The following is a 40,482-nucleotide window of genomic DNA, read 5'->3' as shown; positions in this document are numbered from 1 at the left end:
GCCGAACGAAGCAGAGGAGGCCTTCTACGCAAGCTTGAACGCAGCCGAAAAAGCAGCCTAATCATTGAACCACAAACTCTCCGGTAAACCCGGGGCGGTTCAGTGGTCTTGCCCACACCGGGTCCGCCGGTGATCACCATAACCTTGGATTTGAGCGCCAGGCGGATCGCCTCGGCCTGGCTCGGGGCCAGGATGAGGCCGGTCTTCTCCTCGATCCAGGGCAGGGCACGATCGGTATCGATGGCGGGCCAGGGCAGGGGGCCGGTGCCGAGGCGCCCGAGGTGGCCGGCGATGGCGCGCTTGGCCCCATAAAGCCCGGTCAGGAAGATGCAGTCCGCCTCGCCCACCCGGTCCGCGGTCACAGACCCTTCCGCAAGCTCATCGCCAATGGCGCTCTCGATGAGGGCAGGGGGTACGTCCAGCAGCGTCTCGGCAAGGCCGGTCAGCTCGGCCCGCGGCAGCCCGCAATGGCCGTCGCCCATGGCTTCGCTCAAGGCGAACGACACGCCCGCGCGAACCCGGATGCTCGCGGTCTTCTCGATGCCGAGCTTTTCGGCGATGATGTCTGCGGTGCGAAAGCCGATGCCGCGGATGTCCCGGGCCAGGCGGTAGGGGTTCTCGCTCATCACCTGCACGGCATCCGTGCCGTAGGTCTTGAAGATCCGTACCGCTCGCGCGGTGCCCACACCATGCCCATGGAGAAAGACCATGATCTCGCGGATGACCTTCTGGTCTGCCCAGCCGGCGGTGATCCTGGCGGCCCGGACAGGGCCGATGCCGCCCACGTCGCGCAGGCGCTCGGGCTCGGCCTCGATGACATCGAAGACGTCGGTGCCGAAGGCCTTCACCAGCCGCCGGGCATAACCCGGCCCGATGCCCCGGATCATGCCGGAGCCGAGGTATTTCTCGATGCCCTCGACGGACGAGGGCGCCGAGGCCTTGAGAAACTGCGCCTTGAACTGCAGGCCATGGGTGCGGTCGTTGAGCCAGACACCCGAGGCGGTGATCCATTCGCCCGCCGAGATCATCGCGGCATGGCCCACCACGGTGATCAGGTCCCGGTGCCCGCGCGCCTTGACCCGCAGCACGCAAAAGCCGCTCTCGGGACTGTGGAAGGTCACCCGCTCGACCGGCCCGGCCAGAACCTCCGTAGGATTGTGGGTATCCGGGGTCATCACCTGCGCCATCCACAATCCCCACCAAACAACCCCGCGACGTTCCCTGACCGCATGTTGCACCAATCGCATTGCGTCTGGCCTTCATCGCGGGCGACATCTTTCCGCGTCTTCGACCATCTCGTGTCAGCAGATATATGCCAGCCAGGGCCTGAACCAAGTTCCGAACTGTTGCGGGCGAACGGATCAGACATCCACGATCCGCACACCACCCTTCACATCCTCCCGTTGTCAAAGGGGAGGGCACAACCAGGGTCAGCCTTCCGGAAATCCTTTCCCGATGAAGACCTCAGGTGTTTCCCTTAAGGCAGCTGCCCACCTGACAGTTTTGTCAGCCGTGTTCCTCTTGAAACACGTCAAGTCCTCCCTTCAAAGCTGATCGCCGCGGGGCGTGTTGTGATCATCGGCATCCAGCAAAGAGAATGGGCAAGCAGCGCCTGCTCTTGAAGCACGGGACGACCGTCACGGAATGTATCTGACAAGCCTCACGCCTTCCGCCGCGAGAGAGAGGCCCGCAGCTTCAGTCCTTCCCTTGCAGATGCTGCATAGCAGCATCCCCGAAGGATCCATTGTGCAGCCGCAGTGTTAGCGCCATCTTTGGTGCATCGAAGGAGCGCAAGGCCAATCCGGGCAGGGCGCAGATGCAAGAACAAAGACGCTGAAAAGGATACTCGCCATGGCTACGATTGCCCACACCCACAACGCCGCTGCCACCTCTGGCATCGCTGGCCGTCTGATGGCTGCGATCCAGCACATGCAGGAAAACCGCGCCCGCCGCGTGATCTATCGCCAGACCGTACGTGAACTGAACGCCCTGACCAACCGCGACCTGGCGGACCTGGGCATCAGCCGCGCGATGATCAGCCGCCTGGCTCACGAAGCCGCTTGGGGTTCGAAGTAAGATATAGACCTTCCCGCCCTCTTCTCCCTGGGCCGGGGCTGGCGGCATTCTTCTGCCAGAGAGTGCCGCCCCTACATAGCCGCTCCATTTGCGGCACCCGATGCGACGGACCTCTCCTCCTCCCCATGGTCCGATCGTTGGCGGCAACGGCCTCTCCTCCTCCCTGGCCTTGCCGCACCCATACGCGGCCCTTCCTCCTCCCTGGGCCAGCGTTCCGCGGCAGCACTCCCTCCTCCCTGGGTGCTGCCGCTTTTTCATGATGGACACCGAAGCTGGAGTAACGCCTCCGAACCGACCGGATACCCGTCGTCCACTGAGAGGGTTGGTCTTATCCTCATCACCTGATCGGTTCTTCTTTGTCTGACCCTGAGGGCAGCTTTGCCGGAGACACCTTCATCAGCCTCGCCTTGCTGCTCCTGTCCTCCGGGCTTCTGGATGGACGCGAACGGAACCGGAACATGAGGCGCGTGTTTCCTTGCAGCATCCTGAGAAAGGCAGTGCCCCATGGCCGATGAAAACCCGAAATCCCGCCCGACCGACAATGCCGAGAAAGATCCCGACAACTGGGTCAGCGGCGAAGACCCCATGACTGGTGCGCAGGCGTCCTATCTCAAGACGTTGAGCGAACAGGCCGACGATCCCGACGCTTTTGACGACACCATCAGCAAGGCAGAGGCCTCAAAGCGCATCGATGCGCTGAAAGCCAAGCTGGGCCTAGACCAGTAGGGCTTCGCTGTCGGAAGGCGGAGCGACATCCCAAAGGTCATGAGTTCCGGCAACTATGGTTTTGTAGGGCGATGCGGTGCCGATGCTCCTGGGGCCCGGCACTCTTTTTCCGAACGTATCACGCAACACGGTTCTGTGTAGCTCCGGACGATCTGGTGCAGTGCCCTTTTGCCAATCTGACGCTGGGCGAACCCCCAGTCATTACGAGAGCGCGGCAGGCTACGGTGCAAAGGGCGCGGATTTCGGAGATGCCCAGTACTCTCTGCCCTCAGAAACTGTACCCGACCCGTATGCCGACGCCCCATGCGTGGCTGCCGTCGATCTCGGCGCGGGCTGTATCAGGCGTGCCGGTCTCGGGCCGGGCATCCCCCAGCTTGGTATAACTGATCCCGGTCGTGATCCTGATCCTGTCCTGCGTGTAGATGGCCGCCAGACTGACGCCCTTCCGGCCGTTGACCGGCGCCAGCGGCGAGACAAGGTCACTGCCGGACTTCTCGTAGGTGACGCTGGCCACGCCAGACCAGGTCTCGGTGAATGTACGGCCCACGCCGATGGTGAAGGTGGTGGTGTCGTCAAGATCGACAAGGCCGCTGCCGGTCACCTGAAGGAGCTTCTCAGGGTCCACGCGGAAGCTTGACCAATCCACCCAGCGAATGGAGCCGAAGACAAGGGTGTTGGGATCGATGCCGGTCTGGAACTCGAGGTTCCAGGATCTCGGCGTCTTGACCGTCAGCCTGGAACGCCCGTCCAGAAGCGGCAAGGCCGGCGCCGGACCGGGTCCATCCGGATCCACAAGAGGACCGGTCTCAGAGATGTCGAAGTCATGCTCGATCACTGCATTATAGGTCAGGGACACACGCGCGGCGATGTCCGGTCTTTCCCACGACACCCCGGCCAGCCATCCATAGGCGATATCCCTGTCCACATCGACACGGTAGCCGCTGATGGGGCCAAACGCTGCGCCGGCCAAGGTCACGCGTCCATCCGTGCGCGCTCCGCGGAGACCCGCGTGAACCCCGAAGCCGCTTTCCGGAACAGCAAAGCGGATGATGCCGGTCAGGTCGGTGTTGTTGATGACCACGCCGGTTCCGCCAAGATTGAACGAACCACTGGCAGGATAGGCGATGTCAGCCCCGAATGGCTGGTCCAGGATGATCGCGGCTGACCAGAGTTCATCGAACTGGTGCTTATAGGCAAAGCCGAAGTTGTCGTAGGAGGGCGCAATATCGCCGGTGCGCTCACCACCGGAATAGAGGCCAAGCGGCAGGTCTGTTCCTGTGATCCCAGGCGAGACATGGCCATAGCTGAGCTCGAGATAGTTGCCTGATTCGAAAAGAGGACCGAGAAACTGGCTGCTCCGCTCGACACCGCCAGCATGAAGGATTGTGCCGCACAGGAGCCAAACGGCTGTGCCGATACATGCGGTCTTCATGAAAGCCTCGCTTCAAAGCTCGGGTATCATCACGGCAGTGTCTGCAAGCTGCCGCTAGGGAAAAGATAGCATAGGGAGAGCCGTTCTTGGATGTGAAATGCTGGGCCGCTGATCCTGTGCTCAGGGCATGGATCAGGCTTGGCGATACCGAACTCGCTTGGCGCTGCCCTCGAGAATGTCCATGCAACGGCGCTTCACGTCATAGTTTTCCAATTATTGAAAGTTTCGACCTTTTACCTTGATCGCATCCAGATGCAGGTCCTTGACATAGATCTCTCGCGCCCTTGGGCCGATCGCGGCACCTTCTCGCATATCCCGTGCCCCCTGCCCCTGCCGCGCCTCCTCGCCGCGCCCTTGGGGAAGCGGAAACGCCGCGCCCCGCGCGCCGACGCTGGCCAGCTCCCGCGACAGATCCTCGATCCGGTGCACCACGAAATGAACGACCTCGCCCTCGCGCTGGATGCGCCCCTGCACACCGATCATGCTCGCACCCAGCACGATCCGTCTGTGCGCCTCAAAGACCTTGGACCAGACCACGAGGTTGGCGACACCCGTCTCATCCTCGAGCGTGATGAACATCACCCCCTTGGCCGATCCGGGCCGTTGCCGGACCAGCACGAGGCCCGCAGTCGCGCACCAGCGGCGATCCCGGCTGGCCATGGATTCGGCACAGGTGATGATCTGCCGCTGCTTGAGGGTCTCACGCAGAAACGAGACCGGATGCTGGCGCAAGCTGAGGCCGGTATGGCCGTAGTCCTCGACCACCTCGCGGCCCAGAGTCATCGGCCGGAGTGTAACATCTGGTTCTTCGGCTTCTGCTCTCGCATTGTCCTTCATCTTCCGTGAGGCGTCCACCTCTAGGTCCGGATCTCCCTCAGCCTCCTCCTGCCTCTGCAACTCCGACGCCCGTGCTGCGGCAAAAAGTGGCAGTTCCTCCGGCCCAAGCCCCTTGATGGCCCAGAGCGCCTTACGTCGGCTGAGCCCGAGCGAGGGCCTGAACCCATCCGCCTCTGCAATGCGGGTGAGGCTGGCTATCGGCACACGGACCCTGCGCCAGAGATCCTCCACCGAGGCGAAGGGCTGATCGGCCCGGGCGGCGACGATGGCCGCGGCATGGATATTGGCCAGCCCCTTGATCATCCGCAGCCCGAGGCGGACGGCAAAGCGGCTGCCCTCATCGCCCGGCCGTCCCGTGGCTTCCAACGTGCACTCCCAGCGGGACGCATTGACGCAGACCGGCCGGATCTCAACACCGTGCTCCTGCGCGTCCCGAACGATCTGCGCCGGGGCATAGAAGCCCATCGGCTGGCTGTTCAGGAGTGCCGCGCAGAAGGCATCCGGATGCCAGCACTTCAGCCAGGCACTGGCATAGGCCACGAGCGCGAAGCTGGCGGCATGGCTTTCGGGAAAGCCATAGGAGCCGAAGCCCTCGAGCTGGCGGAAGGTGCGCTCGGCGAAGTCGGGTGCGTAGCCACGTTCGACCATGCCCGAGACGAGCTTGTCCTTGAAGGCTGAGACGCCCCCGGTGAACTTGAAGGTCGCCATGCTTTTGCGGAGCATGTCGGCCTCGCCCGGGGTGAAGCCCGCGCATTCGATGGCGACCCGCATGGCCTGTTCCTGGAAGAGGGGCACACCCAGGGTCTTGCCCAGCACCTTCTCCAGCTCCGGTGTAGGATACTCTACCGGCTCCAGCCCCTCCCGGCGTCGCAGGTAAGGATGAACCATGTCGCCCTGGATGGGTCCGGGGCGGACAATGGCCACTTGGACCACCAGATCATAGTAGGTGCGGGGCTTCATCCTCGGCAGCATGGCCATCTGCGCGCGGCTCTCGATCTGGAAGGTGCCGAGCGTGTCGGCCTTGCGGATCATCGCATAGGTGCGCGGGTCCTCGGGCGGGATGGTGGCCAGATCGTAGCGGACACCCTTGTGCGCCTCGATGAGCGCCAGCCCCTTGGCCATGCAGGTGAGCATGCCCAGGGCCAGCACATCGACCTTCATGAACCTGAGCGCGTCGATATCGTCCTTGTCCCATTCGATGATCTGCCGGTCCTCCATGGCGGCGGGCTCGATCGGCACCAAGTCGTCAAGCCGGTCCTGGGTGAGAACGAATCCGCCCGGATGCTGCGACAGGTGCCGGGGAAAGCCCATGAGCTGCCGCGACAGATCCAAGGTCAGCCGCAGGCGCCGATCCGTAGGGTCGAGGTTCAGCTCGCGGATCTGGGCCTCGGACACACCCTCCTCGGACCAGGCCCAGATCTGGCCCGAAAGGGTCTGGATCAGGTCCTCGGGCAGACCCATGGCCTTGCCGACATCGCGCAAGGCGCCCTTGGCGCGGTAGCGGATCACCGTGGCGCAAAGCGCTGCGCGATCGCGGCCGTAGGTGTCATACACCCATTGGATCACCTCCTCGCGGCGCTCGTGCTCGAAGTCGACGTCGATATCGGGCGGCTCGTGGCGTTCCTCGGACACGAACCGCTCGAAGAGGAGGTCATTGCGGTCTGGGTCGATGGCGGTGATGCCCAGCACATAGCAGACGGCGGAGTTCGCCGCCGAGCCGCGGCCCTGGCAGAGGATGCCGCGAGAGCGGGCAAAGCGGACGATGCTGTGGACGGTCAGGAAGTAGGGGGCGTAGGCCAGCTTGGCGATCAGGCGCAGCTCGTGGGCCAATGACGCCTTCACCTCGTCGGGCACCCCCTCAGGATAGCGCTCCGCCGCGCCCTCCCAGGTCAGCTGCTCCAGGGTCTCCTGCGGGGTCAGCGTCGGATCGTCCCGCTCCTCGGGATACTGATAGCGGAGTTCATCGAGCGAGAAGCGGCAGCGGGCCACGATCTCCGCCGTCCGCGCCACAGCCTCCGGGTAGCGCGAGAAGAGCCGGTGCATCTCGGCGGGCGGCTTCAGATACCGGTCGGCATGGCGCTCGCGGCGAAAGCCCAGGGCTTCGACGGTCACATTGTGGCGGATGGCGGTGACCACATCCTGCAGGATGCGGCGGGTGGGCTCGTGATAGAGCACGTCATTGGTGACGACTGTGGGCACCCGCAGCTGCGCGGCCATGGTCGACAGCTCATGCAGCCGCAGCTGATCGTTGGGGCGGCGGCGCAGGGTGAGGGCCAGATAGGCGCGGTCATAGAAGACATCGCGCAGCCGGCGCAGGCGGAGCGCGCAGGTATCGTCGGCCATGTCCGGCACCAGCACCGCGATGAGGCCCTCGGCGTGCTCCACCACATCCGGCCACTCGAGATGGCATTTGCCCTTGCCGGCGCGGGACTTGCCGAGCGTCAGGAGGCGGCACAGCCGGCCATAGCCCGCCTTGTCCGTGGGGTAGACCAGCAGCGCCATGCCGCAGGCGAGATCGAGCCGGCAGCCCACCACCAACCGCACGCCGGTGGCCTTGGCCGCCTCCCAGGCCCGGACAATGCCCGCCAGCGTGTTGCGGTCGGTCACGGCCAGGGCCTCGATGCCCATCATCACCGCTGTGGCGAAGAGTTCCTCTGCCGAGGAGGCACCCCGCAGGAATGAGAAGGGCGATGTCACCTGCAACTCGGCATAGCGCGGCCCGGTCATTCGATGACACCGTTCATCCGAACACCCCATGGAGGAACCAGCGATGCGAGCCGGTCTCGCTGTTCTCGCCGTCGCCCGCCCGGAATACCCAATAGCGCTCGCCCGCCTCATCCTCGATGCGGAAGTAGTCGCGCACCGCGATCATCTCGGCATCACGCTTCCACCATTCGCCAAAGACCCGCTCGGGTCCATCGGCGCGGGCCACCTTGCGGCGGATGCCCCGCCAGGTGATGGAAACCGGCGGATGATCGGGCAGGAGTGCCAGGGTCTCGATCGGCTCGGGCCGGGCTAGGAGCCGCGTGGGCCGCGGCCAGTGATCGGGCCAGCCGGCACCGACAGGATCGGACAAGGGCGCGACGCGGGTGACGGAGCGTTCCGGCACGTCGCTGGCAACAGGGGCCATCCGGTAGACGCCGCGCGCGCCCACGCGGTTGGCCAGCACATCGACGAGGCCGGAGAGATCGGGGGCAGGGGCTTCTAAAAGCGAGCTGGCCATCTGCCGCGCGTCCAGCGGCTCGACCATCACCGCCGTCAGCGACAGGATCTCGATGCCGTATCCCGGCGAGATGGTCTCGATCTTCTCGCAAAGGAGCCGGGTCAGCCGCTGCGGGTCACGCTGCGGGCAGGCAAGACCCACGCGGACGGTCTGCACATGGGCATCGACCCGCCAGCAAAGCAGATCCAGCCTGCGCGCGCCGAGGCCGCGCTCCTCCAGGGCCGCGCAAAGCTGGACCACCAGCTTGCCGATGTAGCGGGCGATGGTCTCAGCCGCTGCAATAGGTTCGGCAAAGCTGCGACGCACCTCGACAAGCTCCGACGGGCGCAGCGGCTCAATCGGCTCGGAGGCATGGCCAAGCGCTTGATCCAACCTGCGGCAGAGGTCGGGGCCGAAGCGCCGGGTCAGGGGCGCGCGGGGCTGATGGAGAAGATCGCCGATGCAGACAAAGCCCAGGGTGCGGAGGCTTGCGAGCGTCGCGGGCGGCAGCCGCAGGGCCTGAAGGGGCAGGGGAGCGATCAAAGCCTCCGTTGTGCCCGGCGCGGCCACATGCATGGGATCAGCCACATGCCGGGCCAGGGCATGAGCGGCACCCCAGGTGTCGGCGACAGCGGCGCGGGCGGTGACCCCGGACATCACCAACCGGCCGATCAGCGTTTCCAGCATCGCCTCTTCGCCGCCATGGAGATGATCGGCGCCGGTCGAGTCGATCACCAGCCCGTCGGGAGGATCGACCGTCACGATCGGCGAGAACCGCTGCAGCACCCAGAGCGCCAGCCGCTCCAGGGAGGCGGCATCGGCCTGAGGATCATGGGGCAACACCTGCAGGTTCGGAACCATCGCCTGCGCCTTGCTCACCGGCATGCCGACGGTGAGGCCCAGCTCCTGGGCCACAGCACAGGCGGCCGTCACCAGCCGGCGGTTGCCAACCCGCCCGGCGAGCACCAGCGGCCTCTCGTCTGAGGCAGGTGCCGCCTCAGGCGCCGACCGCCTGAGCCGGTCGATCGGCCAGAACGGCAGGGTGACCGAGATGACCCGTGCCATCACACGCCTCCAGTTCGATATCGAGACTTTCTCCCGCCCGCGCCCGGATCAGCTCGATAAGCCAGCGGGCCCGGCCAAGACCGGGAACAGGCAAGGGGGCGGAAGGCAGGACCGAGATGCGCCAGCGGGTCATGGCCGCCGTAGGCTGGCCGAAGTCATAGGCCTCCTGCTGACGGCGCCAGCGGCGCAGCGCAATGCCGGTGGTGCCGGAGCCCTTGGCCGCAAGATGCAGCCGGCGCGAGGCGGTCATCGACAGCCGGGCAACATCCGCCACGACCGCGCCAAGACCGCCATGGCGCAAGCCTTCCTCCATGCAGGCCAGCACCGAGACATCATCGCCGGCCTCGACATAGATCACCCGATCCGGACCAAGGCCCGCCTGTTCGAGACCGGGGGCGAAGAGATCGGCCTGCGTCACGCACCAAAGCACCTGTCCGGGAAGACGCGCGGCAATGCCCGCCGCGAAGCAGGAAGCTGCTGCGCCATCTACTGCGCCGTTGCCGCCACCAGCGACCTCGTGCAGGCAGCCGAGCGCCAACCCGCCCCCGGGCAGGCGGCGGTCCAGATCGGGCACGCCGAAAGGCAGCACCTCGCGCGCCGCTGCACTCTCGCCCTCCATGGCTGCGATCTGCTCGCGCAACGCAGCAAGGGCAGGATTGAAGGGCCGGGCAGGCATGAGGGCGGGTGGCTCCAGAGAAGCGATTGCAGACGAACAGATATTGTTCCTGTTTTGTTCCTGAAGAGCCGACGGTGTCAACACGATGCTGCAGATGATCTGGGGATATCTTCACGACCCTGCCGCGTTATGCTGGCGACCAGGTCCAAGCCACCGCACGGAGGATCGTCTCATCTGCAACCTTTACAACCTGACGACCAACCAGCAGGCGATCCGGGATGCGGCGCAGGTCATGCAAGACAGCCTGGGCAATCTCGAGCCGAGCCTCGACATCTATCCCGATCGTCCCGCGCCGGTGGTGCGCAATACGCCCGAAGGCCGCGAACTGTCCCGGTTGACCTGGGGCATGCCCACCCCGCCGCAGTTCCTGAAGGCAAAGGATGCGCCCGACACCGGCGTCACCAACATCCGCAACACCCGGAGCCCGCACTGGCGCCGCTGGCTGGGCATCGAAAACCGATGTCTGGTGCCAGCAACCGCTTTTTCGGAATATGGGCAGAAGCCTGATCCGGTGACCAAGCGCAAGCCGCTGCACTGGTTCGCGCTTGATGAGACCCGGCCGCTGTTCTTCTTCGCGGGCATCTGGACGCCCTGGCGAGGGGTCCGCGGCTCGATGAAGACCCCGCGGCCGGGCGAGCATCAGCTCTTCGCCTTCCTGACCTGCGAGCCGAACACAGTGGTGGGAAAGGTCCATCCCAAGGCCATGCCGGTGATCCTGTCCACCGAGGACGAGATGGAGATGTGGATGACGGCAGAGTGGTCCCAAGCGCAAGCACTGCAGCGGCCCTTGGCCGATGACGCGCTGATCGAGTTGCCGTCTGACGCTCTTGATGAGCCGCAGGGACGGCTTCTCTGACGTGGGGCAGAGCAGGGCCATGCGGATCGCCACCTACAACATCAACGGCATCAATAGCCGCCTTGAGACGCTGCTGGCCTGGCTGGATGACACGCAGCCTGACATCGTCTGCCTGCAGGAGCTGAAGGCGCCGCAGGCGAAGTTCCCGGAGCGGCAGCTGCAAGCAGCCGGCTACGGCTCTGTGTGGCACGGACAAAGCCGCTGGAATGGCGTGGCGATCCTGTCGCGGGATAGCGAGCCGGTGCTCACGCGCCGCGGTTTGCCGCGGGATCCTGATCCCAGCCAGAGCCGCTATATCGAGGCTGCGGTGAATGGCGTGCTGGTTGGCTGTCTTTATGCTCCAAACGGCAATCCCGCACCCGGACCCAAATGGGATTACAAACTCGCCTGGCTAAAGCAGTTTACCGTCCATGCAAAACAGCTGCTCGCCCTGGATGTCCCGGTGATCCTCGCTGGGGACTACAACATCATTCCCACCGAACAGGACGTCTATAATCCGGATCGCTGGCAAGGTGATGCTCTGTTCTTGCCGCAGGTCCGAAAAGCCTATGCGTCTCTTCTGAAACAGGGCTGGTGTGACGCAATAGAGACCATCCATCCAGACGAGTCCGCTTACACCTTCTGGGATTATCTGCGACAGGCCTGGGAGCGGAATGCCGGATTGCGGCTCGATCACCTGCTGCTCTCGCCCGCTTTGGCAGCACGGCTCAACGATGCGGGGGTGGACCGGGATATGCGCGCTCAGCCAAAAGCCAGCGATCATGCTCCAGCCTGGGTTGACCTCGATATCGGTTGATCCGATTTCCCATCGAAATCAATCTAGCTCGCAGGTTAGCGGCTTTCCTGTCAGGGAAGGTTTCTATATTGCGGCAGGCAAATGAGGAGACCGTCATGGACATCAACTATAACAACCTGTCACTCGAGCAGCTGAAAGAGATCAATAAGAAATCAGCCGCAGCCATTGCTGATTTCGAGACCCGCCGGAAAAAGGAAGCCATCCAGAAGGCGATCGAGATCGCCAAGGCCGCCGGCTTTGCCTCGCTCGAAGACATGCTGGCCGCTCAACCCGCCAAACAAAAGGCCGAGCCGAAATACCGCCATCTTGAAAACCCCGAACTTACCTGGAGTGGTCGCGGCCGCAAGCCCGGCTGGATTATCGAGGCTCTGGACGCTGGAAAGTCGCTGGACGAGTTCGCGATCTGATTGGGGCGCTATTCTTGGGGCTTGCACCCGATCACGCGTGCAAGCTCCAGTTCAACAAGTCCGTTCGGTCGGGGTGTTCAATTAGGTCCGGTAAGCTAAACTTGGCTTGCGCTCAGCACATCACGGCACATCGCTTCGATCGTTTCTTCGGACAGAGCATCAGGATCAAAGGCACCGGCGATATCGTGACGGGCAGCAAGGTCACCGTCGAGCTTCGAAGTCTCGGCCAGTTGCATACTCGACTGCCCGCATAAACGCGTCTCTATAGGACCTGCCAGCAGCACATGAATATGGCGGTGACGCACATCCTGCATGATCCGCATGAAGCATTGGGCCACGGCCGTTTTGCCGCCTTCAAGCCATTGCAGGAAGTCTTCCTCGCCGACAATCAACAAACCGGATAATCCATCACGGGCGTTGTTGTGCCGTGATTGGGCCAGGATATGCTCCAGCGTGTTTTCAGTAATGCCACCGTGGTTTGACACATAGACAAGCCGAGTGAGCTGCATGGTTTTCGGCGCCCCGGGCTGTTCGCTTGGAATCGTCTAATCCATGAAGGTCATTTTGTTCAATTTGGCACGTGACGCAATCTGTCATTGTGCTGACATCCGTCAGTGGGCGAACCTCCACCGCAAGGAAACAAAAAGACCCTCGCTGCCGCTACGAGCAGCGAAGGCCTTCCCTGAAGAATGTGCATCTGCCCTTGACGCCGGCTCCTTATGCGGAAGCAGCCGGAAGGAAGACCTCATTCAGCCGTACGGGAGGCTTCGACCGCTTCCGTGGGCTCTTGAGCCAGATCCGCATCTTGAGGCACTGCCGTGTTGGGCTCCGTGCTTCCTTCCGCAACGGCGGCCTTGGGCTCAGCATCACCGGCCGGCATTGAACTGACCGACCCGTCTTCAGACGCTGGCTTTGCTTTGCGCCCCCGTGCTGGCTTCGGCGCCTCTGCTCCGTCTTCCCCTACGGCTTTCGGTTTGCGGCCTCTGGCTTTCACCGGCCCATCAACTGATGCTTCGGCTGCCACCTTGGAGGAGCGTCCGCGCCGCCCTTTAGGCGCTTCTGCGCCTTCTTCCGGGACTGCCTTTGGCTTGCGACCCCGGGTCTTTACTGGCGCCTCTACTGAGGTTTCAGCTGCCGCAGCGGTTGCTTCGCCGCCGCGCGCGCCCGAGGTGTCCGGAGCCGTTTTCGCCCCAGCCCTCCGCTTCGGCTGACGGCGCGTCGCGGTTGCCTCGTCCGGAAAGGATACGCGTGCAGCGTCTTCCGCGTCGATCTCGCGTTCTGCCTGAGACCAGTGTTGTGCATCCCGGCCATGGGGTTGGCCTTCCTGCTCCCAGAGGGAATGGGCCCGTTCCTGGATCCGTCGTGTGCGTTCGGCAGTCATGATGCGTCCTCGTGTTTCCGATGAGCCTCTGATCTCCTCGGCCCTCGGCGCGAGAGTGGCGAGAATTCAGGTCTTTACACCGACACCGTGACACGCTCATGCATCCTTGCCAATGGGGTCTCGTCGGCAGATCCAGCCACGCATAGGAGACACATCGTCGTGGTCTGGGCACTCTGAGCAGCCCCTGAACTTTCATCCAGATGCGACGGTAGCCCGGTGGTCATAGCGCGACCACACTCCTGGACAGCTTGAAAAGACCAGTTGATGATCGTCCGTAAGAAGAGAGCAGGATAATTAGCGCGCAAACCCTTGGTGTGCCGTCCTATAGTTCCATAAATCGGATTATCTGTGCTACGGATATAGCTGGGGGCACATTCCATTCTGGAATGCATCACCCCCACAGTTTTCTAAAGCTAATCAGGAGCATGTGATGAGGCGCGTTTTCACCAACCTGACGCTGGACGGACGCCGCATGATTGCGCGTATGTTGCAGGCCAAGATGCCGAAGACCAAGACTGAGGCGATGCTCGGCCGCGATCGCTCGCCCCTGAACGGAATTGCTCCTGGAACATTTCTAGTGACGCAACAAGTCATCTGCGGGGAACAATTCTGGCGAGGCAATGCGGTGCGGCAATACGAATCTCATCCTGTTTGTCGCGCAGCACAACCCCGCAGACGTTGTCATAATTATGTTGTTCACCGTCATTTTCCTGCATTAGACAGCGATAACGACGAATGTCCCCTGTCATGTACGGTGCATCAGAGGGTTACGAGGCAAGGACCACGGGAATGCACGAAAAGGTTCAGACGGACTTTCAGCTTCTGATCAGCACCGGAACCCGCGGCCTGGATCATGTCCTTCGGGGCGGCATGCCCGCGCATCGGCTTTACCTGGTCGAAGGCACACCCGGCTCGGGCAAGACAACTCTGGCGCTCAAGTTCCTGCTGGACGGGCGCGAGAAAGGGGAAGCAAGCCTCTACATCACCTTGTCGGAGACGGTCAACGAACTGACGGCTGTGGCCCAATCCCATGGCTGGACGCTGGACGGGATCAGACTGTATGAAATGGTCGCGGCCGACGAATTTGGCTTGGATCACGAACAAACCCTGCTCCACCCCAGCGAAGTCGAACTGGGCGAGACGGTCCGGAACGTCATCGATCTGGTCGAGAAGGTCAGTCCGGCCCGGGTTGTGCTCGACAGTCTATCAGAGTTGCGGCTGCTGGCACAAAACCCCCTGCGCTACCGCAGGCAGATCCTCGCGCTCAAGCACTTCTTTGCCAAGCGGAACTGCACCGTGCTCATGCTGGACGACCGCACCGCCGAGCCGGGCGATCTGCAGCTGCATTCTATCGCCCACGGCGTCATCTCGCTTGAGCAGACGGCCAACGACTTTGGTTCGGAGCGGCGGCGGCTCCGGGTCGTCAAGATGCGCGGCCTGAAGTATTACGGCGGCTATCATGACTTCACCATCGAGCGTGGCGGCATCTGCGTTTATCCGCGCCTGATTGCGGCGGATCATCATCGCAGCTTTCCCGCCGATCCTGTAACAACCGGTCTGCTTGAACTGGATGCGCTTCTGGGTGAGGGTCTGTTTCCCGGCACCAACGCGCTGCTGGCAGGGCCCGCAGGTGTCGGCAAAACCACAACCGCGATCCACTGCATGATTGCCGCACTCGAGCGGGGCCAAAAGGCGGCTTATTTCCTGTTCGACGAACGCCTGGCCACGCTGTTGATCCGGTCCAAGGCCCTTGGCATGGATCTGCAGCCCTTTATTGACGACGGTCGCCTCGAGCTTCGTCAGATCGACCCAGCGGAACTCTCGCCGGGAGAATTTGCGAGTGCGGTGCAGTCCGCGGTCGAGGAGGACGGCGCGGGCATTGTCGTGATCGACAGCTTGAACGCTTATCTGCATGCCATGCCCAGCGACAACTATCTTATCCTGCAGATGCATGAGCTTTTGACCTACCTTGCCCAACAAGGGGTCATCTCCCTGATGATCCTTGGGCAGCATGGGGTGATGGGCGAGCTTCGATCGGACATCGACATCAGCTATCTTGCCGATACGGTTGTGATGTTGCGGTTCTTTGAAGCGGAAGGGGTTGTTCGCAAATCCATCGCGGTCATCAAGACTCGTACCTCGAACCATGAACGCAGCATCCGCGAGCTGGGCATCGACGGGCATGGTATTGCCATCGGCGAACCGATCCGCAGCTTCTCGGGAATTCTGTCCGGAGCGCCGGTTTATACGGCGACGGACCGTAGCCTCCTGCCGCTCAATCCCGCGGAAGAGGCGAGCGCGCAGTGAGAGGTGCCATGGCTTGTCCCGGGGAGGCACGTGATGCGCTGTCTGATCCCGAAGCCGCGGTGGCAATCCTCGCCCCTCGCGGCCGCGACAGCGAGGTCGCCCGGCAGGTTCTGGAGAACGCCGGCATTGCGGCCGTCGTGGCCTCCTCGCTCCACCAAGTGGCTGAGCTGGTCGAGGCGAGGGTCGGGGCGGTCCTGATCACCGAGGAAGCCCTGAACGGGCCAGGAAGCGAAGCCCTGCACCAGGCGCTTGCCGCGCAGCCGGCCTGGTCTGATTTACCGTTCGTGGTGCTTGCGAACGGGGCCAACAGCCGGTCTGATGCCGCCACACGCCGGATGGATGATCTGGGCAACGCCATCCTGCTGTCGCGCCCGTTGCATACCGAGGAACTGGTCCGCTCGCTCCGCTCGGCTCTCAAGGCCAGGCGTCGACAGCACGAAGCCCGCAAGAGGCTGGAAGAACTCCAGCTGCGCGAGGTCCAACTCTTCGAAAGTGAAGCAAAGTTTCAAGCCATTGCCAATTCCGTGGACCAGATGATCTGGTCGACCCGGCCTGATGGCTATCATGACTACTACAATGATCGCTGGTACGCGTTCACCGGCGTTCCCGCAGGCTCGACTGATGGAGTAGCCTGGAACGGCATGTTCCATCCGCAGGATCAGGAGATGGCCTGGCAGCGCTGGCGCCACAGCCTGGAGACGGGCGAACCCTATGAGATCGAATACCGCCTGCGCCACCGTTCCGGAACCTATCGCTGGGTCCTGGGGCGGGCGCAGCCCTTGCGTGACAAGAACGGCACCATCCTGCGGTGGTACGGAACCTGCACCGACATCCACGAGATCAAGATCGCCGAAGAGCAGCGCCAACTGATGCTGGGCGAGATGAATCACCGGGTGAAGAACACCTTGGCCATGGTCAACGTCATGGTCTCTCAGACCCTGCGGCACGCGGACAGTTTAACTGAGGCACGCGCGGCGATCCAGTCCAGGATCGGTATGATGGCCGACGCGCATGACCGGCTGATCAACGCGACTTGGAGCGAAACCCGTATCACCGAAGCTGTGGAAGCGGCCTTGGCCCCCCATCGCTCGGAGGAAGGCCATTTCACCATCACCGGGCCCGACCTGCCAATCGGATCGAAGCAGGCATTGGCCCTGACCATGGCCCTGCACGAGCTGGCAACGAATGCCAGCAAATATGGCGCCCTGTCGGTGTTCAAGGGCAAGGTCAGGATCGAGTGGAGCATCGAGAAGCGGCAAGGACAGGAGCTGTTCCACTTCGAATGGCATGAAAGCGGTGGCCCACCGGTCGAGGCACCGACGCGGCGCGGCTTCGGGAGCCGCATGATCGAACAGGCGCTCGGCGGCTATTTCGGCGGCGAGGCGGAACTGGTCTATGACAGCGCGGGTTTGCGCTTCAGTCTTATGGCGCCGTTGGAAGGCCTCACCCTCTAGTACCAGCCATACAAAGCAGAAAATCTCGGACGCCATGGAATTTCACGACCAGAATTCGTTTGCCATCCTCGTGGTGGAAGATGAGCCGCTGCTGCTCATGGATGCTGTCGACATGATCGAGGATGCAGGGTTCAGGACGTATCAGGCGCGCTCTGCCGGAACTGCTCTTGCCCTGATGGAGCGACATGATGATATCAGGGTATTGTTCACCGACATCGACATGCCAGGCTCCATGAACGGGATTGATCTTGCCGCCCGTGTTCGCGACCAATGGCCTCCCACAGTAATTTTGGTTACCTCGGGAATTGTGGGTTTGACCAAGGACACCCTGCCTGACGGCGCCCGGTTTTTTCCCAAGCCCTATTCTGCTAACCATATCATAGGGACGCTGGCCAGGATTGCTGCCGACCTGGGCAGAGGCTGACGAGGCCGCAGGCGGTCTGATATGGCGGAACCGCTGATATCAGCATTGCCTTCGCGAGATCGTTCTGCTCACTCAGCATGACGCACCAGGCAGGCTGCAAGGACAGCACTGATTGTCCCAGACGGATCCTTTTATGGACAAATCTGACAAAGTTGCCGATCCAAATCGGTTCTGATGAAGGTGGTCTCAACAGCGGAGCAAAATCAGACCATGTGGCGGTGGCCGACGCCATGGCGCGTGCGCTTACCACATAGCTGGCGCGTGCCATGATGCAAAACGAAGCGACGTAATGTCGTTTGACCCTTTTTAGTTAACAACCTGTTCTTTTGGTCAAATTAATCAGTCTGGACAAAAAACACGATGCGTTAGACCCCATATTGCTTGTACATGAAGCCTTACGGCATCCGTGTTGGCTGTCGATCTTGTTCCCATTTCCTTGCGCCTGAAGGTTTGTCATGAGTTTCTGCAAAGTCCTTACCGCTGCTTCTCTTGCGACTGCGCTCAGCGTCAGCATCGCGTCCGCTGCCACCTTCACCATCGATGCAGGCGATGTTACCGTTTCTGGGGGCGACTTCTGCTTCCCAGGCGACTGCAAACTCAAGGGTTCAATCAAGGGCGGCAGCTTCGATCTGAACACTGTAGGGGAAACAGCAAGCCTTTCTGATCTCTTCGACTGGCGAGTGCTGACCACCAGCCGCTGGGCGACGGGTGCCGGCAAGTACAGCGTGAACGCGACCCTGAACTTTTCTTCTCCCTCGCTAGCCTCGAGCAGTGCTTCGGGCTATGCGGGGTTCATCACCCTGCTTGGTTCGGTGTCTGGTGGAGTGCTGGCCTGGACATCCGGATCGGGCATTATCGATTTTTCCGAGGGCTACAAACTGAGCTATACGCTGAAAGACGCGCTGAGGCTTGGCTCTGGAACGCAAACCACGACCGGTGCCTCGTTCACACTTGAAGAAACCCCGGCTCCCGTTCCCCTGCCCGCCTCGGCCCTGCTGCTGCTCGGCGGCATGGGTGTGTTGGGTGGTTTGCGCGCCAAGCGTCAGCGCACCGCCTGAACCCGGTCGCTTGAAGCGCTGCGGCCAAGCCCCCGCAAGCGCTCTACCCACCGACAACTGTCTGCCTGCTCGCCTAGCCCGCCCTTGTGGCGGGCCTTTTCATGACCGAGGGACCTGAACCCTCTGGGTCCAGTTTCAGGCGGCCAGCCTCCCAAAAACTCGTAGTCTGAAAGCCGTTATGGTCCAATAAGGAGCGGACGCTTCGAGGTTAGGCGGGACGCCTTACCAGGTAGGGATGTTGTTCATGAGAGGTTAAACTGAGCTATAGACGTCAGGAAACTATGCAATCACAGGTTGAGAATAGTTCCTTGCCTCACACTTTATTTACTGATATAGGCGATTACTTGCCTATCAATATGATCCGGGAGTAGCTGCTGCGATGCGACGGACGATGACGGCGACGATGCTTCGAGACTATCTGGCCTCGGCCCATACGACGCTTCTGCTTTGTCGTGCTCATGCCGATCAGTTTGCGCTGACCAGGGAGGAGGCCAAGGATGTCTCGCAACGCATCTCCCTCAGCATGGCAGAACTCGAGGACCTGCATCAGGACATTGATCGGCAGTTGACGTCCGCCTAAGCTATTGCGCGGTGTGTCGGCGGCGGATCCTCAACAATGCCTGTGCAACCAGGAAGAAGTCGCAGAGCTTCACCCTGTGCTGTTACTGCTGCCAAAGCTTGCGACAGATCCCAGTTGGCCCACCGCCTGTCTTCCTGGGGCTCGGACACCAGGGATCGGCATTGCAGAAAAGGCCTCCCCGCAGGATCAAGCGTACGGGGAGGGCTTCGTCTGTCCGCAGTGTGAATGCGCCCTGAATGTATCCGTTTAACTTCCTGCCTTGCGCAACCGGCGGGCAATACCGAAGGCACCCAGACCGCTGACCAGCAGCAGGCCGCCTGCTGGAAGGGGTATAGGTGCGAGGGTCTGAAGCTCAGCCGCAGCGACAGGCAGAGTGGCAAGATAGCCTCCGTTGGGCAGGTCGTCGTTTACACCACCGGGCACGAACATGCCGTGGATGACGTATTCGCGCAGATCGAGCGGGAAAATGTCCTCTGACGTGTAAGAAGTGCCAGAAACTGGGCTGAAGAAGATCGAGTCGTTAGAAAGATCAAAGGACAGGTCGTAAGTAAGGTTGCCTTCGGCATCTGATATAGGCCCGGTATGGACCATGGAAGGACGGGGATTAATGCCGGCGAGTGCCGGCTCTAGAGAGAGCAGGATGTCACCGTATGCGGGCAAACCTTCCAGGACCTCGACAAACCCGTCTCCGTCGGTGTCGGCATCGGGGGTCGGAACCTCGGAATTCCTTATCGTGCCATCGTCGTTGAACCGGCCGTGGATGTGGTTGACGTGCGCCATGCTGGGAGTCAGGCCCGAGATTCGCGCACTGACATTCAGCAGATTGTTCAACTCATCCACGTCGAAGAGAACAGATCAGCTCACTCCGGAACTGTTTAGCTCCGTAAGAACTGCCTTGTAGGTGGCGGCATGGCCGGCCACTGGAAGGCTCAAAATTACGACGGCAGCCGCGGGTCCGAATATTTTTTTCCTCAGTATCATCTTCTTCTCCCTTGAGGTTAAGACAGACAGTCAGCACACGCTCTTGGTTAACTTAGATGGGTGACGCGTGGCGCGACTGTACTTCTGGTCAGGTTGGGCCCGAAGCAGTCATCAACAGACAGCAACGCGGGAGGAGCCCAGGATACGGTTGCTTTAAGTTTGTCGCCCGCCATACATTGACCGCTGTCTCAAAACCGTGCCCCAGTACAACGGTTCGGGCGCGGATAAAATGGAACTACCTTTTGGCCTTGGATCTGGCCGACCCGGGCTTCGACCACAGCGTCTTGTGCGAGTTCCGCGCCCGCCTGCTTGACCATGAAGTCGGCGAGCGACTGCTCGCTTTCGTGCTCGACGCTGCCCGGGAGGCCGGGTTTCTGAAGGCGCGCGGTCGTCAGCGCACCGACAGCACGCACGTTCTGGCTGCCATACGCGATCTCAATAGGATCGAACTTCTCGCTGAGACGCACGTAGCTCAGGTCGGGACAGACGGCTTCCGGCTTATGCGCCGGTCTCCACCGTTGAGCGAAACCTGGCGTGGCATTTGCGCTCAACGGCACAAACCGATATTCAGCAAAGCCAAGTGAGAGGCGGAACCCAGGCTTTCGCCCACTTGTTAACCATGTTGGCGCATCTTGCCTGCAACCCTGTCAGGACATTGAATGCCGCATCGTATCATGATCGTCGAGGACGAGGCGATCCTTGCTCTCGACCTGTCCTGGCTTCTTGTTGATGCAGGCTACGAGGTTGCGGGGATTGCCCGGACCATGCATGCCGCGCTGCGGCTGGCGGCAAAAGGATCCGTTGACCTTGCGACCATGGACATCCGGCTTGCTGGCGGAACGAACGGCGTTGAGACTGCCTTGAAGCTCTGGCAGGACCATGAGGTCCGGTGCCTGTTTGTCAGCGCATCACTTGACGAGGAAACGAAGTGTCAGGCACAGCCGGCACAGCCGATCGGCTTTGTTGAAAAGCCGATCCGCGAGCAAGAGATCATTGCATCTTTGAATGCTCATTTCAGCCGAGCAACCTGACAACTTAGCTGTCGGATCAAGAGGCCATCACGGGTTCCTGGATATCAAGAGACATTCCATGTCTGCCTGCGCAAAACAGGTGGAGCTGCCTTCTGTTTCCAAGAAGCTCCAAGCGTTATAGAGATAAGCAAGATTGCTGGACTGGTGTCCCCAAAAAGGGGTTTTCTCTGCAAAGGCGGCCTTGAGTGAACACACGTGAAAACCTTGACGCAAATGCAGCCAGGGCTGCGCGCGGCAAGGTGGATGAGCATGACTTTCGCAGCGATATTGTTGCGGTCCGGGACAATGTGTCGGTCCTTACCATGCTCGATACCGTCTGCCTTGCGACCGGGCTCCGTTTCGCCGCCATTGCCCGCGTTAATGAGCAACGCTGGATCACATGCAGCGTGGTCGACCATCTGGGCTTTGGCCTGACGCCAGGCGACGAATTGGTCGTGGAGTCGACGCTCTGTCATGAGGTGCGGCAGCAGACGTCGGAAATCGTCATCAACGATGTGCAGTGTGATGATGTCTATCGCGACCATCATACCCCCAGGACATATGGTTTCCGGAGCTACCTCTCGGTCCCGATCTTTCGCCCGGATGGGATGTTTTTCGGCACCTTGTGCGCCCTCGACCCGGAGCCGAACCGGCTGGATGACATCCGTATCCTCAAGATGGTGCGCTTGTTCGCGCAACTGATCGGCGACAGCTTGCATGCGGAAGAGAAGCTGCAGGAAGCCCAGGAGGAAATTGCCAAGGAACGTCATCTTGCTGATGTGCAGGAGCAGTTCCTGGCGATCCTCGCCCATGACCTGCGCAACCCAGTGGCGGCGATCAGTGCGGGCCTCCGCATGCTGGCACGCACAGCAGGTCCAGAGGCGAGAGAGACAATCAGCCTCATGGAGGCCACGACCCATCGCATGGCCGATCTTGTGAAGAACCTCATGGATCATGCACGCAGCAGGTTGGGGGACGGCATCATTCTTGACCGTGTCCCAAATGCCGATCTTGCCCGGATCCTGAACCTGATCATCGCCGAATTCCGGGCAGTGGCCCCGGATCGCGAGATTGACGCCATTGTCGATATCCAGCAGCCTGTCGATTGTGACGCGGCGCGTATCGCGCAACTCTTCTCCAACCTCCTGGGCAACGCCATCACACATGGGGCGCAGGACCGACCGGTCCGTGTATCGGCTGGCGTATACAAGGATGTCTTCCGTTTGCAGGTTGCCAATGAAGGCAAGGCAATTCCAGAAGAACAGCTTTCCAATCTGTTCATGCCCTTCAGCAAAGGAGGCGACAGGCCGCGTCAGGAAGGGCTTGGGCTTGGCCTCTACATTGCCGCGGAGATTGCCAAGGCACATGGCGGCACAGTGTCAGTTGTGTCAGATGAAGCAGAAACCGTGTTCACGTTCGAGATGCCCTGCTGAGGCAAGAAGCAACAGCGCATCACCAGAGAGTGCCCGAAAGGGGATGGTTAAACGTACACCAGATCTGCCGCATCGGCTGAGAAGGGCTATGCAGCTGGATAATGGGTAAAGACCTCACTCGTGCCGTCTTTGCGGATGAGCAAGACGTCATAGGCCTCCCGCTTGCTTTCAGGCCCCATGCCCGGGCTACCATAGGGCATGCCCGGCACCGTGATGCCGCGCGCTTCCGGTCGCTCTTGCAGAAGCTTGCGGATATCGGCAGCCGGAACATGGCCCTCGATGAAGTAGCCATCTACCGAGCCGGTATGGCAGGACGAGAGTTCGACGGGCACGCCCAGATCCATCTTGTGCTGCATGAGCAGCGTGCCGAACCGCTCTTCATGCGTTACATCGAAACCGCTTACCTGCAGATAGTGGGTCCATTGCTTGCAACACTCGCAGCCGGTGCCTTCAACCACATGAATGGTGATCGCGCTGCCAGACAGGGCGACTTGCGGCAGGGCACTCGCGGCAGCCGCGCATAGCAGGGTGCGTCGGGTCAATCTGCTCATCGTTTATTCCTCCTGGTTCAGCGCCTGCCTGATCTTCGGCACGGCCGCTTGCGGCTTTTCATGTAGGTCAATCATCCTCGACAAACGCCCATCTGGCCCGAACACGAACACGCCGGAGGTGTGATCCATTGTATAATCGCCGTCCTCACGGGGGACGCGTCGGTATGTCACGCCAAATGCTGCCACCGCGCGGGCCACTTCAACGGGCGTGCCAGTCAGGCCGGCAATGCGGGGATTGAAGTTCGATAGGTAGTCGGCCAGGACCTCGGGAATATCGCGCTCCGGATCAACTGTGACGAGATGAACCGCCAGCCGGTCGGCATCAGGCCCCAGTTCCTCCAGCCAGTCGCTGATGTTCAGAAGCGTCATGGGGCAGACATCGGGGCACCAGGTGAAGCCGAAGAAGACCAGGTTCGCCTGTCCTAGCCAGTCCTGCGGATTGACCGGTGCGCCTTCGTGACTAGTGAGTTGCCAGGTCATGGCACCCAGATCGGCGGCGCGTATTCGGGCGGCGGAAGACGTGGTTTTTTCCTGCCATGGCAGATCGCCGCTTTGCCAGGCGCCGAGGGTCAGCATGAAGCCCAAGGCGGCAAAGAGGCCGGTGCCGCCAAGGATCAGGGTGTGGCGCCGCATGCCGCCTCCCGTGCCCGGATCGGCAAGACCTCAGTGTCGATCGAAACCTCACCCGCCTTCTCGAACTGCAACGCCACGGGGAAGCTTTCCCCTTCTTTCAACTCCTCTTCGAGGTCCATGAGCATGCCGTGAAAGCCGCCCGGTGCCAGGCTGACGGTTTCTCCTGCGGGAATGTCGATGGCAGTCGCATGCGGCATGCTGGCAACGCCATCCGTCATGACTGTCTCATGAAGCATGGGCATGCCTGCCACGGAGGTTTCGATCCCGGTCAGGCGGTCATCCGTGCTGCCGTTGTTCTGGATGGTGACATAGAACACAGCAGGCCGCGCGGTTCCAATGGTGGCGCGGGACCAAGCCGCACGGATCGAAAGGTCGCCTTGGGACACCTCGGCGCATTCCGCAAGCGCAAGGGCGGGCAGCAATGCGGCGAGGCCCAGGCCGGCGATGATCTGTTTCATCATGTTACAGGCGTTCTTTGAGGTCAGCGGTAATGTCGTCAGCGGATGTTCCATATTCAAACTGGCGCAACCAATCGCCCTCCGGTCCGAGCAGGTAAAGGCTGGAGCTATGCGACATAGTGTAGCCCCCGGGTGCGGATGCCGTCTTTTCCGGATCGGCAAAGACCTTGAAGCTCTCTACGGCAGCTCGGGTCTGGGCTTCATCTCCGGCAAGCCCGAGGATGGCAGGATGGAAAGCTGCCAGATATTCGTTCAAGCCACTTTCGCGATCACGGGCCGGATCGACCGAAATGAAAATCGGCTGCACATCGTCAGCCTGCGGTCCCAGATCATCCATGATTTGCGCCACTTCTGACATGGTGGTTGGGCAGATGTCCGGGCAGTTGGTGAAGCCGAAGAAGACAAGAACATGCTTGCCCTTGAACTCCTCGGTCGTGCGGATAGTCCCCGCTTCATCGGGCAAGGAAAACTCCGGTCGAAAAGCAGCCGCTTGCTCCTGCCGGTCCTTGTGCCAGAGCAGCGTGGCAACGCCGACCAGGGACGCTGCGACGGCGATCCAGAGGGCAATTCTGATTGTCTTCAGCATCGTGATATTCCATCTTCGCGATCGCCCCGTAGCACCTCTAGCCACATGAGGTTCAAGCGGCTTTGCGAGATTTCACGGCTTTGTCAGATCTTTGTCTTCTGTCGCCATTACAGATGACGAAAGGACTGTATTCCGATCCAGCGGGGCACCTGTGCGCTCCATCTGCGATATTCCGACCCGTGATCAGAAAGCAGGACGCCCTCTTCTGCCCGGATTTGAACCGAGGCTGAGAAGGCAAAGAGGAAAACCGCCAGAAGCGTCGGCAAGGACAGGACCGCCAATGCCATACCCGTTAGCAGCAGCCCTTGCCCCACAAAGGTTGGGTTGCGGCTGAGGCGGAAAAGACCGCCTGTGACCAAGGCTCCGCTTTCCCCCTTCAGGACGCCAACCCGCCAGGACGCTCCCATGGGCATCTGCGCCGCAAAGGCCAGCATTGCTCCTGCCACGGCGAGAAGCACACCCACGATACCTTTTCCATGGAAGAAACCCTCTGTCCAGAATGGGTCCAGCTTGTGCAGATTCGGAAAGACCAGCCACACCAACGGCCCGAGAAGCGCCAAGGCAAAAGCCAGGCGAAAGCCCATTGCGGCCCACCGCTCGGTCCCATGCGCCTGCCCGAACAGCCAGACCGGCCGTCCTGCGACGCGCGCAGCCTCGACCGTGCCCCAAGCAAAAAACGTCAAATACAGCACCACGACGCCGAGAGCGATCCAGCCTTTCTCTCCGAGCATCTCAGGCCTCTTTCGTGGGATCGAAGCCCAGCAGGCGCAAGGCATTGAGCGTGACCAGAACCGTCGCCCCGGTATCGGCGAGAATGGCGATCCAGAGGCCGGTGATGCCCAGGATCGAGGTGACGAGGAACACGGCCTTCAGCCCAAGCGCCAGGGTCACATTCTGCCGGATGTTGCCCATCGTCGCGCGCGCCAGCCGGATCAGGGCCGGAGCATCGGTCACGCGGTCCCGGAGGATGGCTCCGTCAGCCGTTTCCAGTGCCACATCGGTGCCCGACCCCATGGCCACGCCCACCTGTGCCTCCTTCAGGGCAGGAGCGTCGTTGATGCCGTCGCCGATCATCATGACGCTGCCCAGGCAGTTCAGGTAGCGGATGGCAGCCAGCTTGTCCTCCGGCATCATCCCGGCGCGGAAATCGAGCCCAAGCTGTCCGGCAATGGCGGTTGCGGTGCGGGGATTGTCGCCGGTCAGCATCGTGGCCGTGACCCCAAGGGCGTTCAACTGGCGGACAGCCCAGGCCGCATCATCGCGCGGCTCATCCCGCATGGCGATCAGCCCAAGGGGCTGCCCCGACCGGAACACGGCGACAACGGTCTTGCCTTCCTCTTCCAACGCAGTGGCGCGAGGGATGGCCGCCTCATTAATCCCGCCGATGTTCACCGCGTGGGAGGGCGAGGAGACCCACGCCTTTGTCTCGCCTACAACAGCTTCAACGCCCTGTCCTGCCAAGACGCGCGCATCACGCGTAGCCGGGATCGCCACCCCGGCAGCCTTGGCCCGGCTCAGGATTGCCTGCGCAAGAGAATGGCTTGAGCCGGTTTCCACACCGGCCGCAACACCCAGAAGCGCGGCTTCGCTCACGCCAGAGGCAGGGATCAGATCGGTCACGACCGGCTTGCCGCGCGTCAAGGTGCCAGTCTTGTCGAAAGCGACATGCGTGATCTTTGCCGCTGCCTCGATCACGGCGCCACCCTTCATCAGAAGCCCACGCTTCGCTCCCGAGGACAGCGCCGAGGCGATGGAGGCCGGGACCGAGATCACCAATGCACAAGGGCAGCCGATCAGCAGCAGCGCCAAACCACGATAGATCCAGGTGTTCCAGTCCTGGCCGAAGGCGAGCGGCGGCACCACGATCACCAGTGCGGAGAGCGCGATGACAGCAGGCATGTAGATCCGCGAGAAACGGTCGATGAACCGCTCTGTGGGCGCACGGGCCTCCTCGGCCTCTTCCACCAAGCGGATGATGCGCGCAATGGTGTTGTCGCTTGGCTCCCGGGTGACACGAACGCGCAGCGCGGCTTCGGTGTTGATGGAGCCGGCAAAGACCCCGCCACCCACGCTCCGGGTCGCTGGCATGCTTTCGCCCGTCACCGGGCTTTCATCGACACCGCTCGTGCCCTCGATGATGTCGCCATCCGCGGGAATGCGGTCGCCGGGACGAACGAGGACGACCTGCCCGATCTGCAACCTGTCGGCCATGACCCTCCGTGTCTGTCCACCGACTTCGAGCAATGCGGTCTTTGGCACAAGATTGGCCAAGGCCCGGATGCCCTGGCGCGCTTTTCCGGCAGCAACGCCTTCAAGAACCTCGCCCACGGCAAACAGGACGACGACCAGGGCGGCCTCTTCCTCGGCGCCGATGATCAAGGCACCGGTAGCAGCAATGGTCATCAGCCCTTCGATGGTGAAGGGTTGACCCATGCGCAGGGCCTCGAAGGCGCGCTTTGCCACTGGAGCAACGCCGATCAAACAGGCAGCGACAAAGGCCCAATAGCCTGTCTCGGCCGATGTCAGCAGCTCGACAAGCCAGGCGACGACCAGCAGGGTGCCGGTCAGGATGACGAGCCGTCCCTTTCCAGTCTGATGCCAGGATCTGTCCCGCTCGACGGTGAGAGCGCCTGTGTGACCCTGTTCGTGCTGCATGGGCGCAGCAGCTTCGCTCACCTCCGCGCGCTCTACGGTATTATGCGGAGAAGCTGGCATTGTATCCAGTAACACGAATGCCTTCTTGCGCGGCGCCTGCTGCCCCTTGGGTGCAATCCCGAAGCCCAGCTTGCGAATAGTACCTTCGATGATCTCTGGCTCTGTCGTGCCCGGTGCCAGGTTCAGCGACAGCCGTTCCGCCATCATTGCAACCCTGACATCGCTGACACCCGGCAGCCGCTCCACTGCGCGCGTCACCTTTGTCGTGCAGGCCGCACAGTCCATGCCTGTCACGGTCCACTCCCGCCGCTCTGCTGTTTCAGCCGCCATTTTCGGTTCCCGCTCGTAGTCTTTGCTTCATCGAGTCGGGAAGATAGGATCTCTAGCAACTAGAGGTTCAAGAGGTTTCTCATGCTGAGCATCGGAAAGTTGAGCGCGGCCACCGGCGTCAAGGTGCCCACCATCCGCTACTATGAAGAGATTGGGCTCTTGCCCGAGGCGGAACGCAGCGCGGGCAACCAGAGGCTTTACGGCGTGATGGCTCAGGAGCGGCTCGCCTTCATCCGCCATTCCCGTGACCTCGGCTTCTCGCTCGACGACATCCGGGAACTGCTCAGTCTGTCAGACCGGCCCGACATGTCCTGCGCGGCTGCCGACGTGATCGCCACCCGCCAGCTTGTTTCGATCAAGGACCGCATCATGCGCCTTCAAAGCTTGCAGCAGGAACTGGAGCGCATGCTGACACAGTGCGCCCAGGGCACGATCTCGGACTGCAAGGTCATCGAAGCTCTCAGCAACCATGAATGCTGCCTGCATACGCATCATGGGGAAGTCTGAAGCAAAAACAGAAGTAAAGAAAACGGAGATTATTTTGCCCCCGGCGACCGACCACCGTGTTCGTTGCAGAACCTGCCTGTTTTCAGTAAATTTACTCGGTAAAGAAAACTAAGGAAGTTTATAGCTTCTCTTGACGACTTTTCTTACTGGACCTGCCCTCAGCCTTGAAGATCGGCGGTGCGCGAATTTCCACCATTAAGCAGAACCTAGCTTGGCATTCGCGATTAACGGCACAAGTGACGTTCAGAGGTTCAGGCCCTATAACCTCAAGGCTCTTTCAAGGGCACCTTCATACAAGTGGAGATGGGGATAAACAAAAAATTCTGATCTGCGGTTTGTGCTCGACTCATATGTCCCAGAAAAGGACGGATGAAGGCAGAGTTCATCCGAATCTGAAGCATATAATCGGCCTGGAATAGCATATTCGAAGTCAGCATCTGCATACATTTCAGTTTTTGATCTTACTCTTCCTATTGCTCCGATCTCAAACAGCGCTTCTTTGAATTGGCTGAAGCTGACATCTCCTATATGGGAAAATTCCTGCATAGTTTTCTTTCCCTTTCTTCGATATATATTTTCAAGAATTTTTTCATCGAAGAACCGAGGGAGGGAAGGAATGCAATTTTTGCAGAGATCCGAAATAAACGGGTATTTTATTTTGTATGCTCCGCATACTTCCTCGCAAAATTGAGACTCTAACATACGAACCGCACCAGTAATTCTATCAGCAATAGCAGCGGCTGTCTGTGGAGCGTTAGGTCTGGAGGTTGAGAATGTCTCGTTGAAGATCTTTATTATCTGCCTGGGAAGAAGTTGTGTATGCCTTAGTATGTAGGCAACACTAACCTCTCGATCTCCCGAGCGATTCATAATATCTACTGGAATAATATCAGTTAGGATGCGGTGAACATCCGCGCGATCGCTAAGGTCAGCATTGGAAAAATAATGAAGACGATTTCTGTCATTAGCCGACAAATAAACAAGATACCTCCAAGCTATTATTCTAAGAAGTTCCATTGGCGACCAGTGTAGAACTATTGCCTTCTCAAAATCCTTTGAAATGTTCGATGATTTGCTACGGAGATCATAATATAGTTCCGCTGGTATACCTATGCGGATATCTCGCTGACTACTTCCATAGGCACCCGTGCATCTAAGAAGGCCTTTCAAAACGGCGCTAAACTGATGATCATGCAAGGGATACTCTTCTATTGAATCTAATATGACAACGCATTTTGCCTTCCTGCTGCAGAGATACTCATCCATTTCTACTACAGCATTTTCGTATTCAAGACCTGTTTCGCCTCTGAGATGCAAAATTGTTGATACAATCAGGCTCACTGTAGCTGATATTGAGCTTGAGTCTCCCGACGGTATGTTGCGCATTAAAGCAAACAAATTCCTTCCTCTTCTGTCACTGAGTAGTCCAGAAACTTCAAAGTATTTTTCGATAGCGTGAAATGGATATTTTTTGTCTTTCTTTAGAAGTTCCGTCATAAGAGAAGTATTGATCATCTGTGTCCATACTTTCCCTGCTATTTCTGCAGAGACATTTCGTGTGTCGGTTGGACTTGTGAATAACTCATCAACACATTTTTCTATCATTTCTGACGTAGATATTCTGTGAACCAACTTGTAATAATTTGACTTTTGTGTTTGCTGAAGAACGGAAGTTTTTCCAGAGCCCTTTCGCCCAACGATCATTCTCGGGTGGCTTAAATATTCACGCCAGATTTGGTTCTCGGTGCTAAATGCTAATTCGGCGACTTGAGGAAAATCTCTGAAACCGTTTGCACTTGAGGGGCCAAAAGGCCTACGCGGATCAAAGGCGATACGGACCTGTTCTTGTGCATTAGGCGATAAGTTCATGAGGTCATTAACAGTATTAGACATATTCCACCCTTTCAAATCGCCAATGGAACATACTATCATGTTAATGACGCAACCTTGCTAATTGCAAGAAGCATTTTTTGCACGCATAGGTAGCATTTATTTTTTACTATCTTCTTCCTGTTGTCTTGCGCCCTCCAGATGCAATGGACATTAGGATGCTATTCATTATTGCCAGTAGGGAGATATGGGCAAAAGTTGGTGACGCCTGATCAGGCGGCGGCTTGAAGTTGACGGAGGCCGTCGCGGAACTCAATCCCCTGGATGATCTCCGGCAGGCGGTTCTGGCCGTCGAGTTTGCGCCATTTCCCCTGCGCCGACATCATCAGCTTGAAGGCCATGGCCAGTCCGGTCCTGCGGCTGAGGCAACCTTTGGTGCGCTTGGTGCGGTGCCGAACGGTCGCGAAGGTGCTTTCAATTGGATTGGATGTCCGGATGTGTTTCCAGTGTTCGGCCGGGTAGTCGTAAAAGGTCAGCAAGGCCTCGCGATCCTTGACCAGCTTGGCAACGGCCTTGTCGTATTTGACTCCGTAGGTTTCGACGAAAAAGTCGAAGGCGGCGCCGGCCTCGGCCTTTGTTTCGGCCTGCCAGATGTCGTGCAGATGGTTCTTGGCCTTGTCCTGCAGCGACTTTGGCAGTGCATTCAGCACATTCATTGTCTTGTGGACCCAACACCGCTGCTCGCGCGTGGTGGCGAAGACCTCGCGCAGGGCGGTCCAGAACCCGAGCGCACCGTCGCCGATGGCCAGGTTGGGATCCTGCTTCAGGCCCCGGCACCTCAGATCGAGCAAGAGCTCACGCCAGCTCTCAGCGCTTTCGCGGAAGCCGTCGATCATCGCCAGAAGCTCCTTGCGGCCATATTCATCGGCCCCGACGATCACCAGAACGCATTGTCTTTCCTCGGCCATGCGCGGTTTGAAATACACGCCATCGGCCCAGATGTAGAGAAAACGCCGATGGCTCAGGTCGCGCTTTTGCCAGGCTTCATAGTCGGTCCACCAGTCGGCCTTCAGCCGCGTGATCGTCTTGGCGGAAAGCCCCTGGGCGTTTGGGCCCAGCAGTGCCGCGAGCGCCTCGCTGAAGTCCCCCGTGCTGACGCCCTTGAGGTAAAGCCAAGGCAGCAGCTCCTCGACCGATTTCGCCTTGCGCAGGTATCGCGGCAGGATGCTGGGCGTGAAGGTGATCTTATCCTCACCGGGCTTGCGATCGCGCACCCGCGGCACTTTCACCGGCACGGGGCCAATCCCGGTCATCACCTCGCGTTCCGGCAGGTAACCATGGCGCACCAGGCGTGATGTGCCATTCTCCAGCTTCTCGGCGGAAAAGGCGGCCATCAGCACCGCCAACTCCGCGTGGATTGCCTGTTCGATCAACTTGCGCGCGCCGTCACGGATAATATCGGTGAAGGGATCGGCGCTGAATCCGGATGGATCGGGCAGCTGGGTGATGGTAGTCTCTGGCATGTGGCATATCCCTTTCTCGGCTGAGAATTGACGGCGTTCTGAACACCGCCATGATATGCCGCCCCCTCAGGGCATCACCAACTTTCGCTCATTACTCCCAGTAGGAAGATTTGACTTGTGTATCACATAGTACCGAGTCCCCTGTAGAACATGAGTAGCTTAATATCCTGTGCATGAGCAATCGCTTACCTGTCCGCAAAAGGATCGTTCATCGGACGCTTGGCATAGCCGAGGCGTTGGTGTCACGAACCCTGCCGCTGCTTGATAAACCGCCGCAGCCCGCGTCTCAGTTGATTGGTCCGGATTGTTTTGCAGTGAGGGGGCGTCCAGTGTTACAGAGCGCGCTTGGCATCCGAAGCTGGCACAGTAACGCGAAGAGCCGAGGCTGTGTGGAAACTGGTGTTCGTGGTAAACTTTGATCCAGGGCGCGGGACAACAAAGACCGGATATCTCTGGGCTCTCGCCCGAGATGACCGGCCGTGGGGCGGCGATGACCCGCCTGGCGTGGTCTACTTCTACGCCTCCGGTCGTGCGGGAGAGAATGCCGAGACCTTCCTGTCAGGCTTCGATGGCATTCTGCAGATCGATCGGTATCCCGGCTACAACCGGCTGACGCGGTACCTCAGGGGTACGTCCACGGATTGGCTGTCGCCGCATCATAGAAAGCGACTTCGAGTGGAAACTTGTCGTGACGCATGGCCGCCAAGGTGTTCGCCTTGGCAATGATCTGCTGGTTGCTTGGTGATCCGGGATCGCCGAACAGACTGACGTAGATCTTCTTGAATCTACCGGTTCCGAACCGCCGCAAAATATGGTCGTCATTCTCGGCCAACGAATGCCCGAGAACAAAAAAGCAGTGCCGCCCCTGCTGTGCGTTCGCAGTTAGCTGCTTAAATCCTTGGTAGAGATAAGCATTGTGCCGAATCTTGGCCTTTTTCTGCGCACTCGACCCCTCGGTGACAAACAGCGGGTATTTGTCATCGTTGATCGCGCGTCGCGCCTGGTCGATCAGGCGATCGTTTGTCCTGGCCCATGTGAACTTCTGTAGCTCAGTGCCAGCATCGAAGAGATGCAACGCTCCATGAAGGAAATGGACCTTGGCGCTGTGGGCCGCGATTTCACCCTGCCAAACAACGTAATCGGCCATAGGATCGTCTTCGTCATTCCCAAAGCCGTCGTTTGTAGCAAGATCAATGGCCTTCGTGGACGGATTGTCTTCATGCATTAAGGTCCAATACAACAGCAGATCGTAGTTCAGGGAGAAAACTTGGCCGTCATTTTTCTGCCCTAAAAACAGGTTAAGAAATCTCCGACAGGCCCAAAACTTGGCATGAGGAATATCGCTGGGAACGTCCGGGTGGTTTCCAGCGATGGCGGTTAGAAGGATTTCCTTCAAAGCGTTGGCATCGGCCATCATCTTGGCGGCTGCATCTGCATGGCCAGGTATATAAATGCCCGCGAGCAGCGCACCGGCTTCAAGATTCTTGATCGCGATCTCGAAATCCTGTGTTCCGAGAACTTCGAAGACTTTAATTAACTCTGGGTTGTTGGAAAAATCTGCCGCGCTGAAGAGCGATCCGTAGTGGAAAATATCAGGGCAGCACGCGATGCTAAATCCGTTTCCGATCAAAAGATGGCGCTTTGAGAATTGTCGAGAATCGTCGATCGCCTCGGAAAAACTCAATAGATCGACCATGTAATTTCTCCCGCGTTCCTAAAATCCGACCCTATACTCCGAGCTGTGGCATGCAATATTCTTGTTGTCAATCATGGGGTTGCACTCGGCGGCATCGATCGGGGATAGGAAGGGTTTACGCGCGAGTCTGCACGCCCACATCGGCCCTTCATTCGCCGGAAATCTGGATGCGCTTCGAAGGACCAATTTGGGAGATTAAATCCAGCACTCACAGCCAGGTTGCTCAACTCCAGGTCCGCGCCGCCCTCTTGAACGGCTAAACTGCGCTCGGCATACCTGTCACAAGACCTGCTGGATAAGTCTGCCCAGGGGAAAGGGAACTCCGAGCTTCACGCATTTTGCGCAACAAAGTCAAAGGCAGGCTACTCGTGCGCGGATTCGAGAATGTAAATACCCCAAGGTAGTTCGCACGAGCCAACATCTTTTGATAAAATCGACCAGCCTTCAGCTCGAAGTGCACGAATAGCTGCTGGCCAATTACTGTTGTTTCCGGCAACATAGCGCAGTTCTTCAGCGGTGACGCGCTTAGCGGGCGCACGACGTAAATAAGCGCCAACTGCGGTCATCACATTGGACGATTTGTCACGAATAGCGCCTGCTTCTTGCCAGCGACGAACTGCGTCTTGATCGCAGACATCTTCAATTAGCAGGTATTCTTCAGCCGCCATCTTGCTGACCTGCTCACCGCCACGACTGCGCCTTGCTGCGGCATCGATACGCATGTCGCGAACCGCCATCCCGGAGATTATCGGCCATCCGTGCTTTGCGCGAAGCTCCCGGATGCGACGAGGATAATCGCCAATGCCTGCCACAATCGATAGTTCGTCGGTATGGACGATATGGCCGACTTGATGTCGCAGATATGCTAGCAGCCGGGCGCGACCCGATCCAGCATCTTCAGGAGCCAGAGATGCACCGATCGAAGCCCCCAATGCACGGAGATGAATATTGACTTCGACAAGGCCGGAGACCTGCTCTCCGACAGTGCCCGTACGGAGTTGTTCGGGGAGATCCTGCAGCAGTGCCACTAATTTCAGGCGCAGTTCTTCCGGGTTGCCTGTGTGCGACCGACGAGCCACTCAATCCTCATCATTCGGAAAAAATTAATCTTAATATTTGATCGGGTTGTACCGACAGTAGCATGGCTATAGCGATTGACGAGTCGTCGCAAGCTGGACGCAGGGGGGAAGATGCTAAAGCCGTTGGCGACAGTGGATCATATGCTTTTGCGGCCGGAAGGCAAAGGCACGATTCGTGCGCTGTCCCGCATCGGCTATGAACTTCCCGCAGCGATTGCAGACATCATCGACAATTCAATTGATGCCCAAGCGACGCGGGTCGAAATTACGTTCCTGCGCAACGACCGCGAAATCACTTCCGTTACGATTGCGGATGATGGTCGCGGCATGGACATGGCCACACTTCGGATGGGCATGCAATTTGCTGGCCGGACTGATCATGATGTGGGCGACTTGGGCACGTACGGCATGGGGCTCAAATCTGCCTCATTCAGTCAAGCCAAGACCATGACGGTGATCAGCCGGCAGAACGGTAACGTTGTTGCAAGCCGCTGGTCCGTCGAAGCCATTGACAATGATTGGCGATGCGAAGTGCTGGACCCCGTCCAGGCGGGCGTAACGTTCAATGATTTGTGTCTCCGAGGAAAGACGCCCGCTTCCGGAACACTGGTGATTTGGGAGCGGCTGGACCGACTGGTTGTGTCTCAACACGCCGATGCGCTTGATGAGTTTCTTGGTACAGCAATGCCGCGACTAGAGGCGCATTTGGGCTTGATCTTCCACCGTTTTCTTGAAAGCGGCGCATTGTCTATCTCGACCGTTGTCCGCCACGAGCGTCGTCCGTTGGCGCTACCGCGCCCAGTGCGGCCTCATAATCCTTTTCTCTATCCAAACTCTGGCGCACCGGGATGGCCAAAAGCGTTGAGCTGCGAGTTTCCTGGTCTTGGCTCGCTCACGCTTGATGCGCATATCTGGCCCGCCGGGTCGGCGGCAGATGGATTCCTGCTAGGCAGCCGAAAAGGTATTGAATTTCAAGGATTCTATTTCTTCCGCAACAATCGACTCATTCAGGCGGGGGGCTGGAACGGGGCGGTTAAGGGTAACCAGGATCCCGAGCTGATGCTCGCACGCGTCGCAATTGAGCTCCCGCCAGCTGGTATCGACGTCAATGTTCAGAAGTCCGCATTGCAGGTGACGGCTTCGCAAGCGCAAGCGTTGCTCGCAGCGTCTGACAGTGAGATTGACCTAGAAGATTATTTGGAGGCAGCACGCGCTGCTTATCGTGCTTCCCGTCGAACTGAACGAAGCTCCGGGTCTCCACCCGCAGTACCTGGACCTGGCATTGCCATGCGAGTTCGTCGAGCTGCGCGCAAGTGGATCGCGGGCAACAGGGAGGCTGAGGAAATCGGCTTTGCTTGGGGGGAACTGGATGACGGTCAAGTCTTTGATCTCGACCTCAGTGAAATGAATATCGTGCTAAATCGTAAGTTTCGTTATGAAATCCTGGACGGTTCTCCTGCATCTTCTGCTGACGCGCCGCTTATAAAGATCCTTCTGTTTCAGCTTTACAAAGAGAGTTTTGCACGGCAGCGTTCATCAGGAAAACTGCGTGATCATGTCAACCTTACCAATTCTTTGCTATTTGAGATCATTAAAATCCGCCTGAAAGACCGTGATGAGTGATAAGCCGATTCTGCTGCCCGATTGGAGTGTGTTTGAGCATGACTATATTAGAACCGGTATCCCACAGCTTTTCGTGGTACGACAGACGCCAGCAGTCACGCTTTTCATAGATCAGGGTGCAGAGAGAATCGGGGTGCGTTTTGAGCAAGTTGGCTCTCGTGCCGCTGGGCAAGTTTTTCCATTTGCCGAGATCCATGTCGGCGAAGTTGCGAGCGACGATCGACGTCACATTGAAATCTGGACCGACGCTCGACACTTGTTCGGAAATTTCTATCGCTTGATCGCTGAAATTGTTGTCGCTGTCGTCGAAGACGGTATGAACCCTGACGCTGCGTTGGCGGACGCTGTAGAGCGATGGGAGACGCTGATCAGCCGCCCCTCGCTCATGTCAGAAGAAGCGCAAGCAGGCCTTTTCGGTGAGTTGTGGCTATTAGAGCGGCTAGTTGCTGTCCGTGGCATCGATGCGTTAGACGCGTGGGTTGGTCCGCTGAAACAGCCGCACGATTTTCGGCTCGGGAACATCGAACTCGAAGTGAAGACGACCTCGGGCGCAAAGCGCATCCATACAATTAACGGCGTCGGGCAGCTTGAGCCCAGCCTGGGCTGCTCCTTATACCTGCTGTCCCTGAAGCTCGCTAATGCGGGGACGAGTGGCCGCACGCTTCCAGAAGCTGTTTCCGTAATCGAGTGTGGCCTCACTTCCTCCCACGCCGCACTAACTCGCTTTCGATCGGGTATTTCATCACTCGGCTATGACCCAGCCGACGCTCCGCTTTATAGCCAACGCCGTCGTTTGCGCGATACACCTGTTTTGATCCCGGTCTGCGATGGTGTGCCGCGCCTGACAACTGAAGCTTTGGCACAGATCAGCGATCGGTTCGCCACCACAAAAATTGGCCGGATATCCTATTCGATCGATGTGGATGGTTTTGGTTTTGTAGATGGAACCGAAGACTTTCACGCCATTGTGCCTGCCGTGCCTGGTGCTAGAGGAGCCGTTTAGTGTTTGATATCCTGAATGCCGCGCTGGCGGGGATGACTGCAGGCCCGAAGAAGTTTGCTCGCGCGCTTGAGTATGCAGCCGAGGATGCACCGGGGGAGAGCAGCTTCAGTTCAAACGCATTGCTCAAAGCACTCCGCGATGCCGGGCCGGGAGACGACATGCTCGGGGTCCTGAGGCGCAAGCTCGCAAAGTGGGACAATGAGACAGCGGACTGGGCTGGCGACGCGCCGATCAACACAGCGATGCGTCGCACCGTGATCTACAACCGGCTTGAGCTTGATGATGATTGGATTGCGCTTTGCGACGATAGGTTGCCTTTCCAGCCACTTGCCCGACCTACCGTAATCGCCACCGATCATGAGCAATGGTACTCTCCCGAGATTCAGGCGAGCCGGGACTATTACTGGAAGCGGTATTCGGAGCAGTTGCTTCAGCAAGGTTGGGCCGAAGACAGCATTCTTCAGCTGGACGAAAGCACCAGCAGTGTCGTTGAACGTCTTGCCGATCCGACCGCAGAGTCTGCGTACCAGTCTAAAGGATTGGTCATCGGCTACGTACAGAGCGGGAAAACGGCGAATTTCACTGGCGTTATCGCGAAAGCGGCCGACGCAGGCTATCGCCTGATTATCGTGCTCGCTGGCATGTTGGACGTGCTGCGCTCACAGACTCAACGTCGCCTCGATAAAGAGCTTGTAGGTCGCGAGCTGCTTGATCGTGAATATGTCAACGATCCTGACTGGAGCGAGTTTTTGACGCACGGCGCAAAGCCCAGCGAACTCGGCGCCTTCGACCTCGCAAGGCTGACGGGGCCCGAAGGTGATTATCAGCGCCTCGCTTTGCGCGTCGAAGCTCTGAAGTTCGCGCCTCAAAATGCAGCGTTGCCGTTCAACCATCCCGATAATCTCTACCGCGCTCCAGCGCGTATTGCGGTGCTCAAGAAGAACAGCAAGGTCGTGCAGCGCCTTCTGACCGACTTGACAGCGTTAGGGCGCCAAAAGATTGGTGCGCCGCTTTCCCAGGTGCCGGTACTAATTATTGACGACGAGTCTGACCAAGCGAGTATCAACACCAAGAAGCAGACGCCCGGCGCACTTGAAGAAGAGCGCAACGCGACCAATCAGGCGATCGTCGACCTGCTGCGTCTGCTGCCGAGATCACAATATATCGGCTATACAGCCACACCGTTCGCTAATGTATTCATCGATCCGGCAAGCGAAGGAGACATTTTCCCGAAGGACTTCCTAATCGCACTTCCCAGGCCGATCGGCTATATGGGCGTATCTGACTTCTACGACTTCGAAGAAGGCGACGACGACGTAAAGCCGAACAAGCGGGATTTTGTTCGCGAAGTAATCGGCGAAGATAGCACTCCCAAGAATCTGCGCGCGGCAATCGACAGCTTTGTCCTAGCTGGCGCGATTAAACTATGGCGCTCTCAGCAAAACCCGAATTTGAAGTTCCGTCACCATACTATGCTGGTGCATGTTTCCCAGCTCGTGGTCGATCAAAAGGCACTAGCAGGAGATGTTCGCAAGACTTTCGCGAAAGCTGGCTATGACGCTGGCCAGGGGCTTGAACGCTTAGCCACATTATTTGAAGACGACTTCAAGCCGGTCTATGAGCGACGCCGTGATGATCAGGAGTTCCCCACATCGTTTGAAGAGCTGTTGCCCCATCTCGGGGACTGCCTACAACGGATCGGTGAGGCCGATGATGCCGTACTCGTGGTGAATAACGAAACCAAAGAGCAGACTCCTGATTTCGACAAGCAATCAGTCTGGAAGATTTTGGTTGGTGGCACAAAGCTTTCGCGCGGATACACGGTTGAGGGACTGACGGTCAGCTATTACCGACGCCGCGCTGGCGCTGGCGATACTCTCATGCAGATGGGCCGCTGGTTTGGCTTTCGGCGAGGCTACAAGGATTTGGTACGACTCTACATCGGGACAAAGGAGAAGAAGTCAGCAAAAGGTTCAGCGACGATCAATCTCTACGAGGCGTTCGGCGGCGTCTGCCGTGACGAGGACCTGTTTCGCAAAGACCTTGAGCGTTACGCTTCTATGGAGGAGCCGCGCATGACACCCGCGAAAATCCCGCCGCTCGTCCCTCAGCACATGCTGCGTCCCACAGCGGCGAACAAAATGCGCAACGCGGTGATCCAATTCCGCAATTTTGGCGGACAATTAGCTGAGTCGACATTCGCGCCACAGGACAAAAACTTGATTAAGCGCAACAATGAGCTTCTGGCTACCCTCCTCAAGGGCGCCTCTGTTGATCTTAAGTCGCTGCAGGCGGAAGTTCGCGGATCAATCAGGACGTTGCGGGTGCACACTGCAACCTTCACAACCAAGAGGCTTCTGGACTTTTTACGGTCCTACAATTGGTTCGACCCCCGCAATCGAGAGGCAAACAACGGGCATCCGCTCCGTCTGCAAATGGAGTTTTTACAGGGCAAGGCAGGCGATCATGAGATTGCAGACTGGCTGCTCCTTAGTCCGCAAATCAAAAATCCAAGAGCCCTAAATCCTATCAATGGCACCGACTTCGATGTCGTACATCGTTCGCGGCATGAGCTCCCCCACCGGTTCCACACTTACAACGATCCAGTGCACCGCCTGTTTGCAGAGCATATCTGCGGTCAGAGCCGTCTGAAGCGTGCAAGTGAGGAACTCAACGCACTCCGATCGCCGCATCGGGGCGTGATGATCTACTACCCGATTACGGAGGAGAGGGCTACGAGCAAGAACCCTAAACCCGCCAAGCCACCCTTCACTGTAGGTTTCACGCTGCTTTTTCCGAAGAACGATATCAAGTCGCCGCTTGGCTTTACCGTCCGCATGCCGGACAAGCCCGAGGATGCAATAATCAGCGTGCCTTAGCGTTTCGCTACGCCCGACATGGCAGCATACTGCCCAGCCACTATTCTTGGTCATTGCGAAAGCGCATTTGGCGGGGAATGTTAGCAAAGAGTAAAGCGGTCGTGACGTTCGACATCGGTTTTTGAAGCCTGGATTGAGATCTGGACGCAGACAGCACAGGTTCAAGGCAAGGGGACTCTGGCGGACTTCCGAACCCTCCCAATTGTAAGTCAATCAGGGTGAAGGTCTCGGACTTGGCAGAGAATCTAGGTGCTCTTCAAGCTTAAGTTCAGTGGCTTTCTGTCAGGCGCAACGGTTGTATCCTCATCCACCATTGAGGAGATGTAACCACCCGATTTCCACCGCCTGCCTGAGCGTGGGGCTGACCGGCTAAGACACGTGCGTAGCGACGTCGTTAACGACGTGTCTTATGCGGGGCTTTCGATGCG

Annotated in this window: 34 protein-coding genes and 2 pseudogenes; 18 read left to right on the top strand and 18 right to left on the bottom strand. The window is 59.2% G+C overall.

Going from position 1 to position 40,482, the window contains the following annotated elements; translation table 11 throughout:
* The coding region (locus IEX25_RS17130) for a helix-hairpin-helix domain-containing protein (protein ID WP_229665380.1) at window positions 1-1,187 on the bottom strand (1,187 nt) is incomplete at its 3' end.
* A 664-nt stretch (window positions 1,188-1,851) separates the two neighbouring features.
* On the opposite strand from IEX25_RS17130, the gene IEX25_RS17125 reads away from it, so the two are divergent.
* Window positions 1,852-2,076, top strand: a complete 225-nt coding sequence (locus IEX25_RS17125; RefSeq protein ID WP_229665378.1) for a DUF1127 domain-containing protein — start codon at window positions 1,852-1,854, stop codon at window positions 2,074-2,076.
* Between the two features lie 504 nt (window positions 2,077-2,580).
* The gene (locus IEX25_RS17120) at window positions 2,581-2,802 is read left to right on the top strand and encodes a DUF3072 domain-containing protein (protein ID WP_188716681.1); all 222 of its coding nucleotides are present in this window, start codon (window positions 2,581-2,583) and stop codon (window positions 2,800-2,802) included.
* A gap of 268 nt (window positions 2,803-3,070) precedes the next feature.
* Here IEX25_RS17120 and IEX25_RS17115 read toward each other — a convergent pair whose 3' ends face one another.
* From IEX25_RS17115 to IEX25_RS17100, 4 genes are all read right to left on the bottom strand, one after another.
* The gene (locus tag IEX25_RS17115; RefSeq protein WP_188716680.1) at window positions 3,071-4,234 is read right to left on the bottom strand and encodes an OmpP1/FadL family transporter; all 1,164 of its coding nucleotides are present in this window, start codon (window positions 4,232-4,234) and stop codon (window positions 3,071-3,073) included.
* 213 nt (window positions 4,235-4,447) lie between these two features.
* Window positions 4,448-7,798, bottom strand: a complete 3,351-nt coding sequence (locus IEX25_RS17110) for an error-prone DNA polymerase (protein ID WP_188716678.1) — start codon at window positions 7,796-7,798, stop codon at window positions 4,448-4,450.
* Between the two features lie 13 nt (window positions 7,799-7,811).
* Window positions 7,812-9,338: a Y-family DNA polymerase gene (locus IEX25_RS17105; RefSeq protein ID WP_188716676.1), complete on the bottom strand. Its 1,527-nt coding sequence runs from the start codon at window positions 9,336-9,338 to the stop codon at window positions 7,812-7,814.
* Entirely contained in the window at window positions 9,271-10,014 is a 744-nt protein-coding gene (locus tag IEX25_RS17100; protein WP_188716674.1) for an ImuA family protein, read from the bottom strand. The genes IEX25_RS17105 and IEX25_RS17100 overlap by 68 nt, the downstream gene beginning before the upstream one ends.
* An 85-nt stretch (window positions 10,015-10,099) precedes the next feature.
* Between IEX25_RS17100 and IEX25_RS17095 the strand changes: the two genes are divergently transcribed.
* From IEX25_RS17095 to IEX25_RS17085, 3 genes are all read left to right on the top strand, one after another.
* A complete protein-coding gene (locus IEX25_RS17095; protein ID WP_229665376.1) occupies window positions 10,100-10,870 on the top strand; it encodes an SOS response-associated peptidase in 771 nt (256 codons plus the stop codon).
* Between the two features lie 19 nt (window positions 10,871-10,889).
* Window positions 10,890-11,666, top strand: coding sequence for an exodeoxyribonuclease III (gene xth, locus IEX25_RS17090; protein WP_188716689.1), 777 nt, complete (start codon window positions 10,890-10,892; stop codon window positions 11,664-11,666).
* 95 nt (window positions 11,667-11,761) lie between these two features.
* On the top strand, window positions 11,762-12,073 hold the full coding sequence (locus tag IEX25_RS17085; protein ID WP_188716672.1) for an H-NS histone family protein: 312 nt from the start codon (window positions 11,762-11,764) through the stop codon (window positions 12,071-12,073).
* Between the two features lie 95 nt (window positions 12,074-12,168).
* On the opposite strand, the gene IEX25_RS17080 is transcribed toward IEX25_RS17085, so the two are convergent.
* Together IEX25_RS17080 and IEX25_RS20455 are read right to left on the bottom strand one after the other, a co-directional pair.
* Complete coding sequence (locus IEX25_RS17080) at window positions 12,169-12,582, bottom strand: BLUF domain-containing protein (protein WP_188716670.1); 414 nt, start codon at window positions 12,580-12,582, stop codon at window positions 12,169-12,171.
* Between the two features lie 236 nt (window positions 12,583-12,818).
* Window positions 12,819-13,454: a DUF2934 domain-containing protein gene (locus IEX25_RS20455; RefSeq protein ID WP_188716668.1), complete on the bottom strand. Its 636-nt coding sequence runs from the start codon at window positions 13,452-13,454 to the stop codon at window positions 12,819-12,821.
* A gap of 789 nt (window positions 13,455-14,243) precedes the next feature.
* On the opposite strand from IEX25_RS20455, the gene IEX25_RS17065 reads away from it, so the two are divergent.
* From IEX25_RS17065 to IEX25_RS17045, 5 genes are all read left to right on the top strand, one after another.
* The gene (locus tag IEX25_RS17065) at window positions 14,244-15,761 is read left to right on the top strand and encodes an ATPase domain-containing protein (RefSeq protein ID WP_188716664.1); all 1,518 of its coding nucleotides are present in this window, start codon (window positions 14,244-14,246) and stop codon (window positions 15,759-15,761) included.
* Between the two features lie 8 nt (window positions 15,762-15,769).
* On the top strand, window positions 15,770-17,215 hold the full coding sequence (locus IEX25_RS17060; RefSeq protein ID WP_188716663.1) for a sensor histidine kinase: 1,446 nt from the start codon (window positions 15,770-15,772) through the stop codon (window positions 17,213-17,215).
* Between the two features lie 34 nt (window positions 17,216-17,249).
* Window positions 17,250-17,639, top strand: coding sequence for a response regulator (locus IEX25_RS17055; protein ID WP_188716661.1), 390 nt, complete (start codon window positions 17,250-17,252; stop codon window positions 17,637-17,639).
* A gap of 455 nt (window positions 17,640-18,094) precedes the next feature.
* A complete protein-coding gene (locus tag IEX25_RS17050) occupies window positions 18,095-18,697 on the top strand; it encodes a VPLPA-CTERM sorting domain-containing protein (protein ID WP_188716659.1) in 603 nt (200 codons plus the stop codon).
* A 391-nt stretch (window positions 18,698-19,088) separates the two neighbouring features.
* The gene (locus tag IEX25_RS17045; RefSeq protein WP_188716658.1) at window positions 19,089-19,277 is read left to right on the top strand and encodes a hypothetical protein; all 189 of its coding nucleotides are present in this window, start codon (window positions 19,089-19,091) and stop codon (window positions 19,275-19,277) included.
* 246 nt (window positions 19,278-19,523) lie between these two features.
* Here IEX25_RS17045 and IEX25_RS17040 read toward each other — a convergent pair whose 3' ends face one another.
* A complete protein-coding gene (locus IEX25_RS17040) occupies window positions 19,524-20,108 on the bottom strand; it encodes a VPLPA-CTERM sorting domain-containing protein (protein WP_188716656.1) in 585 nt (194 codons plus the stop codon).
* A gap of 362 nt (window positions 20,109-20,470) precedes the next feature.
* Between IEX25_RS17040 and IEX25_RS17035 the strand changes: the two are divergent.
* The 3 genes and pseudogenes from IEX25_RS17035 to IEX25_RS17025 all read left to right on the top strand — a co-directional run.
* A pseudogene (locus IEX25_RS17035) lies at window positions 20,471-20,776 on the top strand (transposase); the annotation flags it as partial.
* A gap of 156 nt (window positions 20,777-20,932) precedes the next feature.
* Entirely contained in the window at window positions 20,933-21,289 is a 357-nt protein-coding gene (locus IEX25_RS17030; RefSeq protein ID WP_229665374.1) for a response regulator, read from the top strand.
* A 185-nt stretch (window positions 21,290-21,474) separates the two neighbouring features.
* On the top strand, window positions 21,475-22,701 hold the full coding sequence (locus IEX25_RS17025) for a GAF domain-containing sensor histidine kinase (RefSeq protein WP_229665372.1): 1,227 nt from the start codon (window positions 21,475-21,477) through the stop codon (window positions 22,699-22,701).
* Window positions 22,702-22,787: 86 nt separating this feature from the next.
* Here IEX25_RS17025 and IEX25_RS17020 read toward each other — a convergent pair whose 3' ends face one another.
* The 6 genes from IEX25_RS17020 to IEX25_RS16995 all read right to left on the bottom strand — a co-directional run bounded on the left by IEX25_RS17020 (window position 22,788) and on the right by IEX25_RS16995 (window position 27,914).
* On the bottom strand, window positions 22,788-23,252 hold the full coding sequence (locus tag IEX25_RS17020; RefSeq protein ID WP_188716653.1) for a DUF411 domain-containing protein: 465 nt from the start codon (window positions 23,250-23,252) through the stop codon (window positions 22,788-22,790).
* A gap of 3 nt (window positions 23,253-23,255) precedes the next feature.
* Window positions 23,256-23,885: an SCO family protein gene (locus IEX25_RS17015; protein WP_229665371.1), complete on the bottom strand. Its 630-nt coding sequence runs from the start codon at window positions 23,883-23,885 to the stop codon at window positions 23,256-23,258.
* Complete coding sequence (locus IEX25_RS17010; RefSeq protein WP_229665369.1) at window positions 23,867-24,343, bottom strand: copper chaperone PCu(A)C; 477 nt, start codon at window positions 24,341-24,343, stop codon at window positions 23,867-23,869. The genes IEX25_RS17015 and IEX25_RS17010 overlap by 19 nt, the downstream gene beginning before the upstream one ends.
* Window positions 24,344-24,347: 4 nt before the next feature.
* The gene (locus IEX25_RS17005) at window positions 24,348-24,929 is read right to left on the bottom strand and encodes an SCO family protein (protein ID WP_188716651.1); all 582 of its coding nucleotides are present in this window, start codon (window positions 24,927-24,929) and stop codon (window positions 24,348-24,350) included.
* A gap of 107 nt (window positions 24,930-25,036) precedes the next feature.
* Window positions 25,037-25,660, bottom strand: a complete 624-nt coding sequence (locus IEX25_RS17000) for a methyltransferase family protein (RefSeq protein ID WP_188716649.1) — start codon at window positions 25,658-25,660, stop codon at window positions 25,037-25,039.
* 1 nt (window position 25,661) lies between these two features.
* A complete protein-coding gene (locus tag IEX25_RS16995; RefSeq protein ID WP_188716647.1) occupies window positions 25,662-27,914 on the bottom strand; it encodes a heavy metal translocating P-type ATPase in 2,253 nt (750 codons plus the stop codon).
* 81 nt (window positions 27,915-27,995) lie between these two features.
* Between IEX25_RS16995 and IEX25_RS16990 the strand changes: the two genes are divergently transcribed.
* Window positions 27,996-28,421, top strand: a complete 426-nt coding sequence (locus IEX25_RS16990) for a MerR family transcriptional regulator (protein WP_188716645.1) — start codon at window positions 27,996-27,998, stop codon at window positions 28,419-28,421.
* A 258-nt stretch (window positions 28,422-28,679) separates the two neighbouring features.
* On the opposite strand, the gene IEX25_RS16985 is transcribed toward IEX25_RS16990, so the two are convergent.
* The gene (locus IEX25_RS16985) at window positions 28,680-30,314 is read right to left on the bottom strand and encodes a P-loop ATPase, Sll1717 family (protein WP_188716643.1); all 1,635 of its coding nucleotides are present in this window, start codon (window positions 30,312-30,314) and stop codon (window positions 28,680-28,682) included.
* A gap of 209 nt (window positions 30,315-30,523) precedes the next feature.
* Window positions 30,524-31,774 (bottom strand): IS256 family transposase, encoded by a 1,251-nt coding sequence (locus IEX25_RS16980; RefSeq protein WP_188716641.1) that lies wholly within the window; start codon window positions 31,772-31,774, stop codon window positions 30,524-30,526.
* 417 nt (window positions 31,775-32,191) lie between these two features.
* On the opposite strand from IEX25_RS16980, the pseudogene IEX25_RS16975 reads away from it, so the two are divergent.
* Window positions 32,192-32,386: pseudogene (locus IEX25_RS16975) on the top strand (IS66 family transposase); the annotation flags it as partial.
* A gap of 10 nt (window positions 32,387-32,396) precedes the next feature.
* Here the strand turns inward: IEX25_RS16975 and IEX25_RS16970 are convergent.
* Complete coding sequence (locus tag IEX25_RS16970) at window positions 32,397-33,470, bottom strand: DUF4917 family protein (protein WP_188716637.1); 1,074 nt, start codon at window positions 33,468-33,470, stop codon at window positions 32,397-32,399.
* 362 nt (window positions 33,471-33,832) lie between these two features.
* Entirely contained in the window at window positions 33,833-34,549 is a 717-nt protein-coding gene (locus tag IEX25_RS16965) for a KpnI family restriction enzyme N-terminal domain-containing protein (RefSeq protein WP_188716636.1), read from the bottom strand.
* 111 nt (window positions 34,550-34,660) lie between these two features.
* Between IEX25_RS16965 and IEX25_RS16960 the strand changes: the two genes are divergently transcribed.
* From IEX25_RS16960 to IEX25_RS16950, 3 genes are read left to right on the top strand one after another with little or no spacing between them, the layout of a single operon-like run.
* Window positions 34,661-36,172, top strand: coding sequence for an ATP-binding protein (locus tag IEX25_RS16960; RefSeq protein WP_188716634.1), 1,512 nt, complete (start codon window positions 34,661-34,663; stop codon window positions 36,170-36,172).
* The gene (locus IEX25_RS16955; protein ID WP_188716632.1) at window positions 36,165-37,175 is read left to right on the top strand and encodes a PD-(D/E)XK motif protein; all 1,011 of its coding nucleotides are present in this window, start codon (window positions 36,165-36,167) and stop codon (window positions 37,173-37,175) included. The genes IEX25_RS16960 and IEX25_RS16955 overlap by 8 nt, the downstream gene beginning before the upstream one ends.
* The gene (locus IEX25_RS16950) at window positions 37,175-40,054 is read left to right on the top strand and encodes a Z1 domain-containing protein (protein WP_188716630.1); all 2,880 of its coding nucleotides are present in this window, start codon (window positions 37,175-37,177) and stop codon (window positions 40,052-40,054) included. The genes IEX25_RS16955 and IEX25_RS16950 overlap by 1 nt, the downstream gene beginning before the upstream one ends.
* Window positions 40,055-40,482 lie beyond the last annotated feature (428 nt).

This window comes from Paracoccus acridae, from assembly GCF_014642735.1.
GTDB lineage: Bacteria > Pseudomonadota > Alphaproteobacteria > Rhodobacterales > Rhodobacteraceae > Paracoccus > Paracoccus acridae.
This window is presented reverse-complemented; position numbering and strand designations above follow the sequence as displayed.

Bases quoted from the DNA above. Each gene is read 5' to 3' on its own strand.
- IEX25_RS17060 (WP_188716663.1), top strand. From the start codon at position 15,770: ATGGCTTGTCCCGGGGAGGCACGTGATGCGCTGTCTGATCCCGAAGCC.
- IEX25_RS17095 (WP_229665376.1), top strand. From the start codon at position 10,100: ATGCTGCAGATGATCTGGGGATATCTTCACGACCCTGCCGCGTTATGC.
- IEX25_RS16985 (WP_188716643.1), bottom strand. From the start codon at position 30,314: ATGTCTAATACTGTTAATGACCTCATGAACTTATCGCCTAATGCACAA.
- IEX25_RS17080 (WP_188716670.1), bottom strand. From the start codon at position 12,582: ATGCAGCTCACTCGGCTTGTCTATGTGTCAAACCACGGTGGCATTACT.
- IEX25_RS16995 (WP_188716647.1), bottom strand. From the start codon at position 27,914: ATGGCGGCTGAAACAGCAGAGCGGCGGGAGTGGACCGTGACAGGCATG.
- IEX25_RS17000 (WP_188716649.1), bottom strand. From the start codon at position 25,660: ATGCTCGGAGAGAAAGGCTGGATCGCTCTCGGCGTCGTGGTGCTGTAT.
- IEX25_RS20455 (WP_188716668.1), bottom strand. From the start codon at position 13,454: ATGACTGCCGAACGCACACGACGGATCCAGGAACGGGCCCATTCCCTC.
- IEX25_RS17055 (WP_188716661.1), top strand. From the start codon at position 17,250: ATGGAATTTCACGACCAGAATTCGTTTGCCATCCTCGTGGTGGAAGAT.
- IEX25_RS17065 (WP_188716664.1), top strand. From the start codon at position 14,244: ATGCACGAAAAGGTTCAGACGGACTTTCAGCTTCTGATCAGCACCGGA.
- IEX25_RS16955 (WP_188716632.1), top strand. From the start codon at position 36,165: ATGAGTGATAAGCCGATTCTGCTGCCCGATTGGAGTGTGTTTGAGCAT.
- xth (WP_188716689.1), top strand. From the start codon at position 10,890: ATGCGGATCGCCACCTACAACATCAACGGCATCAATAGCCGCCTTGAG.
- IEX25_RS17050 (WP_188716659.1), top strand. From the start codon at position 18,095: ATGAGTTTCTGCAAAGTCCTTACCGCTGCTTCTCTTGCGACTGCGCTC.
- IEX25_RS17125 (WP_229665378.1), top strand. From the start codon at position 1,852: ATGGCTACGATTGCCCACACCCACAACGCCGCTGCCACCTCTGGCATC.
- IEX25_RS16970 (WP_188716637.1), bottom strand. From the start codon at position 33,470: ATGGTCGATCTATTGAGTTTTTCCGAGGCGATCGACGATTCTCGACAA.
- IEX25_RS16990 (WP_188716645.1), top strand. From the start codon at position 27,996: ATGCTGAGCATCGGAAAGTTGAGCGCGGCCACCGGCGTCAAGGTGCCC.
- IEX25_RS17085 (WP_188716672.1), top strand. From the start codon at position 11,762: ATGGACATCAACTATAACAACCTGTCACTCGAGCAGCTGAAAGAGATC.
- IEX25_RS16960 (WP_188716634.1), top strand. From the start codon at position 34,661: ATGCTAAAGCCGTTGGCGACAGTGGATCATATGCTTTTGCGGCCGGAA.
- IEX25_RS17105 (WP_188716676.1), bottom strand. From the start codon at position 9,338: ATGGCACGGGTCATCTCGGTCACCCTGCCGTTCTGGCCGATCGACCGG.
- IEX25_RS17110 (WP_188716678.1), bottom strand. From the start codon at position 7,798: ATGACCGGGCCGCGCTATGCCGAGTTGCAGGTGACATCGCCCTTCTCA.
- IEX25_RS16980 (WP_188716641.1), bottom strand. From the start codon at position 31,774: ATGCCAGAGACTACCATCACCCAGCTGCCCGATCCATCCGGATTCAGC.
- IEX25_RS17030 (WP_229665374.1), top strand. From the start codon at position 20,933: ATGATCGTCGAGGACGAGGCGATCCTTGCTCTCGACCTGTCCTGGCTT.
- IEX25_RS17045 (WP_188716658.1), top strand. From the start codon at position 19,089: ATGACGGCGACGATGCTTCGAGACTATCTGGCCTCGGCCCATACGACG.
- IEX25_RS17100 (WP_188716674.1), bottom strand. From the start codon at position 10,014: ATGCCTGCCCGGCCCTTCAATCCTGCCCTTGCTGCGTTGCGCGAGCAG.
- IEX25_RS17020 (WP_188716653.1), bottom strand. From the start codon at position 23,252: ATGAGCAGATTGACCCGACGCACCCTGCTATGCGCGGCTGCCGCGAGT.
- IEX25_RS17015 (WP_229665371.1), bottom strand. From the start codon at position 23,885: ATGCGGCGCCACACCCTGATCCTTGGCGGCACCGGCCTCTTTGCCGCC.
- IEX25_RS17120 (WP_188716681.1), top strand. From the start codon at position 2,581: ATGGCCGATGAAAACCCGAAATCCCGCCCGACCGACAATGCCGAGAAA.
- IEX25_RS17005 (WP_188716651.1), bottom strand. From the start codon at position 24,929: ATGCTGAAGACAATCAGAATTGCCCTCTGGATCGCCGTCGCAGCGTCC.
- IEX25_RS17115 (WP_188716680.1), bottom strand. From the start codon at position 4,234: ATGAAGACCGCATGTATCGGCACAGCCGTTTGGCTCCTGTGCGGCACA.
- IEX25_RS17010 (WP_229665369.1), bottom strand. From the start codon at position 24,343: ATGAAACAGATCATCGCCGGCCTGGGCCTCGCCGCATTGCTGCCCGCC.